Source organism: Pseudonocardia zijingensis (assembly GCF_042657305.1).
GTDB classification, from domain to species: Bacteria; Actinomycetota; Actinomycetes; order Mycobacteriales; family Pseudonocardiaceae; genus Pseudonocardia; species Pseudonocardia zijingensis.
This window is the reverse complement of record NZ_JBHSKO010000032.1, coordinates 1-57078: the sequence shown is the minus strand read 5'-3', so window position 1 is coordinate 57078 and position 57078 is coordinate 1. Positions and strand designations below refer to the sequence as shown.

The window sequence follows — 57078 nt, the reverse complement described above, 5'->3', positions numbered from 1 at the left end:
CGTACGACCGCACGCTCACCGCTCCGGTCTCGGTGTCGACCTCCGAGGCGCACAGGTGGGTGCCGTGCGGATAGGAGAACGTCTCCGGGTCGATCGTGACGTCGGCGTGGAGCACGGGTGTGACGCCCTCCGGCAGGTCGTGCGCGGTGAACGCGGCGAGGGCGACCTTCTGGATGGTGATCCCGGCGTCGGGCGCTCCGCGTACCGAGAACCTGCCGTCGGCGAACTCGACATCGCCGGGTTCGACCTCGAGCAGGTGCGCGGCGATCGGCTTCGCCTGAGCAACCACCGCTTCGGCCGCGGCGAGCACCGCGCGGCCTCCGATGACCATCGAGCGTGAGCCGTACGTGTCCAGCCCGTGGGGGGCCACCGAGGTGTCGCCGTGCAACACGTCGACGTCGTCGAGGGGAACGCCGACCGTGTCAGCGACGATCTGGCTGAACGTCGTGACGTGGCCCTGCCCGTGCGGTGACGTGCCGACGACGGCTTCGACCCGGCCGGTGGGGAGCAGCCGCACGCCCGCCGTCTCCCAGCCGCCGGCCACGTACCGGTGCTGACCGAACCACCGCGACGGTGCGAGGCCTGCCATCTCGGTGTAGGTCGAGACGCCGATCCCGAGCTGTACACGATCACCCCGGTCGCGGCGCAGCGCCTGTTCGCGGCGGAGTTCGTCGTAGCCGAAGAGCTCACGGGCGCGTGCCGTCGCCGCCTCGTAGCTGCCGCTGTCGTAGGTCAGTCCCGTGATCGTGGTGTACGGGAACTCTTCGTGCTCGATCCAGTTGCGTTCGCGGACCTCCAGGGGGTCCAGGTCCAGTTCGGCCGCCAGTTCGTCCATCATCCGCTCGATGGCGAAAGCCGGTTCGGGGCGCCCGGCCCCCCGGTAGGAGTCGGTCGGTGTCTTGGTGGTGAACACGCCCTGACACCGGATCTCGTGCGCTTCGAACTTGTAGATGCCCGGATACATGTAGCGTCCGAGCAGCGGCACGCCGGCGGTGAGTATCTGCAGATAGGCGCCCATGTCGGAGATCAGATCGACCTTGAGGCCCAGCGCACGTCCGTCGCGCATGGCGGCGACCTCGATGTCCTGGATCATGCCGCGGCCATGCGTGGTGGCCTGGTAGTCCTCACCGCGTGACGCGGTCCACTTCACCGGCCTGCCGATCCGGCGGGACACGACGAGGGCCAGCGCCTCCTCGGCGTAGACGTTGAGCTTCCCACCGAAGCCCCCGCCGACGTCCGGAGCGATGACCCGCAGCTTCTGCTCGGGGATCCGACAGACGGAGGACAACAGGACCCGCACGATGTGCGGAACCTGTGTCGCGGTCCAGAGGGTGGACTCCCCGACCGCCGTCGTCGTGTCGGCCAGCACCGCCCGTGGTTCCATCGCCGTCGGCAACACCCGTTGCTGGATGAACCGGCGGCTCAGCACCACCTCGGCGCGTGCCTTGACCGCTGAATAATCTCCAGCGGAGAACGACCAGGTGAAGCAGCGGTTGGTACCGCTGCCTGCATGGACCAGCGGCGCGTCCGGGGCCAGGGCGGCCTCGAGGTCCACCACGGGGGGTAACCGGTCGTAACGGACATCAACGGCGTCGAGGGCGTCGGCCGCCTGGTAGCGGTTCTCGGCGATGACCACGGCCACGGCGTCGCCGACATGGCGCACCTCGTCGGTCGCGAGCGCCGGATGGTCCGGGACGATGGTGTCGTCGGTGACCGGCCACGCCGTGGGCAACGGGCCGTACTCGTCGGCCAGATCGGCTCCCGAGAACGCTGCGACGACGCCCGGTTCCGCCAGTGCGGCGGAGACGTCGACGGGACCGATCCTGGCGTGCGCCACCGGGCTGCGCAGGATCGCCATGTACAGCAGGCCGGGAAGCCTGAGGTTGTCCGTCCAGCGGGTCTGGCCGGTGATCAGGCGGGCGTCTTCCTTGCGTCGCACCGGGCGACCGATGAACCCGGTGGTGCGGGGCGGAGCGGTCATGCCCGGACCACCGCGTGCTCGGGGGCGGGTTCAACCGGTGCCGGGCCCTGTGCCGTCGCGCGCAGGTCGGCCGACGCGGCGCGTACCGCCTTCACGATGTTGTGGTAGCCGGTGCAGCGACACAGGTTTCCCTCCATGCCCCGTCGCACCTCCCCGTCGGACGGGTCCGGGTTGTCCGACAGGAGGTCGATCGCCGCGATGATCATGCCCGGAGTGCAGAAGCCGCACTGCAGCCCGTGTTCTTCGTGGAACGCCTTCTGCACCGGATGCAGGTCGCCGTCGGCGAGGCCCTGCACGGTCGTCACCTCGCGTCCGTCGACCTGCACGGCGAGCACGGTGCAGCTCTTCGCGCTGTAACCGTCGATGAGCACGGTGCACGCACCGCAGTTGGAGGTGTCACACCCGATCGGCGTCCCGGTGCGGCCGAGCTGATCGCGCAGGTAGTGCACGAGTAGGAGCCGAGCCTCGACGTCATCGTCGTGGCGCGCGCCATCGACGGTTGTGATGATCCGGACCATGGCGCTCCTCGGCGGTGGCTGACGATCCCTCTCCGAGCGTCGACCGCACCCGCTCAACAGGCCTCGGCCTGGCGGCGCCAATGAGCGCGGCGCCTCTCATCCAGCCGATACGAGGCTCCCGTCCGGCACGTTCGTGAGACTCGGACGGGCACGCCGGGCAGAACGGACCTCGGCAGTGGTGGCCGGGGAGGTGGCCCGTGGACCAGCTCGATCTCGCGAGGTGGCAGTTCGGGATCACGACCGTCTACCACTTCTTCTTCGTCCCGCTGACCATCGGGATGGCGTGGGTGGTGGCGGGGTTCCAGACGGCGTGGGTGCGCACCCGCAACCCGGCCTACCTCGGTTCGACGCTGTTCTTCGGCCGCCTCTTCCTGATCATCTTCGCACTCGGGGTCGTCACGGGGATCGTGCAGGAGTTCCAGTTCGGGATGAACTGGAGCGAGTACTCGGTCTTCGTCGGCGACGTGTTCGGCGCCCCGTTGGCGTTCGAGGGCCTGCTCGCGTTCTTCCTGGAGTCGACGTTCATCGGCCTGTGGATCTTCGGACGCGACCGGCTGAGCCCCCGGCTGCACCTCGCCACGATCTACCTGGTGGCGATCGGTTCGCTGGTCTCGGCATCCTTCATCCTCGCGGCGAACGCCTGGATGCAGCACCCGGTGGGCTTCACGTTCGACCCGGTGGAGAGACGTGCCGAGCTCACGGACATCGGTGCCGTCCTCATGAACCCCACCGCGCTGGTCGCGGTGTACCACACGGTGTCCGCGGCCTTCCTCACCGCCGGAGCATTCGTGCTCGGCGTCAGCGCCTGGCAGCTGTGGCACCGGAGCCACGGCCCGGACGCGCCGGCCTTCCGCCGCGCGGCACGGGCGGGCATGTGGATCACACTCGTCGCCGGTGTGGCCGTACTGGCGTCCGGCCACACGCAGGGTGTGATCATGACGCAGCAGCAGCCGATGAAGATGGCGGCGGCGGAGGCGCTCTACCGGACCGAGCAGCCCGCGTCGTTCTCACTGCTCACCGTCGGCACGCTGGACGGCTCCCGGGAGATCTGGAGCATCAAGGTCCCCGGCCTGTTGTCGTTCCTCGCCACGGGCACGCCCGACGGGCGTGTCGAGGGCATCTACGACCTCCAGGACCGCTACGTCCAGCAGTTCGGTCCCGGGGACTACCGCCCGAACATTCCCCTGACCTACTGGTCCTACCGACTGATGATCGGGTGCGGACTGCTGGCCACGGCGATCGCGGCCGTCGGGCTGTGGCAGACGCGGAAGGGGCGCCGGCCCGCGAGCCCGTGGTTCCACCGTGCAGCGGTCGCCGCGATCGGGCTGCCGCTACTCGCGAATTCGTTCGGCTGGATCTTCACCGAGATGGGCAGGCAGCCCTGGGTGGTCTGGGGCCAGATGAGGACCGCCGACGGGGTCTCGCCGGGCGTTGCCGCGAGCACCGTGCTCACCTCGATGATCGTCTTCACGATCCTCTACGGGGTGCTGGCGGTCGTGGGGGTGTACCTGCTGCGGCGGCATGCCTCGGCCGGTCTACCGCGCGTGGGTGCGGACTCGGAGGGCGCCGACTCCGCCCGCCTCACCTACTGATCGGACAGCCACCATGGACCTCGCCGACCTCTGGTTCGTCGCCATCGCCGTTCTGTGGACCGGCTACTTCTTCCTGGAAGGCTTCGACTTCGGGGTCGGGATGCTGCTCCCCGTGCTCGGCCGCACCGACGAAGAGCGGGGCGCGCTGATCCAGACGATCGGCGGCGTCTGGGACGGGAACGAGGTGTGGCTGATCGTCGCCGCCGGTGCGACGTTCGCCGCGTTCCCGCTCTGGTACGCGACGATGTTCTCCAGCCTCTACCTGCTGCTGCTCGCCGTCCTGGTCGCGTTGATCGTGCGCGGTGTGGCGCTCGAGTTCCGCGGCAAGGGCGACTCACCCCGCTGGCGCGCGAACTGGGATCGGCTGCTCGTCGCCGGCAGCCTCGTCCCGGCCGTGCTCTGGGGAGCGGTGTTCGGCAACATCGCGCGCGGCCTGCCACTGGACGCCGAGCACGTCCTCCGCGGCGGCCTCGGCGACCTGCTCAACTGGTACGCCCTGGTGGGCGGCCTCGTGACGGTCACCCTGTTCCTCCTGCACGGTGCCCTGTTCCTCAGCCTGCGGACAACCGGTGAGTTGCAGGCCCGCGCGCGGCGCGCGGCGAGCCGGATCGGACCGCTGCCCGTGCTCGCGATCATCGGGTTCGTGGCCGCGATCCAGGCACAGCGCGGCACCGCGGCGACGGCGGTGACCGGGGGACTCGCCGTCGTCGCGCTCCTCGGCGCCTGGGCGATGACCCGCCGCTGGGCGGGCCTGGGTTTCGTACTCACCGGCACGGCGATCGTCGCGGCGACGGCCACGCTGTTCCTCGCGAGCTACCCGACGGTTCTGCCGTCGACCATCGACCCGGCCTACGACATCACCGTGCACAACGCCAGCTCCACCGACTACACGCTCGTGGTCATGACCTGGGCGGCGGCCATCTTCCTTCCGATCGTGCTGGCCTACCAGGCGTGGACCTACTGGATCTTCGCCAAGAGGATCGGTGCGGTGCAGTCCCCGGCGGCCGGCGGCACGGCATCGGAGGAGGCGGATGCCTCCCGCTGACGGGACGAGCCTGCGCCCGCTGGACCCGCGGCTGCTCGCCCACGGCCGCGCCGCGCGCACCTACGTCCTGTGGTGCGTCGCGCTGGGGCTCGGCATCGCCGGGCTGCTCGGTGCGCAGGCCGCGCTGCTCGCCGACACGATCACCAGCGCGTTCCTCGGCGGCGCCGACCTCAGCGGGTTGACGACCCAAGTGGCCCTGCTGGCGGCGGTGGTGGCCGGCCGTGCGTTGCTCGACGGCGTACAGGAGGTCGCCGGGCAGCGCGCCGGAGCGGCGGTCACATCGGAGCTGCGCGCCCGGCTGCTCGGACAGGCGATGCGCCTCGGCCCGGGATGGTTGTCGGACGAGCGGTCCGGGGAGCTGACCGCGCTGGCCACCCGGGGTCTCGACGCCCTCGACGGCTACTTCGGTCGCTTCCTCCCGCAGCTCGTGCTCGCGGTCGTGGTGCCGGTCGCGGTGCTGCTGGCACTGTTCGGCGTCGACGTGACGGCGGCGGTCACGATCGCGGTGACCCTGCCGCTGGTGCCCGTCTTCATGGTCCTGGTGGGCCTGGCGAGCCGCCGCAGCGCCGACCGGCAGTGGCGGGCGCTCGCCGTGCTCGCCGGTCACTTCCTCGACGTCGTCGCCGGGTTGCCCACGCTGAAGGTGTTCGGCCGGGCCAAGGCCCAGACCGCCACGATCCGCGCCGTCACCGACGCCCACGCGCGCGCGACCATGCGGACGTTGCGCGTGGCGTTCCTCTCGGCCCTGGTGCTCGAGCTCCTCTCGACCCTGTCCGTGGCGCTGGTCGCGGTGGGGATCGGGCTGCGTCTCGTCGCGGGGTCCGTCGAGTTGTACACCGCGCTCGTCGTACTGATCCTGGCGCCGGAGGTCTACCGACCGCTCCGGCAGGTGGGCGTGCACCACCACGCGTGCGCCGAGGGCCTCGCGGCGGCGCGGCGGATCTTCGAGGTGCTCGAGACCCCCGCACCGTCCGTTCACGCCCTCGACGGCGTGCCCGACCTGCGGCTGCACCCGATCCGGCTCGACACGGTGACGGTCACCCACCCGGGTGCCGACCGCCCCGCGCTCACCGACGTGTCGCTGGAGCTCGCCCCCGGGGAGACGGTCGCGCTCGTGGGCCCGTCCGGCCGCGGCAAGTCCACGCTGGCCGCGCTGCTCGTCGGCTTCGTCAGGCCGACCGGGGGCCGGGTGAGCGTGAGGGGTGTCGACCTCGGCGCGTTCGATGCCGACGCGTGGCGCGCGCAGGTGGCCTACCTGCCCCAGCGCCCACAGCTGTTCGCTGGAACCATCGCCGACAACGTCAGGCTCGCCGAACCCTGGGCACCCGACCGCGCCGTGTGGCAGGCGCTCCGCGCTGCCGGCGCGGACTTCGTCCACGCGCTTCCCGCCGGCATCGACACCCCGCTCGGTGAGCGCGGGTCCGGGCTCTCGGCCGGCCAGCGGCAGCGGGTGGCCCTGGCCCGGACCCTCCTGCCGGACGCGCAGCTGCTCGTCCTCGACGAGCCGACGAGTGGGCTGGACGTCGCGGGCGAGCAGGCGGTCGTCGACAGCCTCCGGGCCGTGGGTGCCGAACGGACGGTCCTGCTCGTCACACATCGCCCTGCGCTGCTCGCGCTGGCCGATCGCGTCGTCCGGCTGGACGCGGAGCCCGGGTCCGCAGGCGACGAGTGGGTGCCGGAACCGCGCCGGCAGCAGGGCGCGGGTGACGCGTACCTGCCGGCTCGCGCGACGGCCGAGCGATGCGGCGACGCGGGCGGGGCTTGCCGGGCGGTGCACACCTGCTCGCCGGAGCGGGACGACGGAGGTCGGCTCCGCGCCGTGCGGCGGGTCGCGGCGTTGTGCCGGCCCGCCGGCGGGCACCTGGCGCTCGCGGCCGGGTGCGGCGCGGTGGCGGTGGCCGCCGGCATCGGGCTGATGGCGACGTCGGCCTGGCTCATCTCGCGGGCCGCGCAGCACCCGCCGGTCCTGTACCTCCTGGTGGCGGTCGCGACGGTCCGCGCCCTCAGCCTCGTCCGCGCCGGCTCACGGTACCTCGAGCGCCTGGCCTCCCACCACGCCGCATTCCAGGTCCTGCGGGAGCTGCGGGTCGCGTTGTGGAGGCAGCTGGAGCGGGTCGCACCGGCCGGACTGCCGGCGTATCGCTCGGGGGATCTGCTGGCCCGCCTCGTCGCCGATGTCGACGCGCAGCAGGATCTGTTCCTCCGCGTGGCGCTCCCGTACTGCGCGGCAGCGGTCGCCGGCACGGGCGCTGTCGCGTTGCTGTGGTGGCTGCTCCCGGGCGCCGGTGTCGCGCTCGTCGTGGCGCTGCTGCTCACCGCCGTCACGGTGCCGCGGCTCGCGACGCGCGGCGGCCGGCGGGCCGAGCAACGTGCTGCGCAGCTGCGCGGGGAGTTGTCCGACGGGATCGTGGAGCTGTTGCGCGGGACGCCCGATCTCCTGGCCTGCCGTGCGGCGGGCCGTCGGCTGGAGAGGGTGACCGACACCGACCGGAGGCTCCGGCGCACCCTGGCCGCCACCGCGACGTCCAACGGGTTCGCCGCGGGCACGACCACACTCGTCGCCGGGGCCGCGATGTGGCTGGCGCTGGCGCAGGGCGTCCTCGCGGTTCGCGCCGGCTCCCTCGACGGGGTGGCCCTCGCCGTCGTCGCGCTCGTGCCGCTTGCGACGGCGGAGGTCGTGGCGGTGCTCGCCCAGGCTCCTCACGACCTCCGGCGAGTCGCTCGCTCCGCGGAGCGCGTGGTCGACGTTCTCGACCGCTCACCGCCCGTGGTCGAGCCGCCGATGCCCGCAACGCTGCCCAGCCCGCCCTACACGCTGCGCGTCGAACGCCTGCAGGCGCACTGGCCCGGTGCCAGAACCCCGGCTGTCGACGGGCTCGACCTGGAGCTGACGCCCGGCCGCCGGGTCGCGGTCGTCGGGCCGAGCGGCTCCGGGAAGAGCACCCTGGTCGCGGTGCTGCTGAGGTTCCTGGACCCGACCGCGGGCCGGGTCACGCTCAACGGCGTCGACGTCACGACGCTCACCGGGGACGCCGTGCGGCGCGTGGTCGGGCTGTGCGCCCAGGACGTGCACGTCTTCGACACCAGCATCGGCGAGAACGTGCTGCTCGCCCGACGCTCGGCAGGCCCGCACGCAGTGCGGGCCGCCATGGCGCGAGCCCGTCTGCTCGACTGGGTGGACGGCCTGTCCGAGGGCTGCGCGACGCGCGTCGGCGAGCACGGGTCCCGCGTCTCCGGCGGCGAGCGGCAGCGCATCGCGCTGGCCAGAGCGCTCCTCGCCGACCGGCCCGTGCTGCTGCTCGACGAGCCGACCGAGCACCTCGACCTCGCCGCCGCCGACGCACTCGCAGCCGAGCTCCTGACCGCCTCGGCCGGGCGCACCACGTTGATCGTCACGCACCGGCTGGCGACGCTCGGAGACGTGGACGAGATCATCGTGCTCGACGCGGGGCGGGTCGTGGAGCGCGGTACGCACCGAGCGCTTCTCGCCGCCCGCGGGCCGTACCGGCGCATGTGGGATCTGGAGTGCGACGCGGCTACGGACGCGGCTACACGGGCCGACGAACCCGTTCCACCCGGGCCCGCCACCGCCCGTCCGGCGCCGTCCACGTGATCTCGTCGCCCGGCTGCGCACCCAGCAGCGCGCGCCCGAGGGGGCTCTCGGGTGTTGCGACCGGGACGTCCTCGTCGGGAAACCGGGTGACCTGCAGGGTCTCGGAGGTGCCGTCCGGAAACCGGAGCGTGACCACGCTGTACAGGCCGGCTCGCTCCGACGTGTCCCCGTCGGGCCGTCCCGCCTCCCAGAGGTGGTGCACGAGGTCACGAACGCGGCGATCGATCCAGTCGATCTCGTCGCGGAGCTCGGTGGTCTCACCGAGCTCACCGAAGTCGTGCGGCCGGTGGTCGTCGGAGACGAGGCTCTCCTCGAGTTCGCGCCGACGGGCCCGCAACAGGTCCAGCTCCTCCAGCAGGGCGTGACGCTCATCGTGTGCGGCCGCGGTCATGGCCTCACCGTCCCACGCGCTCCACCCGCCTCGCCCGGCTCGTGGGCACCGCGGGCCGGGCGTCGGCTGAGCGGGGGGCAGCTCCGCGCGGACACTACGGCGCACCGGCGACGTGCGCCGCGGCGAACTGTTCGATGATCGCTGCGCAGAACGCCGGCAGGTCGGCAGGCGAGCGGCTCGTCGTGAACTGCCCGTCGACCACGACCTCCTCGTCGACCCATTCCGCGCCGGCGTTGCGAAGGTCGTTCTGGAGGCTCGGCCACGAGGCGATCCGGCGGCCGCGGACGGCATCAGCCGCCAGCAGCATCCACGGCCCGTGGCAGATCGCCGCGACCGACCTGCCTGTGGTGACGAACTCACGGACGAACGCGACCGCGGCGGGGTCGATGCGCATCGTGTCGGGGTTCACCGTCCCACCTGGCAGCAACAGCGCGTCGTAGTCGTCCGCGGCGGCGTCGGTGACCAGCCGGTCCACGGGCAGTGTGCCGGCTGATACGAGGTCGAACTGGCGTGCCTGGATCTCGCCGGGGTGGAGCGAGAGCAACTCGGTGCGGGCGCCCGCGCCGTACAGCGCGCCGCGCGGTTGCTCGAGTTCCACCCGCTCGACGCCGTCGGTTGCCAGGATCGCGATCTTCCTGCCTTCGAGTGGGCGTGCCATGGACAGCTCCAGGTGTATCGGGGTGTGGGTGCCGGCTTCGCGGCCCCATCCACGATCCGGGGACGGTCGGCCGGCGACATCGGTCTGGCAGGACGAGATCGGCGTGCCGGGCCCGCCTGGTGGGGTCGGCCGCGAACACCGCCGACCTCGACACCGGAGCGGGGCAGCCTGCCCGGGCCCGGCAGGTCGAATGCAGGGCACCGCTTCTCGCGCTGCCGGACGGAAGCGGTGAGATCGATCGATTCGGCAGCATCCGTGCATGGATACGCAGCCCGTCTCCGGCATCCCATCTGTTCCGGTCCCGCACGGCACGACGCCGACCGGGGACGGTGTCGTCATAGGGGTCGGAGCGGTCGACGTCGATGCCTACATCGATTTCCAGTGCCCGTTCTGCAAGCAGTTCGAGCTGATGACCGGGCCGCTACTGGACAGGTTGGTCGCCAACCGTGCGATCCGCCTGATCTACCACCCGATGAACCTCCTGGACGCGGTCTCCACCGCCGCGTACTCCACCCGCGCGGGGGCCGCGTCGGGTGCGGCGGCGGATGCCGGTCGGTTCCGCGAATACACCCGTGTGCTCTTCGAGAACCAGCCGGCCGAGGGCGGCATGGGCCTGTCGGACGGCCAGCTCGTCGAGTTGGGCCGGGAGATCGGCATCACCGACCCGGCCTTCGCCGAGACCATCCGCACCGGCCGTTACCTACCGTGGCCCCGCTACGTCACGGAGCGCGCGATCGCGCGCGGTGTCGCCGGCACACCCAGCGTCTTCGCCAACGGCGTCCCCGTCGCGGCACGCCCGGGCGCGATCGTCAGCGCCGTCCACGCCGTGCTCGCGTGAGCACCTCGGGGGAGCGGGCCCTACGGGCGCTCCGGTCTCCGACCGGTCGGAGGTGTCGATCGTGCGCAGGCACGCCAACGGGCTGAAGACCGCGCTGCTGCTCGGTACGTTGAGCGGGCTGGTCCTGCTCGTGGGCTCGTTCTTCGGCAGGACCGGCCTGGTCCTCGCCCTGCTGGTCGCGCTCGGCATGAACGGCTATGCCTACTTCAACTCCGACAAGGTGGCGCTGCGCGCGATGCACGCGCGCCCCGTGTCGCGCTCGGAGGCACCGCTGATGCACCGCGTGGTCCAGGAACTGGCCGCTCGGGCGGGGGAGCCCATGCCGCGGCTCTACGTCAGCCCGACCGAGAATCCCAACGCCTTCGCCACCGGACGCAGCCCGCGCCATGCCGCGGTGTGCGCAACGGTCGGCCTGTTGCGGATCCTCGACGAGCGGGAGCTGCGCGCGGTGCTGGGCCATGAGCTGGCCCACGTCTACAACCGTGACATCCTCGTCGCGAGCGTGGCCGGAGCCCTTGCGAGCTTGATCACCTTCCTGGCCCAGCTGGCCGCGTTCGCCGGCCCCGTCGCCACCGACGAGGACGGCGACCACAACCCCATCGCGATGCTGCTGATCGTCGTTCTGGGACCGATCGCCGCCGCGATCGTGCAGCTGGCCGTGAGCCGAACCCGGGAGTACGAGGCCGACGCCTCCGGCGCCCGGCTGACCGGCGACCCGGTGGGGCTGGCGTCGGCGCTGCGCAAGCTCGAGCGGGGAGCGCGGGCGCTGCCGATGCGGCCGGAGCCGGCCGTGGTGCCGCAGTCCCACCTCATGATCGTCAACCCGTTCCGGCCCGGTGCGGGCATCGCCCGGTTGTTCTCCACCCATCCGCCGGTGACAGACCGTGTGCGGCGCCTCATGGAGATGGCCGGCCGCAGTTCCGGTTGATCTCAGCGCAGGGTTGTGCGGCTATTCGTCGTCGCCGGCGTCCTCGCCGGTGCATGTCTCGAGGTGCCGGGCCAACGCCCGGACCACGCCCTCCTCGCCGAAGGCGATGACGCGGGCACGGGCGCACCAGGGGCACGTCCTGCGCAGCAGGGGAGTACTCGGGGAGCGGTCCATGTACGAACAATAACCAGCGTACCGAGCCCCACGTCGGGGGGAATGACGCAGCGCACACGGCTGCCGGTCATGGCTGCGCGGACGCTTCCGTCCTCGCTCGCAGGAGCTCGCGGAACCAGTCCCGGCACATCTCTGCGAGGAGAGCCTGCGCGCCCGGCTCGTCGATCAGGTGGCCCACGTCGTCGAGAAGGGCGACCCGGGTCGGGCCGGCGATGCGATCTGCCGCGACCTCGTTCCGCTCTCGGAGCACCGTGTCGTACTCGCCCACCACGAGCAGGGTCGGTGCTCGCGCGATGAGGAGGAACTCGCCGGCGAGGTCGGGCCGACCGCTGGGCGACACCACGGCGCGAACCCACTGTGGCCGGGCCGCCGCCGCGATGAGGCATCCGGCCGCGGCGGAGTGCGCACCCAGGAGCCCGCCGGGAAGCCCGGCGGTCGCACCGTCGGACGCCAGCCGGTCGATCATCGCGATCGTGCGCACGCCCAGGAGGTTCGCGTCGAACCGCAGCTCGGCGGTCGCGGCGTCGATCCGCTGCTCCGCCGTGGTCAGCAGGTTCACCCTCACGGTCGCGACACGCACCTTGCCGAGCTCGTTCGACACGCGCAGGTCCCGCTCGTCGTCATCCCTCCCGCCCGGGCCTCGCGCGAGGACGACCACCCCGATCGGGCTCTCGGGCACCGCGACGTCGCCGCCGAGCTCGAGGCCGAGGACGTCGAAGTTCCGGGACTGCCGGACGATCGTCACGCGACGAACTCTTCCCGGGCGGCCGCGTCCTCGGCATGGCCCTGGCGAGGTGAGGATCCGCACGCGGATACGCCCTCTCGTCACGGTTCCACCTCGGCGCGATCCTTCTCGGAACCGGTGCAGGCGCACCAGGTCGTGTTCTCACGAACTGGGCCCGTCAGGGCCAGTGCGTGCGGAGACATCGGCCTCATCGGGCCGATCAACGCGCACCCACAGCACTGGAACGGTCGCAGGACCACGGGTGCCAACCGGCTGCCCGGATCGGAGAGCGAGGCCGTGCGATGAAGGTTGCGCCACAGCCGGTACGCCACGCTTTCCTGGTTCTGTCGGTGTTGGTCGTCGCGGTGGCGGGGTGCACGGCAGCCGAGGACGAGCCGTCGCCCCCGGTCCCAGGGGTGGCCGAGTCGCTGGAGGCGGAGTTCGCGTCGGTCGTCCAGGACGTGTTGCCTTCGGTCGTGGAGATCAGCCATGACGGAGGGGTGGGCTCCGGGGTGGTGTTCGACGACCAGGGCCACATCGTGACCAACGCCCATGTCGTGGGAACCGGCACGGAGTTCGAGGTGCGGCTGGCCGCCAGCAGCGTGGTCCGGCCGGCCACGCTGGTGGCCTCCTACCCGGTGGAAGACCTGGCGGTGATCCGCGTCGCGGACACCACCGGGCTGGTGCCGGCACGCTTCGGGGACACCCGGGACCTGCGGGTCGGTGACCTCGTGCTGGCGATGGGCAGCCCGCTCGGGTTGGAGAGCAGTGTGACGCAGGGGATCGTGTCGGCGCTGGGACGCACGGTGCCGGAGCCTCCCCAGGCAGAGATCGGATTCCCGGGGACGGCGCTGCGCCAGGTGATCCAGACCAGTGCCCCGATCAACCCGGGCAACAGTGGTGGGGCGCTTGTCGACCTCGACAGCGAGGTGGTCGGTCTGCCGACCCTCGCGGCGGTGAACCCGGGGATCGGCGGCGCGGCCCCAGGGGTGGGATTCGCGATTCCGGCGGACATCGTCAGCTCCCTCGCCCGGCAGATCATCGAGCACGGGCGGGTCGTGGATTCCGGGCGGGCAGCGCTCGGGATCACCGTCGCCACAGTGACGAACGACCGCGGGGAGCCGGTCGGAGCCGGTGTGGCCGCTGTCGATCCGGACGGCCCAGCCGCCGTGGCCGGGGTGCAGGTGGGGGACCTGATCATCCAGGTCGACGGCGAGGAGGTCCGCACGGCTCAGGACCTGCGGGCCCTGATCGCCGCGCGCAAGCCGGGCGACGTCGTCCGGCTCACGGTCGTGCGGCCACCGGCCGCCGAGCCCCACACGTTCACGATCAACCTCGGCGAGCTGCCCGCGGCCTGAGGAGGGCGTGATGTTGGAGGTCGAGACCGTCGATCGGATCTTGCGGATGCGCGGTGCCGGACTGCCGGTGCTGAGCCTGTACGTCCGGTTCGACCCCGCGGATCGACGGGCCTTCCCGAGCCGCGTCGACGAGCAGCTGCACGAGGTGCGGCTGCTCGCCAAGGACTCCTCGATGGAGCGTGACTCCCGGCTGTCGTTGCGCGGTGACATCGAGCGCATCGAGGAAGCCGTGCAGCAGGAGCGCCTTCACCCGCAGGCCGTGGCGTTCTTCTCGTGCTCGGGTCGAGGCGTGTTCGAGGACGTCGAGCTGCCACGATCCGTGCGTGACCGGTACGTGGTCGACGAGACAGCCTGGGTCCGGCCACTCGTGGCTGTACTCGACGAGTACCACCGCTGCCGCGTCGTGGTCATCGACCGCGGCCGCGCACGGTTCTTCGAGCTGTACCAGGACGAGGTGGTCGAATGCGCCGGCCGGCTCCGGGACCGGACGCTGCGCAAGCCCGACTACGCGGCCGGCATGCGGGAGCACACCGTCCACAACAAGGCCGAGCTGCTCGCGAAGCGGCACTACCGCGCCGTGGCCGAGCGGCTGGACGAGGAGGCCCGCCGCCACGAGTTCGACATCATCGCCGTCGGTGGTCACGACCACGAGATCCCCGAGTTCCTCGACCACCTGCCCGCAACCGTGCGCGAGCGCGTGGCCGGGACGTTCTCCGTCCACCCCCGCGAGGACGACCTCGGGAGGATCCGCAGGCGCGCCGAGCAGGTGGTGGAGCGCTACGAGCGGGCAGAGGAGCAGCGACTCGTGACCGAGACCCTCGAACGCTGGTCCTCGGGCGGGCTCGCGGTCGTCGGACTGGCCGAGTGCCTGTGGGCCGGAGCCACCGCCGCCGTGAACCAGCTCCTCGTGCAGGACGAGGTCGTGCTCCCGGGAACGGTCTGCGACAACGACGGCTACCTGGCCGTCGAGGGGGACCGGTGCCCGGTGTGCCGCCGGGAACTGCGCCGCACCCCGGATGTGGTGGACGAGCTCGTGCAGGCCGTCATCGACGAGGGCGGATCCGTCGAGCACGTCGCGGCGGACACGCCGCTGCGCGAGCACGTCACCGCCGCGACGCTCCGCTTCCGGCCGCCGCCGCACCCGGCGGTCTGACCTGGGGGAAGCCTCTGTGATCGCCCCGCCCCGCGTGCGTCTCGTCATCGAGGACGGGCTCGATGACGGGCTCGAGGCGTCATGGGACCCCTGCCTGGCGGCGTTGGAGCGGGTCTTCCGGCGGCTGGGTGCGGGTGTCACCGAATCGGAGACGCGCTCGGGCGTCGTCGGCTGCCCCCGGTGCGGACGGCGCAACCGGGTACCCGCCCTCGGGACGGGGGTACCGGTCTGCGGGAACTGCCGGCATGTCCTGCCGTGGATAGCCGCCGCCCGCGACGACGACTTCGCCGCGGTGGCGCAGCGGGCGACGCTGCCGGTGCTCGTGAATCTGTGGGCGCCCTGGTGCGGGCTCAGCTGGCTGGCCCGGCCGGTCGTCGAAGGTCTGGCCCTCCGCCGCCCGGGCGAGCTCAAGCTGGTGGAGGTGGACGTGGTCGCCGCACCGGAGGAGACCCGGCGGCTCGGGGTCCGTGCCGTGCCGACGCTACTCGTGCTGCGCGACGGGGAGGTGCTGGCCCGCCGCTACGGCGTCGCACCCTCCGATGAGCTGCGCGACTGGGTGGACGCGACGTTGCGGTGAGACGGTCGAACTCCGATCAGCACCTGCCTCGCGACGGCGTCCTCAGGAGAATCCAGGCGATGTCGGGGCGGCACGGACGCTGCGCGGGGAGCTGGACGGGTGGAGCGACATGACCGACCTCGACCCTCCCGGCGGCCGGTTGACCGGTCGTAGGCTGCCGTGTGCCGTGGTCCCTCGACCCCCGGCGAGCGGAGCGCTGGGACCGAGGTCGCGTGATGGTGGAGATTTCGACGAGTGGGCCGGCGTGCACGGTCGAGTTGGCCGGTATCGCCGAGCCCCGAGCAGTATCGATCAGCGGGCTGAGGCCGCTCGAGGAACTCGAGCTGCTCGGCATCGACTGCGCTGGACGTCGGGAATGCATCCGCGATCTGCCGTCCCCACCCACCCGCGTACCCGCCGGGGTGACCCGGCGGCAGCGAGAGCAAGGCGGGATACCCGGGGGTGACTGAGACGGAAGGAATGGGGTGCGGATGACAGTCGAACGGCCCTCGGGCAGCCAACGGGTGGCGGCCGACATCGCGGCCATCGCCGAGGCCCCGTTGAGCATCCCTGAGCGCGCACAGGCGCTCCTGGACCCCTTGGGCCGGCTGGTGCCGTTCCAGGGCGCCTGGATCTCCTTGCTCGACCCGGAACGCCGCACGCAGCCACCCGTTGTCGCCCACGGATTCGGCGCCGACCACATCGCGTACATGAGCGGACCGGCCGGGGTCGAGGAGATCGAACAGCTCGGCCTGTTCCGGCTGCGCGGGGCGACCCGCATCAGTGACCTCTCGGTTCCTCTGCAAGAGGTGTACAGCTGGACGCAGTTCCTGGCGCCGACCGGGTTCTGCGGTGGACTCGTGGTCGGCCTGTTCGCCCCGGACGGCCGTCACCTGGGGGTCCTCGGTCTCAACACCGATACCGATGCGCATCCCACCGAAGCCGCCCGCGACATGATCACCACCCTTGCCCCTGCGATCGCGCACGCGGTCGACCCGCTGCGCTCCATCACGGCCGCGGCGCGCGTCGTGACCGACGCCCGCGCCGGGGTTGTGCTCGCACAGAGCGGGGCCGTACTGCCGTTGCCGGGGGTCGGGGGAGATCCGCTGCTCGTGGCAGGTTCGCCAGTGCTGGCGGCCGCGGCGCAGCACATGGCCGATGGATCCACCTACGCCTCCTTCCTGTGCCCCTACCGCCAGCAGCAATCGCTCGAGCGCCACGCGCGGGTCACCGTGCTGGCGTGTGCGTCCCAGTCGGCGACCCACCTGGCGGCGGCGGTCCTGCTCTCCGCCCCCGGCGACATGCGAGCACTGACCGACCGGGAGCTGGAGATCCTCGGTAGGCTCGTCGAGGGCAGCTCCTACCGCCACATCGCCGCGACGCTGGGCCTGTCCGAATGCGCGATGGCCGGCCACATCGAGGACATCCGCGTCAAGCTCGAAGCCTCGACCCGCACGCTGGCCATGCTCAGGGCCGCCCGCCGAGGCCTGTACGTGCCCTCAGCGCTCGCTGCTCCACGCTCGGCCGACCGACGAGCGACCGCTCACCGAACCTCCGCACCCCGTCCCGCCGAGCGCCCGTTCGCGATGAGCCTGCCCGCCTCGCTCCGCCGCGCGGTCGAGGCCATCGAGGAACACCCGGAACACCGCTTCACCACACGGGACATCGCTGAGATCGCCCACGTCAGCCCACGGACCTTGCAGCAGGGGTTCCGCCAGCACATGGGCATCTCGCCCATGCGCTTTCTGCGAGAGGTCCGCCTCGCACGGGTCCACGACGACTTGCGCCGGGCCGGGCCCGGCGACACCACCGTCGCGCGGATCGCCCACCGGTGGGGCTTCACCAGCCTCAGCCGGTTCGCTGCCGCCTACCGGGCGAGTTTCGGCATCCACCCAGCGGGTACGTTGCGCGACCGGGAACGGCGGTAAGGGACGAATCCAGCTTCACCCACCCGGACGGGTCGCGTCACCGGGTGGACGCGGCTGCCGCCGCGCTCGGGGCCCGGGGCTCGCTCTCGCGGCTCAGTCGGAGTCCCGTTTCGTCGCGCGCTCGTGAGCGAGGAGCAGGCGGCCTGCGAACCACACCAGTGTCCGCGCCGAGGTGTCCACGCCCGGCATCACGCGCAGCGACTCGTAGGCGGTCTCGACGCACCGGACCAGCAGGAGCCGCTCCCGTTCGATCGCGGCGGCCACCTCCTCGGTCTCGGCGAAGGGGTTTTGGGGTCGGGCGGTCGATGTCACGGGTGTTGCCTCCGCGAGGGGGATCGGTCGGTGGACGCGACGATGGTCGGCCTCAACGGTGTCCCGCCGCACGGTGCCGGCGGCATCAGGATGGCCTTTCGACGTTGACCCGGCGGGACAGCCATGCCCGTTCAGCCGAGCCCGGCACGGTCCAACGCGTCCTCGGCGGCGTCGATGTGTCGCAGCGCCTCGGCGAGCGCCGCGGCGGCCAAGCCGGTGGGAACCGTTCCCGGCACGAAGCCGGCGCCCAGAAGGTCCCGCAGATCGCCGAGCAGGCCGTAGGCCAGGCTCCGGGCCTCCTCGAAAGTCTGCATGTCCTGCGGTCGCATGGGGCCTCCCTCTCCGCGGCGCGTCGTGATACCCGGAAACCCCTCCTCCGCGGCGCGAAACGACGCCGGCCGCTGGTGCTGCCGGATGGCACTGCCGGGCCGAGACACCACTGCCTGGTTCGACCGCGCGGGCTGAAGAAGCGCCGTGCAGCGGCCGCCGATGGTTGGCCCGCCGATCCGCGGTGTCCTGCCGTTCCGATGTCCTGCCGTTCCGAGGAGGAGATCCACGTGTCCACCGGTCCGGGCCAGGAAGGTCTGCCGGCGCCGCATGTTCTCGTCGTGCTGGGTGCGACCGGCGACCTGGCTCGGCGCAAGCTGTTCCCCGCGTTGTTTCGCCTGTGGCTGCTCGACCTGCTGCCCGAGAAGTTCCACCTGGTCTGTTCCGCCCGCGCCGCGCCGGAGAACCGGGACGTTTTCCTGACGATGGTCCATTCGGCCGTGGAGGTCTACCGCGGTGCGATCGATGAAGCCGGGTGGCGCCGGTTCGCGGAGAGGATCAGCTTCGTGCCGACGTCCGACGACGATGGCGCAGATCTGGAAAGTGCCATATCGGATGCTACAAAGGAGCTGGGTGGCGACGTCCACTGCGTCTACTATCTGGCGATACCCCCGTCGGCGACCGAGTCCGTCGTTCGAATGCTCGGCAAGTTCGACATCACCGACTCGGCGAAAATCGTCCTCGAGAAGCCATTCGGCACGGACCTGGAGTCCGCGCGCCGGCTCAACGCGACGCTCCGGGAGTTCTTCGACGAGGAGCGGATCTACCGGATCGACCATTTCCTCGGCAAGGAGGCCGTGCAGAACATCCTGGCGTTGCGGTTCGCCAACGGGCTGTTCCAGCCGGTGTGGAACCAGCAGCACATCTGCTACGTGCAGATCGATGTTCCGGAGGAGATCGACATCCAGGGCCGGGCCGATTTCATGGAGTCGACCGGGACGTTCCGGGACATGATCTCGACGCACCTCTTCCAGCTGCTCGGCTTCGTGGCGCTGGCGCCGCCGTCGCGGCTCGATGCCTGGTCACTGCGGCACGAGATGGTCAAGATCTTCCGTGCGCTCCGCCCACCGGATCCGAAGCGGGTCGTCTTCGGTCAGTACGAGGGATACCGCGAGGAAGCCGGCGTCGACGAGTCCTCCGGTGTGGAGACGTTCGTGGCGATGGAGGTCTACGTCGACGACTGGTGCTGGATCGGCGTGCCCTTCTACCTGCGGACGGGCAAGGCCCTCGCCGCGGCGCGCCGTACGATCACGATCGGCTTCCGGGAGCCTCCGCTCAAGGTCTTCCCGGGCGACGTCGACGACACCTGCAACGAACTGGTGCTCGAGCTCACCGACGACCCGAAGATCTTCGCCGACGTCCGTGCCAAGGTACCCGGCCCGACGTTCGAGCTCGGGCGCGGCCGGATGCGGCTCGCCCTCCTCGAGGCGTTCCCGGAGGCGGAGCCGCTCGAGGCCTACGAACGCCTGCTCCTCGACGTGATGCGTGGCGATCCGACGTTGTTCATCAGCACCGAGCAGGTGGAGCTCCTGTGGCAGCTGTTCGATCCGCTGCTGGACGAACCGCCACCACTGCAGCACTACCCGCGGGGGTCGTGGGGGCCGAGGGAAGCCCTGCAGCTCCCGGGCGAGCGCGGGTGGCGGTTGCCGGACTCGTAGCCCTCGCCGTGGGGGACGAGGTTCGGCCCGGAGGGCCAACTCCGCGCCGCCAACCCGGCTCTGCGGGGGGGAGGTGCCGATGCCGCGCGTTCGGCAGCGTGAAGCACCACGACGCAGTGGAAGGAGCATTCATGACCAGCACGATGACCTCCCAGGACGAGCAGATTCAGCGGGAAGTGCTCGCCGAGCTGGATTGGGATGCGAAGGTCCGTCCGAACGAGGTCGGCGTCGTCGTGAAGGACGGTGTCGTCACTCTGACGGGCTGGGTGGAGTCGTACGCGAAGAAGACGGCGGCGGAGCGCGCCGCGCACCGGGTGCGCGGCGTGAAGGCGGTCGCGAACGACATCGAGGTCCGCCTGCCCAGCTCCGCGGAGCGGACCGATGCCGACATCGCGGCGGAGGCGAGCCGTGCTCTGGCCTGGCAGGCGATGGTCCCCGCGGAACGCATCGAGGTCAGCGTCTCCCGCGGGTACGTCACGCTGCGTGGCGAGGTGTCGTGGGAATACCAGCGGCGCGCCGCCGAGCGGGCCGTGCGTCGATTGTCCGGCGTTCGCGGCGTCATCAACACCATTCGCGTCCGGCCTCCCGTGAGTCCCTCGCCCGAGCGACTGAGCAAGCAGATCCAGGACGCCCTGGTCCGGAACGCCGAGACGGACGCCGAGCGGATCAGCGTGGAGGTCCGGGGAGACAAGGCGATCCTGCGGGGAACGGTGCGCAGCTGGGCGGAGAAGGACGAGGCGGAACGCGTCGCCTGGTCCGCGCCCGGAGTGGTCGACGTCGACAACCAGATCACCGTCGATCCCTGGGCGACCTGAACCGATGGCGGTCGTACTGAACCAGAGGGCTCACGATCACGCACGGGGTCTGATCGTGGCGGGGAGATACGTGATCGACGATCGTGACGCGTGGAGTGAGCATCAGCCCTCCACGCGGCGCGAGAACGAGTTCATCGAACGACACGGGATCGCCGAGTACGCCCGATGGCACCTCGGGATCGACGAGGAACAGGGCGAGGACAAGAAGAGCCGCTACAAATTCCCGTACGGGGACTTCGAGGTGCTGCACCGGTGTGGGCTGCTCGCCGCGGAGTCCCGCGCCGGGCAGCGGCGGTACTACGACATCGAACTGGCGGTCGCCCACCTGCACGGCATGCTGGAAGCCCTTCAGCGCACCGGATGACCGGTCATCGCGTCAACGGCCGCAGCGTGACGGCGAGAGCCCCGAGCGTCGCACCGTAGACCAGCGCGAACACCCCGATCAGCACCGCCAGCCCGATCGCGCCCGCTTCCGGCCAGACCAGGATGACGGCTCCGGCGGCCACCGACAGAGCACCGGCCAGCGCGAGCAGCCAGATCCGGCCACGGGCACGTCGCAGCCGAAACGCTGTGGCGAGTTCAGCCAGCCCTGTCACCACCGCCCAGATCCCGACGACGATGGCGAGGGCGACCGCGGTGATCCCCGGCCAGATCAGTGCGATGACCCCCGCCGCGACGCCGGCGAGTCCGCCGAGCAGACCCAGCCACCAGCGGGTCCGCCGCCGGCGGCGGAACGCGTCGATCACCGTCGCCACGCCGTCGATGATCGCGTACACGCCGAAGGCGATGGCCAGCGCCAGGAGCGTCAGATCGGGCAAGAACAACGCGACGAGCCCGAACGCAACCGCCAGTACGGCTCGCAGGACGAGCATCGTGCGGACCGCCCGGGTTCCCAGGACCAACGGGTCCGTCGCCGGGTCGTCCAGGAACGATCGCTTCATGTCCATCGAGACACCTCTCGAGCCGGCGGGGTGGTGGCAGACACCTGGCGTCACTCGAAGGGATCGTGCGGCTCCTGGCGCGCCAGGCGCATGGGCCTCGGAGGGCGAGCGCCGTTCGAGGACATTGAACCCACGGAGGCATGCGACGTCCGGCCGGCGACTGGGAGCGTCACCGTGAGTTCGAGGGCCTACGGGAAGGCGCGGTGATGCTGGAAGATCCGACACTGCGCCTGCTCCTCGGCGTCGTCGCGTGGTCGGCTGGAGCGCTTCTCGTCGGATGGCTCACCGGGCTCGTGATCGGCCGGATCGCGAGGCGCACGAACAACCGACTGCTCGGTCTGCTGCACCGCCGCTGCCATCGCCCGCTGGTCCTGGTACTGCTCGTGTCGGCAGTGCACACGGCGATACCGGACACCGGGCCCGTCTCCGCGGCCCTCCGGCATGCGGTGCTTCTCGCCCTCATCGCTGCTGCCGCCTGGCTGGTCGTGCGACTCGTCTACGTCCTCGAGGACGTCGCGTTCCAATGGCTGGGGGGCCACGTGGCCGCCGGCCCACGGCGGCGCCGGGCCCGGACGCAGATCGATATGCTCCGCCGTCTGACGGCGGTCACCGTGACCATACTGGCGATGGGAACTGCGCTGATGACGGTTCCGTCGCTGCGGGCGCTCGGTACCTCGGTGCTCGCCTCCGCCGGTGTGGCCGGCGCGATCGCGGGGCTCGCCTCCCAGACGACTTTGCGCAATGTCGCGGCGGGGATCGAATTGGCCATGTCCAACCGACTCCGGGTCGACGACGCCGTGGTCGTCGAGGGCGAGTGGGGATGGGTGGAGGAGCTCACCCTGACCCATGTCGTCATCCGGCTGTGGGACGAGCGCAGGTTGATGCTCCCGACCACGTACTTCATCACGACGCCGTTCCAGAACTGGACGCGCACCGAGTCCCGGATCCTCGGATCTGTTGTCCTGCACCTCGACCCTCGCGCTCCGGTGCCGGAGCTGCGCGCCGAGGCACGGCGCATCATCGAGCAGTCGCCGCTGTGGGACGGGCGCGATTGGGTGCTGCAGGTCATCGATTCGACGCCGTGGTCGATGGTGGTGCGGACGCTCGCGTCGGCCGCCGACGCGCCCAGCTCGTGGGACCTCCGTTGCGAGATCCGGGAGCGGCTGATCACCTTCCTGCGGGAGGAGCACCCCGATGCCTTCCCCGGAGCACCGGCCGCCCGTCCGTGGTCCGCTCGTGCCGGTGCCGCCGACAACGAGCGAGCCGGTGCCTTCGTCATCAGGCCCGCTGAGCGGGGCGGATGAGGCTGCAGGATCAGCGTGCGGAGCCGGACGGCCGGGCATCGTCGCGACCTCGTCCTCGCCCTGCGCCGTAGCTGTCGCGGGACAACCGCAGGATGCGCCCCTCGTTCAGGGCCTGCCGCAGTGCGCGACGGAAGCGGCCAGGACCCCAGCGACGGCTGCCTGTGGACCTCGCGAGCGCTCGCCGTCCGGTGGGGCCGTCGTCCTCGACCGCCCGCTCGATCTCGGCGATCTCCCGATCCATGGCTTCGTCCGACGCGGCGGCCCAGCGGCTCGTCGTGCCCGCGGTGCCGATCTGACCCGGCGAGTAGAACGCCGACCCCGGGCCAGGGCGGAGCGCCCGCAGACCGCGCCGTTCGCGCGCGGCCCGTTCGCCTGAGCGCCGCGCGACCCGGACGTTGCCCTCGCGGGCCGCCCGCCGTTCCTCCTCGGTGGTGTGAACCGGTTCCCGGGCCGCCCGCACGGAGGTCTGCTCCGGCGGCTCGGCGTCGGCCTCCTCGGCTGTGAGCGGGGTGGCGATGTTCTCCAGCGACTTGCCCTCGGCGCGCACCCCGAGCACCAGCTCTGCCAGCCCGCCGATGGCCATGGCGCCGGCGCCGATGAAGAATCCCAGTGCGATGAGTCGCAGGTCGCCGCTGTGGATGAAGTTGCCGAACAGCAGCGGTCCCGCGATACCACCCGCTGCCGTGCCGGTCGCGTAGAACAGCGCGATCGCGAGTCCGCGGATCTCCAGCGGGAACACCTCGCTGACGGTGAGGTAGGCGGAGCTGGCGCCGGCCGATGCGAGGAAGAACGATGCGAGAAGCAGCACCATGAACGACGTCGTCGTGAGGGCCCCGTCGCCCAGCAAGACCCCGAGCACGGCGACCAGCACGGCCGAACCCAGGTAGGTCCCCGCGATCATCGGAATCCGGCCGACCGTGTCGAAGAGGCGGCCCAGCAGCAGCGGACCGAGGAAGTTGCTCGCGGCGAAGAGGACCATGTACGTGGGCACCGCCGACGAGCTGACCCCGAAGACCCCGCTCAGCAGCGTCCCCAGGTCGAACACGACCGCGTTGTAGAGGAAAGCCTGCCCGATGAACAGCGCCAGACCCAGGATCGCTCGGTTGGGGTAGCGGCGGAAGGCGACGCGAACGAGGTCCCGGTAGCGGATGTTCTGCCGCACTCGGACGGCGATCTCGTAGGAGGGCGGCGGCAGTTCGGTGCCCGCTTCCGCTCGTACCTCCTGCTCGATCCCCTCGACCATGCGCTCGGCTTCGCGCCCCCGCCCGTGAATCAACAACCATCGAGGGCTCTCCGGGACGTGCCTGCGCACGATCAGGATGCCCAGGCCGATGATGAAGCCGAGGCCGAAGGCGATCCGCCAGCCGAGGCTCGGTGCGAACAACGTCTCGTCGAGCAACAGCAGCGCGACGAGGGAACCGAGTCCGGACCCGACCCAGTAGCTTCCGTTGATGGCGAGGTCCACCTGCCCGCGGTTCCGGGCCGGGATCAGCTCGTCGATCGCTGAGTTGATCGCCGAGTACTCCCCGCCGATGCCGAACCCGGTGAAGAACCGGAACAGGAAGAAGTACCAGGGCGCGAAGGCGAAGGCCGTCGCGACGGTCGCCACCAGGTAGACGGCAAGGGTGATCATGAAGAGCTTCTTGCGCCCCCACCGATCGGTGAGCTGTCCGAAGAACAGCGCTCCGGTACACGCCCCTGCGACGTAGAGCGCCGCCCCCGTTCCGATGTCGGCGGCGGTCAGCGTGATGCCGCTGCCCGGCTCGATCATGCGCGACGCAATTGCGCCGACGATCGTGACCTCGAGGCCGTCGAGGATCCACACGGTCCCCAGGCCGATCACGATCCGCCAGTGGAATCGCGACCACGGCAGCCGGTCGAGCCGGGCCGGGATGTCGGTCCGAAGGGAGCGAGCCACGTCCGCCACGTGCCACCTCCAACTCGGGCAATGGGACAACGCGGATTCTGCGAGCCGACGTCGCGCACGAGCACCGACCCGGCGATGCAGGCCGGCGACGTGCCGTTCAGCCCCCTGGCGCAGTCCGGCTGATGCCCCGACGGGGCGAACGCCGCCGCGAACCATCACCTGGTAGGCGCAGGCCCGCGGACGGCGGACCCGTCACCGTGGTCGTCGGATGCCGTCCACAGCAGGGGGAGTAGGTGCACCGACATGAGCCTCACCGGATACCCGGCGTTCGACTCGACACTGGAGAAGACCAACGGGATCCTCAAGCAGATCGAGCGGTCCTACGGGTGGCCGAAGGAGCGCCGCAACCAGTCCTACGCCGCGCTGCGCGTCGTCCTGCACGCCCTTCGCGACCGGCTGGCGGTCGAGGAAGCGGCTCAGCTGTCCGCGCAGCTCCCGCTGCTGGTCCGAGGCATCTACTTCGAGGGGTGGGATCCGTCGAAGGTCCCGATCAAAATGCACCGGGACGAGTTCCTGCGGCGGATCCGCGACGAGTTCCCCTTCGAGATCCCCGGTGGACCCGAACGCCTCGTCGGCACGACCCTCGAGGCGCTGCGCCGCCACATCTCAGACGGTGAGTGGGACGACGTCCGCGCGAGCTTGCCCGACGACATCGTGGCCGTGCTGCCGTGACCAGATCCGAACCGATGGACCGAGTCGAGGACGAATGGTGAACAAGACGAGCCGCACCTGGTTGCCGGAAGACGAGTACGCATTCGCTGTGGCCGTCCGGCGGAGGGATGCGGTGACGACGGTCCACGTGGCCGGCGAGATCGACAGCTTCACCGGAGGGGACCTCGAGGCGGTGATCCACGAGCAGCTGGCGCACCGCCCGATTCGGCTGATCGTGGACCTGTCCCGGGTCGCTGTCCTGGGATCGACGGGGCTTGCGCTCCTCACCCGGGCGAAGAACGTGTGTCGTGAACGGGGCGTCGAGCTGGCGCTCGCCGGAAGCAGCCGCATGGATCTCGTGCGGCAGCTGAAGATCACTGGGCTGGAGCGGTTGTTGGTCACCGGTTCTGCCGGTGCTTCACAGCCATGACCCGGGATCCATCGAGCTGTCCGCTTCCGAGGTGTACGGGTTCTCCAACATCACGCCGCCGACCCGCACCTTCGCATGCATGCTGATCAATTCGTAGATGACGTAGTCGACCCGGTTCAGGTCGTACAAGCAGACGCAGCTCTGCGCATAGGATGTCGCCAAGGTCGTCGCATTCGCCTCGTACCGGGTGATGTCATCGCCCTGGTCCGGCAACACCCAGCTCACGTCGGCGACCACGCGGGCGGACGTGGCGTCCTCCCGCTCGAACGTGGCGCGGGACCAGTCCGCGATGAGTCTCGTCGTCGGCGGCGTGGGGGCTTCGCTCCGAAACCTGTGCGGCCGGCGGTTGACGTCCAGCCTGCTCACATCGGAGCCCCGGAGAGCGGACAGGACCGCCGCGCTCTCGGGTGCGCCGGCGACGCACAGGCAGGTGTGCCCGATCTGCAGGCCGTCGCGCAGGTAGGCCGCCATCAGCCGGTCGCGCTCGTCATCGCTGCGGTAGAGCACGCAGACGTGCTCGCCCGGCCGACGGGCCACGACAGCGGAGTCGAGTTCTTGAAGCATGATTTTTCCTCAGCGGTTCGGGTGTGCCGCGGTGTGGGGTGGGCCAGTGAACGCACGGCGGGCGGGCCAGGCAATATGGCGCCGCAACTTCTGCCCTGCGGGGGGCAACCCCCCGCCGTCACAGCGCGCCGTGCAGGATCTGCCAGGCCCGGGTGGCGATGTGCAGGTTCAGCCTGCTGTCCACCGAGCCCAGGTCGTGGCCGCTGAGTTCGCGGATGCGCCGCAGCCGGTAGCGGAGGGTGCTGCGGTGGATGTGCAGCGCGCGGGCGGTGGAGTCGTAGTTCCCACCGCACTCGAAGTACTGCCACAGCGTTCTGACCAGGTCAGACCGGCTCGTCCCGTCGTAGTCGATCAGCGACCCGAGCCATTCCCGGACGAACTCCTTCACATCGTGGTCGTCTTGCCCCCCCGAGAGCAACCGGTAGATGCCGAGATCCTCGTACGCCGTGACCCCGGACGGGGACGACGATCCCAGCCGGACGCGCACCGCTCGCATCGCCTCGGCGTAGGACCGCGGGAATTCGGAGACGGTGTCGCACACCCCACCCACGCCGATCGCACCAGATCCCGATCGCAGGCTCGTCGTCAGAGCGCGGTGCAGCTCGTCCCACCGTCGCCGGTCGTCCTGACCCTCTCGCGTAGCGACGAGCACGACCCCGTCAGGCCGTCTCGTGAGCAGAGCGCGGAACGTGCGGACGCGGTTCACAGCGTTCCCGATCGCACGGACCAGCACATCGTCACTCTTCACGCCGGGCCAGCGCACGACCACGACCTGGTGCGGTGCCTGCAGGTCGTGGCCAAGGGCCTGGGACCTGGCCACCGCGCTCCGGTCGTCAGTGCCGGTGAGGAGGTCGTCCACCAGATCCCGGCGCAGCCTCAACTCGGTCTCGGCCAGGCTGCGCTGGTGTGCCAGCTCCATCGTCAGCACCACGGCGCCCTGCTCGAGCGCGAACATGTCGTGCTCAGCTGCTCGTCGCCTCGGATCGACGAGTGCGAGCACGCCGAGCACTTCGTTGTGCGGCTGGGCCACCGCGATCACCCGGTCGCGGTCGCGGATCGGCCGCGGGCTGCGGCGGGCGTCGGCGAGGACCTCGGCACGCCGCCGGGCCGACGGTCGCGGGTACGGGTCCGGGCGATTCGGGCCCGCCCAGGCAAGCAGGTTGCCGAACCGGTCTTCCACCGCGACCGGCAATCCGGTGAGCTGATGCAGGATCTCGCTGATTCCCGCCTCGCCGGCCCCCGATGCGGCGACGGCGGTCAGCTTCTCGTGGATCTCCCTGCGGCGTTCCAGATCGTTGACGCTCGCGGCGAGTCGCTCGTTGGCCTCCGCGAGCTTGACGTTCAGGGTGCGCAGCTCCCGGGCGGTCTCCCCGTCTCGCTGGTGCAGAGCAGCTGTCGTGAGGGCCCGTCCCGTCTGCTGCGCGAGCACCTGCAGCAGGAAGAGCTCGTCCTCCGACGGGGCGGTATCGGCGCCGACGACGAGATAACCCGCATGACCGCCGACGGCGCGCAGGGCGTAGGCCCGGGCCCACGGCGACCGGGTCCCGGTGACCGAGCCGTCGGCGCCGTCCAACTCCTTGAGGCGGGTACTGAGCTCCGGCCAGTCGAGCGCACTGCCATCCGGGGCGCAAAGAACGCTCCCTGTGCTGATCAGGAGGCTGGCGACGGGGCGGCAGGATGTCAGCGAGCTGATCGAGGACACGGCGAGCGAGACGATCTGCCGCTCGTCGTGTCCGTCGGACATCACCATCGACAGCGAGATCAGGTTGCACAGGCGCGAAAGCTGCCCACGAACCGCACCGACCCGTTGAGCATCATCCATCTCTGCATCTCCCAACTCGAGGGTACTTGGCGCGAGGGCTCGTGGCAGCCGCTGGCGGACGACGACGCTACGCAAGCGATACCTTGATCGGCACCACGTGGAACGGCCCAGGAGGCCCTGCGGACGCGGCTTCGCCGACGCCTCCCGAGGCGTTGCTTGAGCGCTCAGCTGGAGACAGTCGGCAACGCATGGCCCGCTTCCGCACGGCGAGTCGTCGCAGGTCACGGAGCGTAGACCGGCCTGGCGTGGTGAAGCCCACCGGCGCGGTTGCATCCCGCGGACCGACGCGGCGGCGTGCGCATGCGGCAACCGTGGGCGGAGCTCACTGACCCGAGCCAGTTGGAGGCACTCGTGACCCTCATGCGATTCGACCCCTTCCGCGAACTCGACCGGCTTGCCGAACAGACTCTCTCGGCCGGGACCCGTGCCATCCGCACCATGCCGATGGAGGCGCTGCGGCGGGGTGACGAGTTCAAGGTCTTCATCGACCTGCCCGGCGTCGACCCCAACGACATCGACCTGACCGTCGAGCGCAATGTCGTGAGCGTGCGCGCGCGTCGCGCGCCCGCGCACCAGGAAGGCGACGAGGTGCTCATCGACGAGCGGGCCTACGGCGAGTTCAGCCGCCAGCTGTTCCTCGGGGACAACCTCGACCCGGACCGCCTGTCCGCCGACACCCGCGACGGCGTTCTGGAGCTGACGATCCCCGTCAGCGAGGCGAGCAAGCCACGCCGGGTCGCGCTCGGCTCCGGCAACACGACCGGGAGCGGGACCGGTTCCACAACCGCGCGCGCATCGGCGAGCAGCCGGGCGTCCGCCGAGTGACCCGGAGCCGATCATGACCGCCGAACAGCCGCGACAGGTCGCGAGCGCTGCCGCCGGCACGCGTGGGCGCATTTCCGGGCGGCCGTGGTCGCCCGGAAGCCCGGAAAGCGCGAGTCAGTGGGCGCGGCGGACCGTCGCTGCCTACAACGACTACGAGCAGGCCGAACGGGCCGTCGATCGGCTTGCCGACCTGGACTTCCCGGTCGAGCGCGTGGCGATCATCGGTCAGGACATGCAGACCGTCGAGCAGGTCACGGGCCGGATGACCTACCCCCTTGCGGCCTGGCGTGGAGCACTCAGCGGTGCCGTACCCGGTGCGTTGATCGGGTGGATCTTCGGGATCTTCGATTGGGTCAATCCGCTGATCACCGGTCTGCTGCTCGCCCTCTACGGCCTCGTGATCGGCGCCGTGATCGGGGCGATCATCGACCTGATCATCTACGCGATGCAGCGGGGACGTCGCGACTTCGCATCGGTGACGATCATGAGCCCGAAACGCTACGAGGTGGTCGTCGACGACGAGGTCGCCGACGAGGCAGCGCGACTTCTGAACGAGGCGGGGGCCTGACATGGCGCGAGCCGTTGGAATCGACCTGGGCACGACCAACTCCGTCATCGCGGCCTGGGAGGGAGGCGAGGCCGCGGTCGTCCCGAACGCCGAAGGCGCCCGGACGACGCCCTCCGTGGTGGCCTTCACCGAGAACGGTGAACGGCTCGTGGGGCAGCTGGCCCGCCGGCAGGCGATCCTGAACCCCGGGGGCACGGTCTACTCGGTCAAGCGATTCATCGGGCGTCGCTTCGAGGAGGTCGAGGAGGAAGCGAACCAGGTCACCTACGACGTCGTGCCCGACGCGAACGGACTGGCGCGGGTCAAGGTCCGGGACAAGCTGTACGCCCCGGAGGAGATCTCGGCGCTGATCCTGCGCAAACTGGCCGACGACGCGGGTCGCCACCTCGGGGAGCGGGTCACAGAGGCTGTGATCACCGTGCCGGCCTATTTCAACGACGCGCAGCGCACCGCCACCCGGGACGCGGGAAAGATCGCCGGCCTCGAGGTGCTGCGGATCATCAACGAGCCGACCGCGGCCGCACTGGCGTACGGGCTGGACAAACGCGGGCACGAGACGGTGCTGGTCTACGACTTCGGCGGCGGCACCTTCGACGTCAGCGTTCTCGACGTGGGCGACGGCGTGGTGGAGGTGCGCGCCACCGCAGGAGACACCCACCTCGGCGGTGACGACTTCGACCGGCGGATCGTCGACCACCTCGCCGAGGCCTTCCAGAAGGACAACGGCATCGACCTGCGGAAGGACCCGCAGGCGTTGCAGCGTCTCTACGAGGCCGCCGAGAAGGCGAAGATCGAGCTGAGCTCGGTCACGCAGACACAGGTCAGCCTGCCGTTCATCACGGCGGACGCGAGCGGGCCCAAACACCTGACGACCACGCTGATGCGCTCGACGTTCGAGCAGCTCACGGCGGATCTCATCGAGCGCACGATGGAGCCCGTCCAGCGCGCGATGTCCGATGCGAAGGTCGGCGCCGATGACATCGACGAGGTCATCCTCGTCGGTGGTTCCACCCGGGTCCCGGCCGTGCAGAACCTGGTGCGCCGGCTCACCGGTGGCAAGGACCCGAACATGACCGTGAACCCGGACGAGGTCGTCGCCATCGGTGCGGGGATCCAGGCCGGGGTGCTCAAGGGCGACGTGTCCGATGTGCTGCTGCTCGACGTCACCCCGCTGTCGCTGGGTGTGGAGACGCAGGGCGGGGTGATGACCAAGGTCATCGAGCGCAACACGACGATCCCCGTCCGGCGCAGCGAGACGTTCACCACCGCGACCGACAACCAGCCGGCCGTGGACGTCGTGGTGCTGCAGGGCGAGCGTGAGCTCGCCGCCGACAACCGAGTGCTCGGCCGGTTCCAGCTCACCGACATCAGGCCTGCCCGGCGGGGTGAACCGCAGATCGATGTCACCTTCGACATCGACGCGAACGGCATCCTCCACGTCACCGCGAAGGACAAGGACACGGGGGCCGAGCAGGGCATCACCATCTCGGACAGCACCAACCTCGACCAGTCCGAGGTCGAGCGGATGGTGCAGGAGGCCGAGCGGAACCGCGAGGCAGATCAGCGGTTGCGCCAGGAGGTCGACGCACGCAACGACCTCGACACGATCGCCCACCAGGTACAGCGGCGCCTGGACGAGATCGGCGACGCCGCCCCGGAGCACCAGCGCGCGCGTGCCGAGATGCTCGTGGCCGACGCCCGGCAGGCGGTCGCCGACCAGGCCCCTCTCGACCGGGTGCGCGAGCTGACCGGCGAGCTGCAGCAGGTCCTTGCCGGACTGGTCGCCGGCGGCAGCACCGGCGGCACCGACGACGCCGCGGGCGGGTCGGCACAGGACGGCGATCGTGGCGGCGCCGACGACGTCATCGACGCCGAGTTCGACCGGAGCTGAGGTCGCCGATGAGCGAGCCCACGGCAGACGAGTCCTCCGGCCGGTCGGGGGCCGCCGAACCGGAGCGACACCGGCAGATGCCGGAGCGCACCGGCGCGGAGGAGGGGGATCCACCCCCCGGGGCGGCGATGGGCGACGAGCGGGCCACCGCCCCGGCGGGCGGGATGTCACCGCCGGAACCCGACGGTGCCGATGCCGCGCCCGAGCCCGAGCCCGCTGAGCCGACTGCGGCCGAGCTGGAGGACCGCTGGCGGCGCACCGCGGCGGACCTGGACAACCTGCGCAAGCGGTGCGCCCGCGAGATCCGGCGGGAGCGGATGGCCGAGCGGGAGCTGGTGGCGGCGGCGTTCCTGCCGGTGCTCGACAGCATGGACCGCGCCCTCGCGCACGCCGGGTCGGACCCACGGTCGATCATCGAGGGGGTCCGCGCAGTGCGCGAGCAGGCCCTCGCCGTGCTGGCCGGCCTCGGTTACAGCCGGGAGGACGAGACCGGTGTGCCCTTCGACCCGGCCCGCCACGAGGTGGTCGGCGTGATCGAGGCGGACGGTGACAAGACGAAGCCGGGTTCGGTCGCAGAGGTCGTTCGGCCGGGTTACGGCTCCGGGGAGCGGCAGCTCCGGCCGGCGGCGGTGACCGTGGCACAGGCTCCGGGGGGTTAGCCGATGGCCCGGGACTACTACGAGGTTCTCGGGGTGTCGCGCGACGCCGGTCCGGAGGAGCTGCAACAGGCGTTCCGCCGGCTCGCGCGGGCCAACCACCCGGACGTCAACAAGGACCCTGCGGCGGAAGAGCGGTTCAAGGAGATCAACGAGGCCTACCACGTGCTGTCGGACCCGGAGTTGCGCAAGCGCTACGACCGCTTCGGCGAGGACTACCGGCGCGTCCCGGACGACTGGGAGGAGCGCGTGGGTGCAGGGACGGGCGGAGTGGGGGCCGCGCCAGGAGGCTACTCCGGGGGGCGGCGGTACGGCGGGCCGACGGGCGGGGCACGCGGCTACGGCGGCGGTTTCGGCGCGGACTTCGGCGCGGATATCGGCGGCGGCTTCGGAGGCGTGGACCTCGAGGACCTGTTCGGCGGGCTTTTCGGCGGCAGGGGGAGCGGCCGGGTGGGCCGCGTGCCGGGTGCTGACCAGGAGGCGCAGCTCCCGCTCACCGTCGAGGAGGCCTACCGCGGTGGCCGCCGTCAGGTCACGCTGAACGGTCCGGACGGGCCACGGACCTACAACGTGACCATCCCGCCCGGGGTCACTGACGGCAGGCGAATCCGACTGGGGGGCCAGGGCGGGCGCGGGATCGGCGGTGGCCCCGCGGGCGACCTCTACCTGGTCGTGCGGCTCCTGCCGCACGCGCGCTACCGGGTGGAGGGCAAGGACATCACAGTCGACCTCCCGCTGGCGCCGTGGGAGGCCGCGCTCGGCGCGAACGTCCCGGTCCTCACACCTGCCGGCGAGACGAAGGTCGTCGTGCCCCAGGGCAGCTCGACCGGGCGGAGGCTGCGCCTGCGCGGGGAGGGCATGCCCGATCCGGGCGGTCGGCCGGGCGACCTCTATGCCGAGGTCAAGATCATGGTGCCGCCGCGGCTCACCGACCGGGAGCGGGAGCTGTTCACCGAGCTCGCCGCGGTCTCGACGTTCGATCCGCGGGGGACCGGTTCCGACGATCCGAGGGGAAGCCGCTGATGAGCATGCGGTACCTGCCAGTCAGGCGGGCCCGGCGGGTGAGCCGCGGCCGCATCGACCAGGAGGAGTTCGCCCGGCGTTGCGGGCTGCATCCCGAGCTCGTCCGGCGGTTCGTCGCGCTCGGCCTGGTGCCTGCGGCATGGGACGCCGACGGCGCTCTGTGGTTCAGCCCGTCGCAGGTGTCCGCCGTCGCGCGGTTGCAGCGCCTGCACGCGGCGCTCCCGCTCAACTACGCCGCCCTCGGGCTGGTCGTCGACCTGCTCGACCGGATCACCGAACTCGAGACCGCCCTGCACGCCCGGGGACGAACCGAACCGGTGCGACCACGAGCGGACACCCGATCGGCCGCCGTCGACCAGGAAGGGAACGCGTGATGGACCTGAACCGCCTGACGCAGATGTCCCAGCAGGCTCTGTCGGCCGCCCAGGACGTGGCGACGAGGCGCGGCCACCCGGAGGTCGACGGCGAGCACCTGCTGCTGGCGCTGCTCGATCAGCCCGAGGGCCTGGTGACCCGCCTGCTGACCGCGATGGACGCCAACCGGGACGCGCTGCGCGCGGACCTGGAGGCCGAGCTCGGGCGCAAGCCGCGCACCACCCGCCCGGCGGCCCAGCCCGGGCAGATCTCGGTCACCCAACGGCTGGCCCGGGTGCTCGAGGCTGCGCAGCGCGAGGCCGCCCGCCTGAAGGACGAGTACGTGTCGGTCGAGCACCTGCTCGTGGCACTGGCCGAGGAGGGCCCAGGGACCGCGGCGGGTCGGCTGCTGGCCGCGCACGGCGTCACCCGCGACGCGTTCCTCGCCGCGCTGACCCGGGTGCGCGGCAACCAGCGCGTCACCTCGGCCACCCCGGAGGCCACCTACGAGGCTCTTGCGAAGTACGGCACCGACCTGGTGGAGTCCGCGCGCTCCGGGCGGCTGGACCCGGTCATCGGCCGCGACGCCGAGATCCGCCGCGTGGTGCAGATCCTGTCCCGCAAGACGAAGAACAACCCGGTGCTCATCGGCGACCCCGGCGTCGGCAAGACCGCGATCGTCGAAGGGCTGGCTCAGCGCGTCGTCAACGGTGACGTTCCCGAGGGGCTGCGTGATCGCACGATCTTCGCGCTGGACATGGGTTTGCTCGTGGCCGGCGCGAAGTTCCGCGGCGAGTTCGAGGAGCGACTGCAGGCCGTGCTGGCCGAGGTGAAGGCCGCCGAAGGCCGGATCCTGCTGTTCATCGACGAGCTGCACAACGTGGTGGGGGCCGGAGCCGCCGAGGGCGCGATGGACGCCGGCAACATGCTCAAACCGATGCTGGCCCGCGGTGAGCTGCACATGATCGGCGCGACCACCCTCGACGAGTACCGCAAGCGCATCGAGAAGGACGCCGCCCTGGAGCGCCGCTTCCAGCCGGTCTACGTCGACGAGCCGAGCGTCGAGGACACGGTGTCGATCCTGCGAGGGCTGCGCGAGCGGCTGGAGGTGTTCCACGGCGTCCGGATCCTCGACGGCGCGCTGATCGCCGCCGCGACCCTGAGCAGCAGATATCTGACCGACCGATTTCTGCCGGACAAGGCCATCGACCTCGTCGACGAAGCCTGCGCACGACTGCGCACCGAGATCGACTCCATGCCCGCCGAGCTCGACGAGATCACTCGCAAGGTCATGCGGTTGGAGGTCGAGGAAGCGGCGCTCGAGAAGGAGGAGGACGCGGCGTCGGTCGCCCGGCTCGACCAGCTGCGCCGCGAGCTGGCCGACCTCCGCTCGGAGGCCGATGCCAAGCGGGCCCAGTGGGACGCGGAGCGGCAGGCGATCCGGCGGGTGCAGGACCTGCGCGCGGAGCTGGAGCAGGTGCGCCGGGAGGTCGAGGAGGCCGAGCGGCGCTATGACCTCAACCGCGCTGCCGAGCTGCGTTTCGGCCGGCTCGGCGAGCTGGAGCGGAAGCTGGAGTCGGAGAGCAGGCGGCTCGTCGAGAAGCAGGGCGAGCACCCCCTGCTCCGTGAGGCCGTGACCGCCGAGGAGGTCGCCGAGATCGTCTCCGTGTGGACCGGGATTCCGGTGTCCCGGCTGACCGAAGGGGAGCGCGAGAAGCTGCTGCGCCTCGACCAGGTGCTGCACCAGCGGGTCGTCGGCCAGGACGAGGCCGTGCAGGCGGTCGCGGACGCCATCATTCGGGCACGGTCAGGGGTCAAGGACCCCCGCCGGCCGACCGGTTCGTTCATCTTCCTCGGCCCGACCGGCGTCGGGAAGACCGAGCTGGCCAGGGCATTGGCCGAGGCGCTGTTCGACTCCGAGGAGAACATCGTCCGGATCGACATGAGCGAGTACCAGGAGCGGCACACCGTGTCGCGGCTGGTCGGGGCACCGCCGGGGTACGTCGGCTACGAGGAGGGCGGGCAGCTGACCGAGGCGGTCCGGCGCCGCCCCTATGCGGTGATCCTCTTCGACGAGATCGAGAAGGCACATGCCGACGTGTTCAACACGCTGCTGCAGGTCCTGGACGACGGCCGGCTCACCGACGCGCAGGGTCACACCGTGGACTTCCGGAACACCGTGATCATCATGACGTCGAACATCGGGTCGCAGTACCTGCTCGACGGTGTGACGCCGGACGGCCAGCTCAAGCCGGAGGCGCGGGATCTCGTGCTGGCTGAGCTGCGCGGGCATTTCCGGCCGGAGTTCCTCAACCGGATCGATGACACCGTGCTGTTCACACCGCTGAACCTCGGCGAGATCGAGGACATCGTCGAGCTGATGATCGCCGAGCTACGCGCTCGGCTCGCCGAGCGCCACCTGACGCTGGAGATCGACGCGGACGCCCGCCGTCTCATCGCGGAACAGGGCTACGACCCGGTGTACGGGGCCCGGCCCCTGCGCCGGCTCATCGCCCGCGAGGTCGAGACCCGCATCGCCCGCGCGCTGATCCGCGACGGCGCGATCGAGGGCACCACGCTGCGGGTGGAGCGAGACGGCGATCAGCTCGTCGTCGCCCACAGGGCGGCGGCGGGAGCACCGTCGTGAAAGAGGTGGCGGGAAGGTGAGCGCCCCAGCGACACCGCGGACGAGCATCGTCACCTGTCCGCGGTGCGGCAAGCGCAACCGGGTGCCTGCCGCGGCCGATGCGCTGCCGAAGTGCGGGAGCTGCCACCAGGCGCTGCCCTGGATCACCGATGCGGGCGACGACGATTTCGCGATGATCGCGGAGCGATCCCCGATTCCAGTCGTCGCCGACCTGTGGGCGACGTGGTGCGGGCCCTGCCGGATGGTGAGCCCGGCCCTCGAGCAGTTGGCAACCGAACGGGCCGGCGAGATCAAGCTGGTGAAGGTCGATGTCGACGCGGCGCCGCGACTGGCGCAACGCTTCGAGGTGCACGCCGTCCCGACGCTGCTCGTGCTGCGTGGCGGTGAGGTGATCGCCCGTCAACCCGGCGCGGCCCCGCTGCCCGCGCTGCGTCGCTGGCTGGACGAAGCGCTGCGGGCGTCCGGGTGACGGCCCCCGGCACACCGGGCATCGAGGAACTGCTGGCAACGGTGCCTCCGGGGGAGACCCCTGACCTGAACGGCGCGTATCCGCGGTTCGACGAGCCGCGGATCGCCTCGCTGGAAGCGCTGGGCGAACGGCGGCCGACCGAGCGCGGCGAGGTGCTCATCGCCGAGGGCGACCAGGAGCGCACCTTCTACGTCGTGCTCGCCGGCAGGGTCGCCGTCGTGGAGGCGTTCGGGACCGCCGAACAGCGGGTGGTGTGGGTGCACGGGCCCGGCCGCTTCCTCGGCGAGCTCGGACTGGTGACGGGGCAGGCAGCGTTCCTCACCAGCGTCGTGGCCGAACCGGGGGAAGTGCTCGCGGTCCCGGCCGACCGGTTCCGCGCGCTCGCCACCGAGGATCCGGCGTTCGGAGACACCGTGCTGCGCGCCTACCTGGTGCGACGCTCACTCGCCCTCGGCGAGGGGATCGGGTTCCGGATCGTCGGCTCGCGCTTCTCCCCCGGCTCCCGGCGGCTGCTCGAGTTCGCCGCCCGCAACCGGCTTCCCCACCGGTTCGTCGATCTGGAGACGGACCCGTCGGCCGAGCGCCTGATTCGTGAGCTGGACCTCGCCCCCTCCGACACGCCGATCGTGCTGTTCCGGAACCGGCTGCTGCGCAACCCGTCCACGACGGAGCTGGCTGCCGAGTTCGGGCTGTACGAACCCGCGGTGGAAGGCGGTGTAGCGGACCTGGTGGTCGTCGGTGCCGGGCCCGCCGGACTCGCGGCTGCGGTCTACGGCGCGTCGGAAGGCCTGGAGACGGTGTTGCTCGACGCCGTCGCAACGGGGGGGCAGGCCGCCCGAACATCGAGGATCGAGAACTACCTCGGCTTCCCCACCGGGATCTCGGGCGGCGAGCTCGCCGAGCGCGCCCTGCTGCAGGCCGAGAGGTTCGGAGCCCACCGGGCGGTGCCGGCGAAGGCCGTGGGCATGCGGTGGCGCGACGGTGACTACGTGCTGGAGCTCGCGGACGGTCACCAGGTGGCCGCCCGCTGTGTGGTGATCGCGACCGGCGTGCACGTCCGGAGGCTGAAGGCTCGGCGGCTGGAGGAGTTCGAGGACGCCTGCGTCTACTACGCGGCCACGCCCGTGGAGGCCCGCCAGTGCATCGGCGATCCGGTGGTGGTGGTCGGAGGGGGTAACTCGGCGGGTCAAGCTGCCGCCTTCCTCGCCGGCCATGCCGTCGAGGTGCGAATGGTGCTCAGGGAGGGGTCGCTCGACGAGCAGATGTCGCGCTACCTCGCCGACCGGATCGCTCACGACCCGCGCATCGAGGTGCACCTGCGTGCCGAGGTCGAGGAGTTGGAGGGCGAGAGCGGCCAGCTCGCGTCCGTCGTCGTACGCGACACGAGGACCGGGCATCGATACCGCCTGCCCGCCCGCTATCTCATGGTGTTCATCGGCGGGGACCCGTGCACGTCATGGCTGTCCGACTCGGTGGCCCTCGACGCCGGCGGCTACGTCCTGACCGGACCGAACGCGCAGCGCGCCGTCGGTGACGCGACGCTTGCCGGGCCGGCCCCCTCGCTGCTCGAGACCAGCTGGCCCGGCGTGTTCGCCGCCGGCGACGTGCGAAGCGGATCGGTCAAGCGGGTGGCCTCGGCGGTGGGGGAGGGCGCGATGGCCGTCCGATTCGTGCACGAACACCTGGCGACGGCCAGGGGACCGACGACCGAGGAATGCGCCGAGTAGTGCGAAGGAGGCGGGCATGGCTGGAATTCCCGAGCTGAAGCGGTTCTTCCGCTCGGCGGCAGGCATCGATGTGGACAAGGACGACCTGAAGCGTTTCCGGCTCTTCGTCGACGAGAAGGTCGACGACATCGCCATCGCCGGCCGCAACAGCGCGCGCTGGAACGGCCGGGACGTCATCGAACCGCAGGACCTGCCGATCACCAAAGGCCTGCAGGAGCGGATGCGCGAGTTCGACAAGCTCGACGAGGCCGTGGAGATCCGCGAGCTGTTGAGTCGCACCCTGCGCCGTCCCCCTGACGACATCACGTTCAGCGAGGAGACCGCGGACGTGCTCAGCGAGGTGTTCGGCGGCATCAGCATCGCCTTGGCGCGCTCGTTCCGCATCGTCGACCCCGGCCTGACCAACCCGTCCACCGAGCATTGGGACCGTGCGTTCGAGCTGTTCCGACTGCTGCTCTGACACTTCAGGTGTCGGCGGTCAACCCTTCCCGCAGTTTCTTCAGGGTCGCGGTCAGCAGTCGGGACACGTGCATCTGCGAGAGGCCGACCTCGTCAGCGATTTGGGTCTGTGTCATGTTCCCGAAGAACCGCAGTAGTACGATCCTCCGCTCCCGCTCGGTCAGGGCGTCGAGCAGCGTGCCGAGTACCTCCCGGTCTTCGACGAGTGCCATGCCCGGGTCGAGTTCGGAGAGGGCACCGGCGTGGAGGGCCCCGTCCTCGGGTTCCATGCTGCCCGAATCGTCGAGCGACAGGCAGCGGTAGGCCTCGCGCACCAGGAGGACCTCGACGACCGCGGACACCGCGATATCGAGCCTTGCCGCGATCTCGCTCGGTCTGGGAGCTCGGAAGAGCTCCTGGCTCAGCTGGCTGACGGCCGTGCCGATGAACGCATCCAGCTCCTTGATCCGCCGCGGTACCCGCACCGACCATGTGCGGTCGCGGATCCAGCGCATCACCTCACCGGTGATCGTGGGTATGGCGAAGGAGAGGAACTCGCAGCCGCGGTCGGGGTCGAACCGGTCCACCGCACCGATCAGCCCGAGCGTGGCCACCTGCTCGAGGTCCTGCAGGGGCTCGCCCCGCCGGATGAATCGCCTTGCGATGTGCCGAGCGAGTGGCAGGTGCTCGATGATCAGCCGATCCCGCAGCCCGGAACGACGGCGGTGGTCTTCAGGTAGCCGGGCCAGATCTGTGAATAGCAGGCTGAGATGTGTGTACTCATTTGGCGACCGCGTGCCTCGAGGGCCGGATGGACGTTCGGGTCCGCCGTAGAACAAGGACTGGAGTCGAGCACCGTGGGTTTGGGTCATCGTCACGATCGCCCCGCTACCGTCGGCACCTGCCTCAACGCTTCGCCTATGAACTCCTCGTACTTCACGGGACCTCCTCACACAGGGGTGGAGGTTCCACGTTCTCCCTGGTCGGAGGGCCCCGGCCCCGGCCCGAGCCAGTGAAGTCCGCGGCCCCGGGTCGGCACCGCGGGTCAGCGCCGAACCGGCGCCAGGCGTGCCGCAGCACAGATCAGCCGCTGGTCAGGTATCGCCCGGGGTCGCTGGCCGCGCGGGCACCGCTCGCGAGCCAGCGTCGGAACCCCACGGGATTCCGGCGTTCGAGCTCGTCGAGGTAGGCCGCCCGCAGCGCGGCGATCCGCGTGAGCTCATCCGGCTCCGATGCACGCGTGACCGCAAGGTAGCTGCGCCTCCATTCCCAGCACAGGGCCGAGGTCGGGAGCGCCCGCACGGGCGGGGCGTCGGGTGGTCTCCTGGGAGCCCCGGGCGGTCGCGGAGGAGTCGAGGCCGGAGCCGCCGCCGCATTCCCACCGGATGCATCAGGCGCCAGTCGCAGCACCAGGAACGCGACCAGCGCCGTGATCGCGGCGGCGATACCGATCGGAGGCGCGGCCGATCCGAACAGCGTGTGCAGGCCATTCAGTACGAGAACTCCGACGAACCCGATCGTGGCGGGGCGCCAGGCCTCTGACCAGGCATCCCAGCCGGTCTTCGCCTTGCCGTCGCACTTCAACACCCACGCGAGTCGGGCTGCTGCGGCCATGCCGGCGGTGAGCAGACCGAGCGTCACGACGGTCGGGCCGAGTCGCAGCAGACCTGACAGCGCCAGCACGCCCACCATCATCAGGACGATCCAGCGCCAGGTCTCGTGTCGCGACATGACGAATCCTCCCGATACCCGCCCGCGGCTCTGGGTGCCTGTCTCAGCAGCTGCTCTCCCAGATGTCCACCGGACTCGACGCGCCAACCACGTCCGGGAGGGCCAGATCCGACGTCCGGTTCACCCTGCCGGGTCAAGGGAGCGATCGATCGGAACGTTCTCCGTCGGTGCCCGTCTCCGTACGGGTCCGTCAGGCGTCCATGCGCAGCGCTCGCTCGGCGGAGGCGACGCTGTCGTGGATGTCGAACATGTCCCCGCCGGGAGCGCTGATGAGCGCGTGATCCACGGCACCGCCGCGCGTGACGAAGTAGAGGCCGATGTCCGCGCGGCCGGCCCTGCGGGCGAGGGCGACGAGCGTCGCCACGGCATCGGGTTGCAGCTCCGACAGTCCGGTCAGATCGGTTACTACCGCCCACGGCGACGAATCGAGGCACCGCTCGACGGCCGCCTGCAGCTCGTCAACGGTGGCGGGGCTCAATCGGCCGCGCGCCTGCAGCAGCGGCACGCCGGGCCGCAGCAGATCGATCTCCACGGCGAAGGCCGCGCGCGTGTCATCCGCATGCATGCCGCCTCCCTGACGCAGCACGTACGAATCGTCGCGCCCATTCAACGAGCGGATCGCCGGGGGCGGTGTCCGAATCACGCAGGGTCTGAGCCGATTCGCGCAGGATGCGGTGACCGCGGCGCGTCGTGGTGTCGATGCCGGCGTAGGTGCCCCGTGAGCGGCACTTGGTCGGACGGGTCTGGCCCCGGCGGGCCGATGCCCCCCGATCCCCCTGACGGCACCGTCGGTGCATCCGACCGTCGGGAGGACGAGATGCCGGATCGAGTCTTCCGGGACCGCCGGGACGCCGGGCAGGCGCTCGCCGGCCTGCTCGACCGGTACCGAGGTCGCCCGGACGTGGTGGTGCTGGGGTTGCCGCGTGGCGGGGTCCCGGTGGCATTCGAGGTCGCTCGCGCGCTGGGCGCGCCGCTGGATGTCTTCGTGGTCCGCAAGCTGGGCGTGCCGGGCCGCGAGGAGCTGGCCATGGGGGCGATCGCCAGCGGCGGGGTGATCGTGATCAACGAGGACGTCGTACGGGGCCTGCTCATCGGCCAGGACACGATCCAGCGCGTCGCCGAGGAGGAGGGGCGCGAGCTGCTGCGCCGGGAGCAGGCCTACCGGGACGGGCGCCCGATGCCCGAGCTCGCCGGCAAGCGGATCATCCTCGTCGATGATGGGCTCGCCACCGGCTCGAGCATGCACGCGGCGATCGTCGCCCTGCGGGAGCACCAGCCGGAGCGGATCGTCGTCGCGGTGCCGGCTGCGCCGAAGTCCACGTGCCAGCAGCTCGAAGCGATCGCCGACGAGGTCGTCTGCGCGACGACGCCGGCGCCGTTCCTCGCTGTCGGCGCCTCGTACTGGGACTTCACCCAGACGACGGACGAGGAAGTGCGTGACCTGTTGCGCGCAGCGGCGACCTCGATCCCGGCGGGGAAGGCCGAGCCGACCGTCAACGAGACGGATGTGATCCGGTCGGCCGCGATCCAGACCGAGGACGGCGTCCCGTCCGACGACGTGCTGTTCGACCTCGTCGGCGATGCTCACTTCGTGCTGCTCGGGGAGGCGACGCACGGCACCGGCGACTTCTACGCCGCACGCGCGGTCATGACGCGGCGGCTCATCGAGGAGAAGGGGTTCCGCGCGGTCGCGGTGGAGGCGGACTGGCCGGACGCCTACCGCGTGAACCGGTACGTCCGGGGTCATGGTTCCGACGCCGATGCGGAGGAGGCGATGCGCGGCTTCCAGCGCTTCCCCACCTGGATGTGGCGCAACGCGGTCGTCCTCGACTTCGTCGGTTGGCTGCGGGAGCACAACGACCGCATCGCCGAGGAGCGGAGCCGCACCGGCTTCTACGGACTCGACCTCTACAGCCTCTACCGCTCCATCGACGAGGTCATCACCTACCTCGACCGGGTGGATCCGGCGGCGGGCCAGCGGGCCAGGGAGCGCTACGGCTGCTTCGACCACTACGGCACCGACGACGGCCAGACGTATGGACTTGCCGCCGCGATGGGCGCCGGGGACACCTGCGAGGAGGAGGTGGTCGACCAGCTCGTCGACCTGCAGCGCCACGCCGCGGAGTACGGCCGCCGCGACGGGCTGCTGGCCGCGGACGAGGCCATGTACGCCGAGCAGAACGCCAAGGTGGTGAAGAACGCGGCGGAGTACTACCGCTCGATGTTCAGCGGGAGGGCCCTGTCGTGGAACCTGCGGGACCGACACATGGCCCAGACCCTGGAGGCGGTCCGCGACCACCTGACCGGGCAGCACGCTGAGCCTGCGAAGGTCGTGGTGTGGGAGCACAACTCCCACCTCGGCGACGCCAGGGCGACGGAGATGTCGGCCCGCGGCGAGCTGAACGTGGGCGAGCTCGTCCGCGAGCGGCACCCGGACGATTGCGTGAGCCTGGGCTTCACCACGTACACCGGCACGGTGACCGCCGCCGACGACTGGGGTGGGGAGGCGCAGCGCAAGTGGGTGCGTCCGGCACTGCCGGGCAGTGTCGAGGAGCAGTTCCACGAGGTCGGGCAGAAAGAGTTCATGCTGTCCTTCCGGCGGTCGGCGCGTGCCGCCGAGATCCTGCGGTCGGCGCGACCGGAGCGGGCGATCGGCGTGATCTACCGCCCCGACACGGAACGGCAGAGCCACTACTTCCGGGCGCGGGTGTCCGACCAGTTCGACGCGGTGATCCACATCGACGACACCCGGGCCGTCGAACCCCTCGAACGAACTGCGGTGTGGGAGACGGGCGAGGCGCCCGAGACCTACCCCTTCGCGGTCTGAGGCACGCGACATCCCGACGGCGTGCGTCGCCGCTCCGAGGAGGACACCATGAGCGCCCCGAGCGCCACGCATCGTTCCGTACAGATCCCCGTCGCCGGCGCGATGCTGGAGGCCGACGTGGGAATGCCACCCACCCACTACGGAGCGGTGCTGTTCGCCCATGGCAGCGGGAGTGGCCGCCACAGCCCGCGCAACCGCTACGTCGCGGACCAGCTCAACAGCGCGGGCCTGGTCACCGTGCTGGCGGATCTGCTCACGCGGGACGAGGAGCTGCTCGACCTGCGGACCGCGACGCTGCGCTTCGACATCGGCCTGCTCGCGGCACGGGTCACCGGAGTTGCGGACTGGGTGGTCAACAGCGACCTCGTCACTTCCCCGCAGATCGGTCTCTTCGGGGCCAGCACCGGCGCCGCGGCCGCTCTCATCTGCGCCGCCACCCGGCCGAGCACCGTGCGGGCCGTCGTCTCCCGGGGCGGACGGCCCGACCTGGCAGACACGCACCTGACCGCGGTGCGCCAACCGACGTTGCTGATCGTCGGGGAACGCGACCCCGTCGTCGTCGAGCTCAACCGCCGGGCGGCGCGCAAGCTGGCCGGCGAGACCCGCCTCGAGATCGTCCCCGGTGCGACGCACCTGTTCGAAGAACCCGGGGCGCTGGAGCTGGTCGCCGGTCTGGCGGGGAGCTGGTTCCGCCGTCACCTCCAGCCGGTCCCGGCCGACGACGGGGGGCACCATGGCTGACGACGAGTGCAGTCCGACGATGGAGCAGGCCGGTGCGGTCTCGGTGTTCCGGCTGGAACCCGAGCTGATCGATACCGTTGTCCGCGGCGAAGCCGATCGGCGGGCGGATGACGCGCTGGCCGACGCGGTGGCGACGGTCCTGCCCTGGCACGCCGAGCTGCCGCCTGAGATGGCCGGGCACCTGAAGAGGCTCATCCGGTACTTCGGAGGTGACGACGGACTCCTCCGATGGCTGGACGAGCATCCCGGCCGACCCCGGGTGGTCGCGCGGTCCTACCACCTCGTGGGGCTCCTCGACGGGATCAGCGGCTCCCGCGCGGTCATCACAGCACTGGGAGAGCTGCGCGAGCGCAACCCCTACCCGCCGGGTCTGGAACGCTACCTCCCTCCGGACACCGACTCGGGCTCGCTGGCCTCGCTCGCCCAGCACATCGAGTCGCTGCTCGGTGAGGGTCGGGATGGCGATGCGGTGGCGCTCTCGCGCGCCACCATCGAGATGCTGACGGCCCTGGCGCAGAGAGCCGCCGAGCTCGATCCGGAGCTGCGAGAGCTGGGTGAGCACGTGGAGCAAGTCCGGCGCGAGATCGAGGAGGCCGCCTCCGACCCCGGCTGACCGGGGAGTTCGACACGGATCGGCTCGACGGAACAGTGGGGCAGGTACATGCTCGCCATCGTCGTCACTCCCGGGTCCCCGGGCGGAGAGCGATTGGGTCGGGTGGAGGAGCCCGAGCGCGCAGGAGACCAGTTGCTGGTGCGGACGCTCGCGCTGGGCGTGTGCGGAACGGACCGCGAGATCCTCGATGGTCGCTACGGCTGGGCTCCGCCGGGACGAGACTGGCTGGTGCTCGGCCACGAGTCGGTCGGGCGTGTGACAGAGGCACCCTCCGGCAGCGGTTTCGCGCCGGGAGACCTCGTCGTCGGGGTCGTCCGGCGGCCGGACCCCGAGCCATGCATGTGCTGTATGCAGGGCGATTTCGACATGTGCCGCAACGGCGGCTACCGGGAGCGTGGGATCAAGGAGCTCGACGGTTATGGCGCCCAACTGGTTCCGCTCGAGCCGGAGTTCGCCGTGAAGGTGGATCCGGCACTGGGGCTGCTCGGCGTCTTGACCGAACCGACCAGTGTCGTCGCGAAGGCTTGGGAGCAGATCGACCGCATCCGCTACCAGGGCTGCCGCCCGGCGGCAACTGCGCTGATCACCGGCGCGGGCCCCATCGGCCTCCTCGCAGCACTGCTCGGCGCCCAGCGAGGCCTCGACGTCCACGTCGTGGATCGGATGCGGGAGGGCACCAGGCCGGAGCTGGCCAGGATGTTGGGGGCCTCCTACCACAGCGGCCCGATCGCGGACGTGTGCCGCTCGGCGGAGCCAGACGTCGTGCTCGAGTGCACAGGTCGGCCGGAGGTCGTGGTCGAAGCGTTGCGGTGCCTGGCACCGGCAGCGGTCGCGTGCCTGCTCGGGATCTCTCCACGAGGGCGGGCCCTGAACGTCGACGTGGGGGCGCTCAACAACGAGTTGGTGCTCGAGAACCACGTGGTTTTCGGTTCGGTCAACGGGAACCACCGACACTTCGCCGCCGCCGCGGACGCACTGGCCGCCGCCGATCCCCTGTGCCTGGGGCGAATGATCACCCGCAGCGTTCCGCTCGTCGACTGGACGCAGGCCCTCGAGAGGCGGGACACGGACATCAAGACGGTCATCGAATTTGCTGACGAGGCGCAAGAACTTCGGAACAGGGAGATGTGATGAGAGTTGGAATCGTCGGTCTCGGTCGGATGGGAGCAGGTCTTGCGCAGGCCGCGATCGACCACGGCCACGATGTGATCGGCTACGACCCGGGTACGAAGAGCGGGAAGGTGCTCGCCGACCGGGGGCTGGCACTGGTGACAACACTCGGTGAACTGATCGACGAGCTGCCGTCGCCCCGGATCATCCTCGTCTACGTCCCCCACGGTGACCCGACCGAGCAGGTGTGCGAGCAACTGCGTGCATCGGCGTCGACCGGCGACGTCGTGGTCGACGGTGGGAACTCGCATTGGGAGGACTCCCGCCGGCGCCACCGCGAGTTCGCGCAAGAGGGCATCCGGTTCGTCGACCTCGGCACGAGCGGCGGACTGTGGGGCGCGCGTCACGGCGCATGCTTCATGGCCGGTGGGGACCCCGACGCCTACCAGATGATCGAGCCGCTGCTGCGCGAACTGGCGTTCGATGAACGGGCGACGCTGTACGCGGGCGCACCCGGATCGGGACACTTCGTGAAGCTGGTTCACAACGCGATCGAGTTCGGCATGGTGCAGTCGATCGCCGAGGGCGTCGAGCTGATGACGCGTTCGGGATTCGAGCTCGACCTGCCGGCCGTGTTCGACAACTGGAACCACGGCTCGGTCATCCGCTCGTGGTTGGTGGAGTTGATGGGCGACGCCCTACGCAAGAATCCCGACCTGTCGCGCCTCGCCACCTACGTGGAGGACACCGGGGAAGTGAAATGGGTGGTGCGCTGGGCGCTGGAGCGTGACATCCCGACACCGGTGGTGAGTGAGAGCCAGCAGGCGCTGATGGGCTATCGAGACCTCGATGCCCCGGTGGCCAAGGCGGTAGCGCTCCTGCGGAACGGCTTCGGCGGACACCCGGTGCACGAGCGTTGATGACATGGTTGAGCGCTGGTATCGGAACGGGGCGATCTATTCGGTCGATGTCGGGTTGTTCCAGGACACCAACGGGGACGGAGTCGGTGATTTCAACGGAATGACGAGCAGGCTCGACTACCTGTCGCGGCTCGGTGTGACGACGATCTGGCTCAACCCGATCCACCCCTCGCCGCGGCGGGACGGCGGATATGACGTCACCGACCACTACGGTGTCCATCCGCGGTTCGGCAGCTTCGGCGACTTCTGCACCTTCCTGAGCGGCGCCGGTGAGCGCGGCATGCGCGTGCTGCTCGACTTCGTGGTCAATCACACCAGCGACCAGCACCCGTGGTTCCAGGCGGCCCGAGCAGACCGCAGCTCGCCGCTGCGGGACTGGTACTTGTGGTCGGACACCGAGCCTGCCGATCGCTTCGAAGGCCCGGTCTTCCCAGGGATCGAGAACGAGATCTGGACCTACGACGAGGCGGCGGGCGCCTGGTACCGCCACCGCTTCTACTCCTTCGAACCGGATCTGAACACCGAGAACCCCGAGGTGCGCACCGAGATCCGCAAGATCGCGGAGACGTGGTTGCGGGTCGGTGTCGCGGGCTTCCGTGTGGACGCGGCACCGTTCTTGATCGAGTCGAAGCGGCCGGGATCGACGCTGAAGCCTTCGAAGCGGGACTTCAGCCTCTACCGGGAGCTGTGCGAGAGCGTGTCGTGGCGTCGTGGTGATGCCGCCCTGCTGGCCGAGGCGAACGTGTCCAACGAGGACGTGCTGGAGTACTTCGGCCACGCGGACGGCGCAGCGAGCCGATTCCACATGATCTTTGCGTTCCGGCTCAACCAGGCGATCATGCTTGCGCTTGCTCGCCAGGACGCCCGGCCGGTCATCCGGACCGTGCGGGAGCTACCCGACCTTCCCCGGCACGGGCAATGGGCGACCTTCCTGCGTAACCACGACGAGGTGGACCTGGGTCGGCTCACTCCCGACGAGCGGCAGGAGGTGTTCGCCGCGTTCGGGCCGGATCCGGACATGCAGCTCTACAACCGCGGGATCCGCCGCCGCCTCGCGCCCATGCTCCGAGGCGACCGGCGCCGCATCGAGATGGCCTACAGCCTGCAGTTCACCATGCCGGGAACGCCGGTGATCCGCTACGGGGACGAGATCGGTATGGGGGAGAACCTCGAGCTCCCCGAGCGGGAGGCGATCCGGACCCCCATGCAGTGGGACGACACCCCGAACGCGGGATTCTCCCGGGCGGACCCGTGTGACCTGCCGGTGCCGGTGATCAGCGACGGCCCCTACGGCTACCGGCAGGTGAACGTCACCGATCAACGCCGCGATCCACACAGCCTCCTGGTGTGGTTCGAACGCATACTGCACACCCTGCGCGAGTGCGAGGAGATCGGCAGCGGACAGCACGTGATGCTCGATGCCGGACCACCGCACGTGCTCGTGCATCGTGCGTCGACGGAGACCGGCGCGCTGCTGTTCCTCCACAACCTCGGCGACGTGCCGTGCCGGGTCGACGTGGGCGAGCAGCACCGGGACCAGCCAGGCCGACCGCTCAGCCTCGCCGCGGACGGCGAGTACGACGAGAAGGTCGACCTCACGGCCCTCGATCTGTCCGGCTACGGCTATCGGTGGATCCGTCTGCGGCGTGACCCGTAGTGTCTCGCCGCTGACCCGTGCGCCGGTACACCCGTCCTTCCCACGGTCGCAGGACAAGGGGGACGGTGCCCGGCTCCGGCGGCGTTCCGATCAGCAGCTCGGCGTGCGCCCACTCGGACGCATCCGGCAGGTCCACGGCCGCGTCGGCCGAGGAGAAGTTGCCCAGGACGAGGAGCTCGACGTCGTCCAGTCGCCGGAGGAAGGCGTAGATCTGCTCGTCGTGCGGAAGCAGCATCTCGAAGCTGCCGTGCACGATCACCGGCTCGGCGTGGCGAAGCTCGATCAGCTTGCGATAGTGGTGGAACACCGAGTCCGGGTCGGCGAGGGCCGCTTTCGCGTTGACCTCCGAGTAGTTGGGGTTGACCTGTATCCACGGCGGGTGCGTGCTGAAACCCGCCCATGGGCCGGTGTCCCACTGCATCGGTGTTCGGGCATTGTCCCGACTCATCAGCCGCAGCGCGGCGAGCGTGTCGTCCGGGCTCGCCGCCCCGGATCCGGTGGTCGCGTCGTAATGGTTGAGCGACTCGATGTCCCGGAACTCGTCGAGCTTCTCGAAGGGCGCATTGGTCATTCCCAGTTCTTCGCCCTGGAAGATGTACGGGGTTCCGCGGTGCAGATGGAGCACGGTGGCAAGCATCTTCGCCGACGCCACCCGGTGCTCCCGGTCGTTCCCGTAACGGGAGACCACCCTCGGTTGATCGTGGTTGCTCCAGTACAGGCTGTTCCAGCCGACGTCGGCCAACCCGGCCTGCCAACGGCCGAGTGAGGCCTTGAGATCGCGCAGGTCGAGGCCGATGTAGTCCCATTTGGTATCGCCCTGGTCCAGCTGGACGTGCTCGAACTGGAAGACCATGTCCAATTCTGCGCGCCTGGGGTCGGTGAACAATCTCGCTTCGTCCACCGTCACGCCGGGCATCTCCCCGACGACGAGGTACTTCTCCGGTCGGCCGGCAAACACGTTCCGGCGCATCTCCTGTAGAAAATCGTGAACATGCGGCCCGCAGACGAAATGTTCGGACCCGTCGGCGTAAGGCTGATGGGGGAGGTGATGTCCGTCTGGTAGATCGGGTTCCTTGGAAATCAGATTGATCACGTCCATGCGAAATCCATCGACACCGCGGTCGAGCCACCATCTCATCATTGCGTACACGGCGTGCCGGACCTCGGGGTTCTCCCAGTTGAGATCGGGTTGCTTCCGGGAGAAGAGGTGTAGATAGTATTCGCCCGACGCGTCGTCGAACTCCCACGCCGGACCCGAGAATATCGACGCCCAGTTCGTCGGCTCTGCGCCGGGGGTGCCCGGTTCCATGCCGTACCGCGGTGGCCGCCACCAGTACCAATCCCGTTTTGGAGATGTAGTGCTCGATCTCGAGTCCTGGAACCAGGGATGCTCATCGGAAGTGTGGTTGACGACGATATCCATTATCAGGCGCATTTCGCGCTCGTGCACCGAGCGCAACAACTCGTCGAGATCCTCCATGCTGCCGAAGAGTGGGTCGATGTCTTGGTAGTTCGTGATGTCGTAGCCGTGGTCGGCCTGTGGAGACGGGTAGACAGGTGACAACCAGAGCACGTCCACTCCGAGGGTGGCCAGGTAGTCCAGTCTGGATTTGATCCCTCCGAGATCACCGACTCCGTCGGAGTTCGAATCAGCGAAGCTGCGGGGGTAGATCTGGTAGACCACTGCGCTCTTCCACCACTGATCGGCGAGTTCCTGGTTCTGGGCAACGGTGCCCGGCGCCGAGCCCGGCCGGGACGTTGACGTCGAAGATCCCACGGTGTGCTCCTTGACTCTCCGGCTGGTGTCGGCCGACAGCTCATTCGAAAGTGCCGCCACGGCGGAAGGCGGTCGACGACCTTCCGGCACCAGATTCGACCGCCGCCTCAGCCCCGACGGGCCGGGCACCAAGCCGATCACGGTGCCGCTGCCGAGTGCAGCCGCCGACACCACGCCGGGTCCTGGGTGAGTGGGCCGGTTGTGAAGGCGGAGGGAGTCCTCGGTTGCGGGCCGATCTCGAATCCGGCGCAACGGTCTCGGTCCGCTTCCCGCCTCTACCGAGCGGAGAACGCAGTCGGGGCGGTATTGCGAATCGACTGCGCGACCTTCGCGCCTTTCTCGCCGCCACCGTCTGCGTCGGCGTGTACTCATCACACCGGGCGACCACATCTGCTGCTTTCACGCGTCGAACCGCTGCACCTCGTCACGGGAGATGAATGCGCAGGCTCGCGCCTCCACCTGCCGGGTGGATGTGCCGGGTCGGTGCCGGGACGACCCTGGCGCAGGGCCGGCCGGGTTACGTGATCTGGACGAGAGGACGCTGGATGGGCACGGAAGCCAAAGGCGCGGTGGCCGCGGCTCGTGGACGACCCCCGGCAACCGACCCGCCGGCGCTGCCTTGTACACACGGTGATCGTCGTCAGCGATCCTCGAGGGTGTGCGCGCGATCCTGCCGGTCCTGATGGATCTGTGGGCGAGGTCTACGCGAGCAGCCGGCCACCGAGCGGGCGGGTCCGATCAGGCTTGTCGCGGTCGACATCGACCGAGCCCTCGCCCTCGCGCAGCGCTTCGCGGTTCGCGGTTCGCCCGGTGCCGACCCTGATGGTGCTGAGTGACGGCGAGGTCATCGCCCGGCAGCCGGGCGCCGCACCCGTCCCGGCGCTGCGCGCCTGGCTGGACCAGCTCGGCGATCGATCAAGTAGGGAGATCACCTCATGAACCTGGGCGACCGCGCTTGGCAGGTGCCGCTGCGGCTCGCGGCCGGTGCTTACATCCTGGACTCCGGCCTGCGCAAATGGGGTGCCGGCGAGGAGGTGGCGAAACACCTACAGGAGTTCGCGAGCGGCGCGTACCCGTTCCTGGCCGAAGTCGAGCCGGCCCGGTTCGTGAAGGCGCTCTCGGTCGGCGAGGTGCTGATCGGGGCGGGCCTGCTCATCCCGTCCGTGCCCGGGCGGGTGGCGGGGCTGGGGCTGGTCGGCTTCGGTGCCGGACTGCTCGGGCTGTACGCCCGCACGCCCGGGATGCGACGTCCGGGCACACCCTTCCCCACTCAAGAGGGAATCGCGCTGGCCAAGGACGCTTGGCTCGCCGCGATCGGTGCTGCGCTCGTGCTCGGTGACCGCACTTCGTCGTCGTAGCTCGCATCCGGGGTCGCCCGGGAGGGTCTCATGCGTCCGACAGCGCAGGGCGGGTGCGCCTGAGTGAATCTGCGGGGCTGACGACCGGGCGGCGGCGTGCGACCAAGCTGATCGGACGGGATGACGAAGGGCGACCGGCGTGCGGGGGCATCGTCGCGGTCCCGACGTCCTTCTGCGCGCAGCTGGTGTTGTCGGGAATCGAGGGGAAGGAACGTGCCGGATGTGGGTGGTGATCGTTGTACCGCTGGTGATCGGAGCGTTCGCGCTCGTTCTGGAGCAGGTCGAGGCATTGCTCGACCGATCACGGGCCGCGTCGCCCGCTACGCTCGTAGCCCACCCGGCAGCCGGACGGATCGGCGGCCCGGCAGCGGTGCCGGATGAGGACGTCGGTCGTCTGCGTGTCGGAATCGACCCTGCTCCGGCGCCCACGTTGTGTGGTCGATGCTCGGCGTACGCGGGTGAGCCAGTCGTCGGGGGATGAGATCGTGGCTGCCGGCGGTGCGTGGGCCGAGACCCACGACGATGGCCATGGGCGCTCAGAGTTGCTCGTCCACCGGTTCGGGATCGGGTAGGCGCGCCTCGATCGCGTCCAGCCGGGCCATGATCTGTTCGAGTGCGAAGCCGACGTCGACGCGGCGGGCGACCTCGAGGTGTTCGCGCTCCGCCGGGGGGACCGGGCCTGCGGTGGGGTCCTTCCCCAGGTGCGTCATGACCTGGTCGCGGGCGAAGCCGACGTCCGCACGCGAGGCGAGGCTGTTGAGCTTCGCGCGGTCCTCGGGCGTGAACATGTCGTCCTCCAGGTGCTCGGCGACGAGGGCGCGGAACGCGGCCATGTCGAAGTTCGGGTCGATCTTCCGGCCGGTCGGGGCGGCCACCTCCTTGTGGCCGAGCACGCGCGCCACCGCAACGCGGTAGTGCGCGGCGAGGGCAGCGCAGAGGCGGGCGTACGCGTCGTACTGGACGGCCGGCCATGCCGCGGTGCCGGTGGCCTCCGCCTCGATCCCGATGGCCCACCTGTTGCTCATTCTCGGCTCGTGGACCACGCCGGCGTGGAAGCACAGCCCGGCCGCGACGACGTAGACGGTGCCGCTGCGGCCGAGGACGAGCTGCGCCAGCCCGCGGTCGCGGATGAAGTTCAGCGACGGCGCCTCACCGGTGGGCGCGCCGGCCGTGTGGTGGCAGACGACCGTCCGCACGCCCGACATCCGGCCGTGGCCCCTGGTCCGCCAGCCATCGACCTCGACGACGCGCAACCCGGAGCCGCGGCAGGCGTCGGCCAGGTCGAGCAGGAACACGGGCGCTCCCGCGCGCTCAGATCGGTCGGGTCACGGGCGTGACCACGTCACCGTCGTCAGGGGTCGGCATGGCGTCTCCTCCATCGGTGCCTACGGCTCGGCTGCGTCTGTGGCCGGAGGTACGAGGCGGCGGCACCGCCGCCTGATACGGACGGGGTGCAAGCGGTTGCCCATTACCCCCGGCGCGGACGACGTCACGCAGCTGCGCCGCATCGCCGAGAGGATCATTGCGAGTTCGGAGGGCCGGCCGCAGGCTGCGGGTGATCGGTGACCGTGCACCGCACCGCGTTCACGATCAGCTCGTCGAGCCGCTCACGGGCCTCGACCATGGACTCGATCTGCGCTGACATCCGGTCGCGCTCGCCGCGGAGCCTCCACACCATGTCCGGTGTCGTGAAACCGGTGTCCACCGATGGCAGCAGGGTCAGGATGGTTCTGCCGGTCAGCCCGGCCGTCTGCAGGCAACGGATGAAGCGCACCTGCTCGACGATGGCCTCGGAGTACATCCGATGCCCGCCCGAGGAACGAGCGGGCTCGATCAGCCCTTCCTCCTCGTAGTAGCGGAGCGCGCGAGCGCTGACGCCCGCTCGTTCGGCGGCCTCACCGATTCGCATCGTGATCTCCGTCTCCGCGACTTGAACTTGACAACAACGTGAAGTTCTACGGTACGCAGATGTGGATCTCAAACGCGACGGCACTCGTCACAGGCGCCGGTCGCGGCCTCGGCCACCACTTCGCCCGCGAGCTGCTCGCCCGCGGCGCGAAGGTCTACGCGACCGCCCGTGAGCCGGGGGCGCTCACGCTCGAGGGTGTGCACCCCCTCGCCCTCGACGTCACGGACCCCGACTCGGTGTCGGCCGCAGCCGACGCGGCCGCCGACGTCGATCACCTGGTCAACAACGCCGGACTGTTCCTCGGGTCCACCCTGCTCGGCGATCTCGAAGCGGTCCGGGCGGAGATGGACGTGAACTTCTGGGGCGCGTTGTCCGTCGTCCGGGCGTTCGCGCCCGTCCTGGCGTCCAACGGCGGTGGCGCCATCCTCAACGTCGCCTCCATCGCCTCGTGGTCCGCGATCCCGGGCAACAGCGGCTACGCGGTTTCGAAGGCCGCGAACTGGAACATGAGCAACGCGTTGCGTCACGAGCTCGCCGGGCAACGGACGTTGGTGACGTCGTTGCACTTCACCGCCATCGACACCGACATGCTGCGGGGGCACGACATTCCGAAGGGCGACCCGGTCGACGTGGTGCGCGCGGCGCTCGACGGCGTCGAGGCGGGCGAGTTCGAGGTGGTCGCCGACTCACCCACCCGAGCGCAGAAGGTCGCGCTCGGGGAGGACCCCCGACAGTCCTACGTGGAGCTCGCGAAGGTCTTCGACTCGCGCCACAGGTGAGCGTCACCCGCCGCAGCGAATCCAGCGTTGCCCTACGATTCGGTTCTTCTTGCCGCTGGAGGCGCTGCCTCTTTGTTGATCTTCAGTGTCGTGAAGGTCCGCGACGTGGTCGGCCGCCGCGGCGGAGTGCTCGGCCGCCAACGGGCCGTACATCGCGAACAACTCGGAATCATCGGCTACAGCCTCGCGCTCGACTGCGCACAACGCCGCCAGCCAGGCCCCCAGTCGTTCCGGCGCGAGTTCGGTACCGTCGGCGATCTGGGCGAGCCGGGGGAGTGCCAGGCCGAGTCAGCGGCGGGTGACAGCCTCACGCAGCTCGCCCTTCGACCGGAAGTGTGTACAGAACTGTTACCCACCGCGTCGGGGGAGTGTTCGTCGCGGGGGACGGTGTTACCTGTCGGGGTGTTACTCACGTCGGAGGGTGGTCGGAGCCGCTATCGTGCCGGACAGGCTGCTCCGGTTGCCGCGGCGAGCGCGCCTGACTGGCCAAGCGGAGCGTGGAGGGCGACGTGCCGGGACCATCTACGGCTGATGGCGACCCCGGGGCCGGCGCCCACAGGATGACGCTCGCATCGATCCAGAGTGTTGGCAGATTTCCACCCTGGAGACCGACGCTCAGCGGTTTGGCGCTGGGACTCCTGTTCTGGCTGCAGGCGGCGACGCCGACTTTGATCCCGCGGACCTGGGCGGTCCAGGCAGTGGTCAGCGGGGTGGCTCTCGCCGTCGGCTACGGGATCGGCACGCTTGTCGGGCGCGTCGCGCAATCGCTGCTGGAGCGCTGGGATCTGTCACCCAGCTCACGGGTCCTCCGGCGCGCGCTCGTCGTTCTGGGGATTGTCTGGCTGCTCGGTGTCGCCACCGGCGCCCTCCTCTGGGTGGGCTGGCAGAACGACCAGCGAGGCTTCATGGGGATGACGGCCGTCGGTTGGGTTGACGCGCTGCTCATGGTGGCGTCGTCCGCTGTGCTGGGGGCGGTGCTCGTCGTGATCGGCCACGCGATCGGGAAGGCCGTCGCGGCCCTCAACCGGCTCAGCCGTCGTCTGGTGCCGGCTGGTCTGGATCTGCTCGTCACCGTGCTGCTCGTCGTGGCGCTGGGCATCGTGCTCGGTGGGGTCGGCTTTCGCGCCGTCACCGCGCTCGCCAACTCCGTCTATGCACCGGTGAACGCGGGAACGAATGAGGGCACTCTGGCGCCCAACTCGTCATCGGTGTCTGGCAGCAGCGGATCGTACGTCGCGTGGAACACACTCGGGCGCATGGGCCGCGACTTCGTGGCATCGGCCACGACCGCGCACCAGCTCGAGACGTTCCACGGAGGCGACGCCGTGTTTGCTGATCCGGTGCGCGTCTATGTCGGCGTGGACTCGGCCGGCTCGGTCGAGGAGCGGGCCGAGCTGGCGGTTCGCGAGCTTGACCGCGCGGGCGGATTCGACCGGAAAGTGCTGGCCGTGTGGGTGCCGACCGGATCGGGCTGGATGATCCCCGAAGCTGCCACGGGGCTCGAGCAGTTGCACCGTGGCGACACGGCCATCGTTGCGATGCAGTACTCTTTCCTGCCGAGTCTTCTTTCCATTTTTTTGGATGGTGGGCAGGCGAACGACGCGGGAACCGCGCTCTTCAACGCGGTGCACGCGCGTTGGTCGGATCTCCCGCCGGATCAGCGGCCGGTGCTTGTCCTGTTCGGCAAGAGCCTCGGGACTGCCGGGGTGGAGGCGCCCTTCGTAGGCGGCAATGCCACGTCGTCGGTGGCTAATGTGGTCGCTCGGACCGATGGGGCGCTCATTGTCGGCGCGAAGCAAATGAACCCTATCCACTCACAGCTCACTCGTGAGCGGGAGCCGGGGTCGCCGGTCTGGCAGCCGGTCTTCGACGCGGGCCGCACCGTGCGCTTCCTGAGTCGAGATCCACACCAACCGGCGCTGGACGTCGACTGGCCGGCCCCGCGGATAGTGTATCTCCAGTATCCGTCGGATCCGGTCGCCTTTTGGAGTGTCGAGGCGCTTTGGCGGGCTCCGGATTGGATGGATCGGCCTCGGGGTTACGACGTGTCGGACGATGCGAGGTGGTTCCCGATCGTGTCCGCCGTCCAGGCGGTGGGCGATATGATTCTACAGCTCAGCACGCCGCCTGGCTTCGGACATGACTACTCGACCGATTATGTCAACGGGTGGGCCCGGGTGGTGCCACCTGACGGCTGGACGGACGCCGATACCGAGCGCCTGACCGCATTCCTCGACATCGGCGAGGGCGAGTCTGAGCCGTAAGCCGCGAAAACCGGGGCCGGACTTGCCGATCGGCCGTCGCGAGCAATCAGTACTTTCGGATGCCGGGCTGAATCTCGCGAGTGCCTGGGGGTTGAGCGAGGCAGGTCGGCGGACTGCCCTGCGGACGCCGCAGTGAATCGTCCGCAGGGGATGAGTTCAGCGGCGGGCCTGGCCGCCGGCCGTTGTGGCGTAACCAGCGGATTGGCGGCCCGTCCCCGACCCGGCTGGATGCGCGCGGTGGCGAACTCATCTCCTCCGGAGGAGGTCCGGCGCTCCGGGTGGGGACGACGGTGGTGATCCCCGCACGCGGAGATCGCACGCGGTGAGTCAGACGGAGGAGGCCGCAGTGTCCGGTCCGCACACCTCTCCCGCATCGGCATCCGCTGCGCCGCCGGGCGCGGGTGAGAGCACGCCGCCGGTGGAACCGGTCGGCGCGCGCCCGGAACAGCGGCCGAAGGCGGATCCGGCGAGCTCCGAACCCGTCGAGCGGTGAGCGGGATCGTCGTCAACCAGGAGGAACCGCTATGACCGACCCGAGCGCGAATCCCGCCGCGGCCTACGGAGTGCACTCCGAGGTCGGGAAGTT

52 protein-coding genes (1 of these 52 only partly in view) are annotated in these 57078 nt (G+C 70.3%); 35 read left to right on the top strand and 17 right to left on the bottom strand.

The annotated features are described in order from the left end of the window. A protein-coding gene (locus ACFPL3_RS37465; RefSeq protein ID WP_343938984.1) for a xanthine dehydrogenase family protein molybdopterin-binding subunit crosses the window boundary here: on the bottom strand, nucleotides 1-1981 show its 5' portion. Its footprint begins 398 nt before the window's first position; the window shows 1981 of its 2379 coding nt (coding positions 1-1981); it begins with the start codon at nucleotides 1979-1981; the stop codon falls past the left edge of the window. Continuing rightward, nucleotides 1978-2499: a (2Fe-2S)-binding protein gene (locus tag ACFPL3_RS37460; protein WP_343938982.1), complete on the bottom strand. Its 522-nt coding sequence runs from the start codon at nucleotides 2497-2499 to the stop codon at nucleotides 1978-1980. The genes ACFPL3_RS37465 and ACFPL3_RS37460 overlap by 4 nt, the downstream gene beginning before the upstream one ends. A 197-nt stretch (nucleotides 2500-2696) precedes the next feature. Between ACFPL3_RS37460 and ACFPL3_RS37455 the strand changes: the two genes are divergently transcribed. The 3 genes from ACFPL3_RS37455 to cydD are packed head-to-tail and all read left to right on the top strand — an operon-like array spanning nucleotide 2697 to nucleotide 8749. Further along, entirely contained in the window at nucleotides 2697-4091 is a 1395-nt protein-coding gene (locus ACFPL3_RS37455) for a cytochrome ubiquinol oxidase subunit I (protein ID WP_343938980.1), read from the top strand. Between the two features lie 13 nt (nucleotides 4092-4104). Beyond that, nucleotides 4105-5136 (top strand): cytochrome d ubiquinol oxidase subunit II, encoded by a 1032-nt coding sequence (gene cydB / locus ACFPL3_RS37450; RefSeq protein ID WP_343938978.1) that lies wholly within the window; start codon nucleotides 4105-4107, stop codon nucleotides 5134-5136. After that, nucleotides 5123-8749 carry a thiol reductant ABC exporter subunit CydD gene (cydD, locus tag ACFPL3_RS37445; protein WP_379590566.1) on the top strand — a complete coding sequence of 1209 codons (3627 nt, stop codon included), beginning with the start codon at nucleotides 5123-5125 and terminating at the stop codon, nucleotides 8747-8749. The genes cydB and cydD overlap by 14 nt, the downstream gene beginning before the upstream one ends. Here the strand turns inward: cydD and ACFPL3_RS37440 are convergent. Together ACFPL3_RS37440 and ACFPL3_RS37435 are read right to left on the bottom strand one after the other, a co-directional pair. Further along, the gene (locus tag ACFPL3_RS37440; protein ID WP_343938972.1) at nucleotides 8685-9140 is read right to left on the bottom strand and encodes a GreA/GreB family elongation factor; all 456 of its coding nucleotides are present in this window, start codon (nucleotides 9138-9140) and stop codon (nucleotides 8685-8687) included. The genes cydD and ACFPL3_RS37440 overlap by 65 nt on opposite strands. Before the next feature lie 94 nt (nucleotides 9141-9234). Then, complete coding sequence (locus ACFPL3_RS37435; RefSeq protein WP_343938970.1) at nucleotides 9235-9798, bottom strand: type 1 glutamine amidotransferase domain-containing protein; 564 nt, start codon at nucleotides 9796-9798, stop codon at nucleotides 9235-9237. A 259-nt stretch (nucleotides 9799-10057) separates the two neighbouring features. On the opposite strand from ACFPL3_RS37435, the gene ACFPL3_RS37430 reads away from it, so the two are divergent. Beyond that, nucleotides 10058-10636 (top strand): DsbA family protein, encoded by a 579-nt coding sequence (locus ACFPL3_RS37430; RefSeq protein ID WP_343938968.1) that lies wholly within the window; start codon nucleotides 10058-10060, stop codon nucleotides 10634-10636. A gap of 61 nt (nucleotides 10637-10697) precedes the next feature. Further along, entirely contained in the window at nucleotides 10698-11564 is an 867-nt protein-coding gene (gene htpX / locus ACFPL3_RS37425) for a zinc metalloprotease HtpX (RefSeq protein WP_343938966.1), read from the top strand. A 241-nt stretch (nucleotides 11565-11805) separates the two neighbouring features. Here htpX and ACFPL3_RS37420 read toward each other — a convergent pair whose 3' ends face one another. Continuing rightward, complete coding sequence (locus ACFPL3_RS37420) at nucleotides 11806-12483, bottom strand: dienelactone hydrolase family protein (protein WP_379590563.1); 678 nt, start codon at nucleotides 12481-12483, stop codon at nucleotides 11806-11808. Nucleotides 12484-12812: 329 nt separating this feature from the next. Between ACFPL3_RS37420 and ACFPL3_RS37415 the strand changes: the two genes are divergently transcribed. The 4 genes from ACFPL3_RS37415 (at nucleotide 12813) to ACFPL3_RS37400 (ending at nucleotide 17457) form a co-directional block, all read left to right on the top strand. Then, the gene (locus ACFPL3_RS37415) at nucleotides 12813-13820 is read left to right on the top strand and encodes a S1C family serine protease (protein ID WP_343938961.1); all 1008 of its coding nucleotides are present in this window, start codon (nucleotides 12813-12815) and stop codon (nucleotides 13818-13820) included. A gap of 10 nt (nucleotides 13821-13830) precedes the next feature. Continuing rightward, entirely contained in the window at nucleotides 13831-14973 is a 1143-nt protein-coding gene (locus ACFPL3_RS37410; RefSeq protein WP_343938959.1) for a baeRF10 domain-containing protein, read from the top strand. 16 nt (nucleotides 14974-14989) lie between these two features. Then, nucleotides 14990-15550: a thioredoxin family protein gene (locus ACFPL3_RS37405; protein WP_343938957.1), complete on the top strand. Its 561-nt coding sequence runs from the start codon at nucleotides 14990-14992 to the stop codon at nucleotides 15548-15550. A 470-nt stretch (nucleotides 15551-16020) separates the two neighbouring features. Continuing rightward, complete coding sequence (locus tag ACFPL3_RS37400; RefSeq protein ID WP_343938955.1) at nucleotides 16021-17457, top strand: helix-turn-helix domain-containing protein; 1437 nt, start codon at nucleotides 16021-16023, stop codon at nucleotides 17455-17457. A 93-nt stretch (nucleotides 17458-17550) separates the two neighbouring features. Here ACFPL3_RS37400 and ACFPL3_RS37395 read toward each other — a convergent pair whose 3' ends face one another. Then, the gene (locus tag ACFPL3_RS37395; RefSeq protein WP_343938953.1) at nucleotides 17551-17769 is read right to left on the bottom strand and encodes a hypothetical protein; all 219 of its coding nucleotides are present in this window, start codon (nucleotides 17767-17769) and stop codon (nucleotides 17551-17553) included. 104 nt (nucleotides 17770-17873) lie between these two features. Here ACFPL3_RS37395 and zwf point away from each other — a divergent pair, with 104 nt between their 5' ends. From zwf to ACFPL3_RS37380, 3 genes are all read left to right on the top strand, one after another. Next, nucleotides 17874-19754: a glucose-6-phosphate dehydrogenase gene (gene zwf, locus ACFPL3_RS37390; RefSeq protein ID WP_343938951.1), complete on the top strand. Its 1881-nt coding sequence runs from the start codon at nucleotides 17874-17876 to the stop codon at nucleotides 19752-19754. Between the two features lie 131 nt (nucleotides 19755-19885). Continuing rightward, on the top strand, nucleotides 19886-20569 hold the full coding sequence (locus tag ACFPL3_RS37385) for a BON domain-containing protein (RefSeq protein WP_343938949.1): 684 nt from the start codon (nucleotides 19886-19888) through the stop codon (nucleotides 20567-20569). Nucleotides 20570-20573: 4 nt separating this feature from the next. After that, nucleotides 20574-20933: a hypothetical protein gene (locus ACFPL3_RS37380; RefSeq protein WP_343938946.1), complete on the top strand. Its 360-nt coding sequence runs from the start codon at nucleotides 20574-20576 to the stop codon at nucleotides 20931-20933. A gap of 4 nt (nucleotides 20934-20937) precedes the next feature. Here the strand turns inward: ACFPL3_RS37380 and ACFPL3_RS37375 are convergent, their stop codons facing one another. Beyond that, a complete protein-coding gene (locus tag ACFPL3_RS37375) occupies nucleotides 20938-21516 on the bottom strand; it encodes an HdeD family acid-resistance protein (RefSeq protein WP_343938944.1) in 579 nt (192 codons plus the stop codon). A 134-nt stretch (nucleotides 21517-21650) separates the two neighbouring features. Here ACFPL3_RS37375 and ACFPL3_RS37370 point away from each other — a divergent pair, with 134 nt between their 5' ends. Continuing rightward, nucleotides 21651-22814 carry a mechanosensitive ion channel family protein gene (locus ACFPL3_RS37370; protein WP_379590558.1) on the top strand — a complete coding sequence of 388 codons (1164 nt, stop codon included), beginning with the start codon at nucleotides 21651-21653 and terminating at the stop codon, nucleotides 22812-22814. Nucleotides 22815-22824: 10 nt separating this feature from the next. On the opposite strand, the gene ACFPL3_RS37365 is transcribed toward ACFPL3_RS37370, so the two are convergent. Continuing rightward, nucleotides 22825-24732, bottom strand: coding sequence for an MFS transporter (locus ACFPL3_RS37365; protein WP_343938940.1), 1908 nt, complete (start codon nucleotides 24730-24732; stop codon nucleotides 22825-22827). Nucleotides 24733-24984: 252 nt separating this feature from the next. On the opposite strand from ACFPL3_RS37365, the gene ACFPL3_RS37360 reads away from it, so the two are divergent. Next, on the top strand, nucleotides 24985-25413 hold the full coding sequence (locus ACFPL3_RS37360; RefSeq protein ID WP_343938938.1) for a DUF2267 domain-containing protein: 429 nt from the start codon (nucleotides 24985-24987) through the stop codon (nucleotides 25411-25413). 34 nt (nucleotides 25414-25447) lie between these two features. Next, the gene (locus tag ACFPL3_RS37355) at nucleotides 25448-25822 is read left to right on the top strand and encodes an STAS domain-containing protein (RefSeq protein ID WP_343938937.1); all 375 of its coding nucleotides are present in this window, start codon (nucleotides 25448-25450) and stop codon (nucleotides 25820-25822) included. Here the strand turns inward: ACFPL3_RS37355 and ACFPL3_RS37350 are convergent. Then, nucleotides 25811-26386, bottom strand: a complete 576-nt coding sequence (locus ACFPL3_RS37350) for an MEDS domain-containing protein (RefSeq protein WP_343938935.1) — start codon at nucleotides 26384-26386, stop codon at nucleotides 25811-25813. The genes ACFPL3_RS37355 and ACFPL3_RS37350 overlap by 12 nt on opposite strands. A gap of 118 nt (nucleotides 26387-26504) precedes the next feature. Then, complete coding sequence (locus ACFPL3_RS37345) at nucleotides 26505-28283, bottom strand: PucR family transcriptional regulator (protein ID WP_343938933.1); 1779 nt, start codon at nucleotides 28281-28283, stop codon at nucleotides 26505-26507. Nucleotides 28284-28475: 192 nt separating this feature from the next. On the opposite strand from ACFPL3_RS37345, the gene ACFPL3_RS37340 reads away from it, so the two are divergent. From ACFPL3_RS37340 to ACFPL3_RS37295, 10 genes are all read left to right on the top strand, one after another. Continuing rightward, nucleotides 28476-29033, top strand: a complete 558-nt coding sequence (locus ACFPL3_RS37340) for an Hsp20/alpha crystallin family protein (protein WP_379590554.1) — start codon at nucleotides 28476-28478, stop codon at nucleotides 29031-29033. A 13-nt stretch (nucleotides 29034-29046) separates the two neighbouring features. After that, nucleotides 29047-29601 carry a general stress protein gene (locus tag ACFPL3_RS37335; protein ID WP_343938931.1) on the top strand — a complete coding sequence of 185 codons (555 nt, stop codon included), beginning with the start codon at nucleotides 29047-29049 and terminating at the stop codon, nucleotides 29599-29601. A 1-nt stretch (nucleotide 29602) separates the two neighbouring features. Next, complete coding sequence (gene dnaK / locus ACFPL3_RS37330) at nucleotides 29603-31492, top strand: molecular chaperone DnaK (RefSeq protein WP_343938929.1); 1890 nt, start codon at nucleotides 29603-29605, stop codon at nucleotides 31490-31492. Nucleotides 31493-31500: 8 nt separating this feature from the next. Then, nucleotides 31501-32151 carry a nucleotide exchange factor GrpE gene (locus ACFPL3_RS37325; RefSeq protein ID WP_343938927.1) on the top strand — a complete coding sequence of 217 codons (651 nt, stop codon included), beginning with the start codon at nucleotides 31501-31503 and terminating at the stop codon, nucleotides 32149-32151. A gap of 3 nt (nucleotides 32152-32154) precedes the next feature. Further along, nucleotides 32155-33171, top strand: coding sequence for a DnaJ C-terminal domain-containing protein (locus ACFPL3_RS37320; RefSeq protein WP_343938926.1), 1017 nt, complete (start codon nucleotides 32155-32157; stop codon nucleotides 33169-33171). Next, on the top strand, nucleotides 33171-33545 hold the full coding sequence (locus ACFPL3_RS37315; RefSeq protein ID WP_343938924.1) for a chaperone modulator CbpM: 375 nt from the start codon (nucleotides 33171-33173) through the stop codon (nucleotides 33543-33545). The genes ACFPL3_RS37320 and ACFPL3_RS37315 overlap by 1 nt, the downstream gene beginning before the upstream one ends. After that, nucleotides 33545-36172: an ATP-dependent chaperone ClpB gene (gene clpB, locus ACFPL3_RS37310; protein ID WP_343938922.1), complete on the top strand. Its 2628-nt coding sequence runs from the start codon at nucleotides 33545-33547 to the stop codon at nucleotides 36170-36172. The genes ACFPL3_RS37315 and clpB overlap by 1 nt, the downstream gene beginning before the upstream one ends. 82 nt (nucleotides 36173-36254) lie before the next feature. After that, nucleotides 36255-36641, top strand: coding sequence for a thioredoxin (gene trxA / locus ACFPL3_RS37305; RefSeq protein ID WP_343938920.1), 387 nt, complete (start codon nucleotides 36255-36257; stop codon nucleotides 36639-36641). Beyond that, nucleotides 36638-38368 carry an FAD-dependent oxidoreductase gene (locus tag ACFPL3_RS37300; RefSeq protein ID WP_343938918.1) on the top strand — a complete coding sequence of 577 codons (1731 nt, stop codon included), beginning with the start codon at nucleotides 36638-36640 and terminating at the stop codon, nucleotides 38366-38368. The genes trxA and ACFPL3_RS37300 overlap by 4 nt, the downstream gene beginning before the upstream one ends. Nucleotides 38369-38384: 16 nt before the next feature. Next, a complete protein-coding gene (locus ACFPL3_RS37295; RefSeq protein WP_343938916.1) occupies nucleotides 38385-38828 on the top strand; it encodes a DUF1931 family protein in 444 nt (147 codons plus the stop codon). A 4-nt stretch (nucleotides 38829-38832) separates the two neighbouring features. Here the strand turns inward: ACFPL3_RS37295 and ACFPL3_RS37290 are convergent, their stop codons facing one another. The 3 genes from ACFPL3_RS37290 to ACFPL3_RS37280 all read right to left on the bottom strand — a co-directional run bounded on the left by ACFPL3_RS37290 (nucleotide 38833) and on the right by ACFPL3_RS37280 (nucleotide 41123). Then, a complete protein-coding gene (locus ACFPL3_RS37290; RefSeq protein WP_343939022.1) occupies nucleotides 38833-39678 on the bottom strand; it encodes a SigB/SigF/SigG family RNA polymerase sigma factor in 846 nt (281 codons plus the stop codon). A gap of 211 nt (nucleotides 39679-39889) precedes the next feature. Continuing rightward, on the bottom strand, nucleotides 39890-40501 hold the full coding sequence (locus ACFPL3_RS37285; RefSeq protein ID WP_343938914.1) for a hypothetical protein: 612 nt from the start codon (nucleotides 40499-40501) through the stop codon (nucleotides 39890-39892). Between the two features lie 226 nt (nucleotides 40502-40727). Continuing rightward, nucleotides 40728-41123 carry an STAS domain-containing protein gene (locus ACFPL3_RS37280; RefSeq protein ID WP_343938912.1) on the bottom strand — a complete coding sequence of 132 codons (396 nt, stop codon included), beginning with the start codon at nucleotides 41121-41123 and terminating at the stop codon, nucleotides 40728-40730. Between the two features lie 231 nt (nucleotides 41124-41354). Between ACFPL3_RS37280 and ACFPL3_RS37275 the strand changes: the two genes are divergently transcribed. The 6 genes from ACFPL3_RS37275 to ACFPL3_RS37250 all read left to right on the top strand — a co-directional run bounded on the left by ACFPL3_RS37275 (nucleotide 41355) and on the right by ACFPL3_RS37250 (nucleotide 48405). Next, on the top strand, nucleotides 41355-43364 hold the full coding sequence (locus ACFPL3_RS37275; protein ID WP_343938910.1) for an erythromycin esterase family protein: 2010 nt from the start codon (nucleotides 41355-41357) through the stop codon (nucleotides 43362-43364). A gap of 48 nt (nucleotides 43365-43412) precedes the next feature. Next, on the top strand, nucleotides 43413-44105 hold the full coding sequence (locus ACFPL3_RS37270; protein ID WP_343938908.1) for a dienelactone hydrolase family protein: 693 nt from the start codon (nucleotides 43413-43415) through the stop codon (nucleotides 44103-44105). Nucleotides 44106-44124: 19 nt separating this feature from the next. Further along, entirely contained in the window at nucleotides 44125-44718 is a 594-nt protein-coding gene (locus ACFPL3_RS37265) for a hypothetical protein (protein WP_343938907.1), read from the top strand. A gap of 102 nt (nucleotides 44719-44820) precedes the next feature. Then, on the top strand, nucleotides 44821-45849 hold the full coding sequence (locus ACFPL3_RS37260; protein WP_343938906.1) for a glucose 1-dehydrogenase: 1029 nt from the start codon (nucleotides 44821-44823) through the stop codon (nucleotides 45847-45849). Beyond that, complete coding sequence (gene gnd / locus ACFPL3_RS37255) at nucleotides 45849-46748, top strand: phosphogluconate dehydrogenase (NAD(+)-dependent, decarboxylating) (RefSeq protein WP_343938905.1); 900 nt, start codon at nucleotides 45849-45851, stop codon at nucleotides 46746-46748. The genes ACFPL3_RS37260 and gnd overlap by 1 nt, the downstream gene beginning before the upstream one ends. Nucleotides 46749-46752: 4 nt before the next feature. Further along, a complete protein-coding gene (locus ACFPL3_RS37250) occupies nucleotides 46753-48405 on the top strand; it encodes an alpha-amylase family protein (RefSeq protein ID WP_343938903.1) in 1653 nt (550 codons plus the stop codon). Here ACFPL3_RS37250 and ACFPL3_RS37245 read toward each other — a convergent pair. After that, nucleotides 48344-50356, bottom strand: a complete 2013-nt coding sequence (locus ACFPL3_RS37245; protein ID WP_343938902.1) for a glycoside hydrolase family 13 protein — start codon at nucleotides 50354-50356, stop codon at nucleotides 48344-48346. The two genes, ACFPL3_RS37250 and ACFPL3_RS37245, sit on opposite strands and share 62 nt — an antisense overlap. A 636-nt stretch (nucleotides 50357-50992) precedes the next feature. Between ACFPL3_RS37245 and ACFPL3_RS37240 the strand changes: the two genes are divergently transcribed. Together ACFPL3_RS37240 and ACFPL3_RS37235 are read left to right on the top strand one after the other, a co-directional pair. Then, complete coding sequence (locus ACFPL3_RS37240; protein WP_343938900.1) at nucleotides 50993-51121, top strand: thioredoxin family protein; 129 nt, start codon at nucleotides 50993-50995, stop codon at nucleotides 51119-51121. Then, nucleotides 51118-51540 (top strand): hypothetical protein, encoded by a 423-nt coding sequence (locus ACFPL3_RS37235; protein WP_343938898.1) that lies wholly within the window; start codon nucleotides 51118-51120, stop codon nucleotides 51538-51540. Before ACFPL3_RS37240 ends, ACFPL3_RS37235 begins: the two co-directional genes overlap by 4 nt. Before the next feature lie 536 nt (nucleotides 51541-52076). Here ACFPL3_RS37235 and ACFPL3_RS37230 read toward each other — a convergent pair. Further along, nucleotides 52077-52835: an N-acetylmuramoyl-L-alanine amidase gene (locus ACFPL3_RS37230; protein ID WP_343938896.1), complete on the bottom strand. Its 759-nt coding sequence runs from the start codon at nucleotides 52833-52835 to the stop codon at nucleotides 52077-52079. Between the two features lie 224 nt (nucleotides 52836-53059). Next, a complete protein-coding gene (locus tag ACFPL3_RS37225) occupies nucleotides 53060-53449 on the bottom strand; it encodes a MerR family transcriptional regulator (RefSeq protein WP_343938894.1) in 390 nt (129 codons plus the stop codon). A 59-nt stretch (nucleotides 53450-53508) separates the two neighbouring features. Between ACFPL3_RS37225 and ACFPL3_RS37220 the strand changes: the two genes are divergently transcribed. Beyond that, nucleotides 53509-54228, top strand: coding sequence for an SDR family oxidoreductase (locus ACFPL3_RS37220; protein WP_343938892.1), 720 nt, complete (start codon nucleotides 53509-53511; stop codon nucleotides 54226-54228). A 3-nt stretch (nucleotides 54229-54231) separates the two neighbouring features. Here ACFPL3_RS37220 and ACFPL3_RS37215 read toward each other — a convergent pair whose 3' ends face one another. Continuing rightward, on the bottom strand, nucleotides 54232-54453 hold the full coding sequence (locus tag ACFPL3_RS37215) for a hypothetical protein (RefSeq protein WP_379590577.1): 222 nt from the start codon (nucleotides 54451-54453) through the stop codon (nucleotides 54232-54234). A 398-nt stretch (nucleotides 54454-54851) separates the two neighbouring features. On the opposite strand from ACFPL3_RS37215, the gene ACFPL3_RS37210 reads away from it, so the two are divergent. Further along, nucleotides 54852-56492: an alpha/beta-hydrolase family protein gene (locus ACFPL3_RS37210; RefSeq protein WP_343938890.1), complete on the top strand. Its 1641-nt coding sequence runs from the start codon at nucleotides 54852-54854 to the stop codon at nucleotides 56490-56492. Nucleotides 56493-57078 lie beyond the last annotated feature (586 nt).

Coding starts and splice junctions, on each gene's coding strand:
- ACFPL3_RS37430 (WP_343938968.1), top strand. CDS start 10,058: ATGGATACGCAGCCCGTCTCCGGCATCCCATCTGTTCCGGTCCCGCAC.
- ACFPL3_RS37225 (WP_343938894.1), bottom strand. CDS start 53,449: ATGCGAATCGGTGAGGCCGCCGAACGAGCGGGCGTCAGCGCTCGCGCG.
- ACFPL3_RS37220 (WP_343938892.1), top strand. CDS start 53,509: ATGTGGATCTCAAACGCGACGGCACTCGTCACAGGCGCCGGTCGCGGC.
- ACFPL3_RS37385 (WP_343938949.1), top strand. CDS start 19,886: ATGACCAGCACGATGACCTCCCAGGACGAGCAGATTCAGCGGGAAGTG.
- ACFPL3_RS37435 (WP_343938970.1), bottom strand. CDS start 9,798: ATGGCACGCCCACTCGAAGGCAGGAAGATCGCGATCCTGGCAACCGAC.
- ACFPL3_RS37460 (WP_343938982.1), bottom strand. CDS start 2,499: ATGGTCCGGATCATCACAACCGTCGATGGCGCGCGCCACGACGATGAC.
- ACFPL3_RS37440 (WP_343938972.1), bottom strand. CDS start 9,140: ATGACCGCGGCCGCACACGATGAGCGTCACGCCCTGCTGGAGGAGCTG.
- ACFPL3_RS37335 (WP_343938931.1), top strand. CDS start 29,047: ATGACCGCCGAACAGCCGCGACAGGTCGCGAGCGCTGCCGCCGGCACG.
- ACFPL3_RS37270 (WP_343938908.1), top strand. CDS start 43,413: ATGAGCGCCCCGAGCGCCACGCATCGTTCCGTACAGATCCCCGTCGCC.
- ACFPL3_RS37235 (WP_343938898.1), top strand. CDS start 51,118: ATGAACCTGGGCGACCGCGCTTGGCAGGTGCCGCTGCGGCTCGCGGCC.
- cydD (WP_379590566.1), top strand. CDS start 5,123: ATGCCTCCCGCTGACGGGACGAGCCTGCGCCCGCTGGACCCGCGGCTG.
- ACFPL3_RS37265 (WP_343938907.1), top strand. CDS start 44,125: ATGGAGCAGGCCGGTGCGGTCTCGGTGTTCCGGCTGGAACCCGAGCTG.
- gnd (WP_343938905.1), top strand. CDS start 45,849: ATGAGAGTTGGAATCGTCGGTCTCGGTCGGATGGGAGCAGGTCTTGCG.
- ACFPL3_RS37355 (WP_343938937.1), top strand. CDS start 25,448: ATGGTGAACAAGACGAGCCGCACCTGGTTGCCGGAAGACGAGTACGCA.
- ACFPL3_RS37290 (WP_343939022.1), bottom strand. CDS start 39,678: ATGACCCAAACCCACGGTGCTCGACTCCAGTCCTTGTTCTACGGCGGA.
- ACFPL3_RS37275 (WP_343938910.1), top strand. CDS start 41,355: ATGCCGGATCGAGTCTTCCGGGACCGCCGGGACGCCGGGCAGGCGCTC.
- ACFPL3_RS37360 (WP_343938938.1), top strand. CDS start 24,985: ATGAGCCTCACCGGATACCCGGCGTTCGACTCGACACTGGAGAAGACC.
- ACFPL3_RS37400 (WP_343938955.1), top strand. CDS start 16,021: ATGACAGTCGAACGGCCCTCGGGCAGCCAACGGGTGGCGGCCGACATC.
- ACFPL3_RS37350 (WP_343938935.1), bottom strand. CDS start 26,386: ATGCTTCAAGAACTCGACTCCGCTGTCGTGGCCCGTCGGCCGGGCGAG.
- ACFPL3_RS37375 (WP_343938944.1), bottom strand. CDS start 21,516: ATGGACATGAAGCGATCGTTCCTGGACGACCCGGCGACGGACCCGTTG.
- ACFPL3_RS37370 (WP_379590558.1), top strand. CDS start 21,651: ATGCGACGTCCGGCCGGCGACTGGGAGCGTCACCGTGAGTTCGAGGGC.
- cydB (WP_343938978.1), top strand. CDS start 4,105: ATGGACCTCGCCGACCTCTGGTTCGTCGCCATCGCCGTTCTGTGGACC.
- ACFPL3_RS37315 (WP_343938924.1), top strand. CDS start 33,171: ATGAGCATGCGGTACCTGCCAGTCAGGCGGGCCCGGCGGGTGAGCCGC.
- ACFPL3_RS37250 (WP_343938903.1), top strand. CDS start 46,753: ATGGTTGAGCGCTGGTATCGGAACGGGGCGATCTATTCGGTCGATGTC.
- dnaK (WP_343938929.1), top strand. CDS start 29,603: ATGGCGCGAGCCGTTGGAATCGACCTGGGCACGACCAACTCCGTCATC.
- ACFPL3_RS37325 (WP_343938927.1), top strand. CDS start 31,501: ATGAGCGAGCCCACGGCAGACGAGTCCTCCGGCCGGTCGGGGGCCGCC.
- ACFPL3_RS37285 (WP_343938914.1), bottom strand. CDS start 40,501: ATGATGGTGGGCGTGCTGGCGCTGTCAGGTCTGCTGCGACTCGGCCCG.
- clpB (WP_343938922.1), top strand. CDS start 33,545: ATGGACCTGAACCGCCTGACGCAGATGTCCCAGCAGGCTCTGTCGGCC.
- ACFPL3_RS37295 (WP_343938916.1), top strand. CDS start 38,385: ATGGCTGGAATTCCCGAGCTGAAGCGGTTCTTCCGCTCGGCGGCAGGC.
- ACFPL3_RS37320 (WP_343938926.1), top strand. CDS start 32,155: ATGGCCCGGGACTACTACGAGGTTCTCGGGGTGTCGCGCGACGCCGGT.
- ACFPL3_RS37380 (WP_343938946.1), top strand. CDS start 20,574: ATGGCGGTCGTACTGAACCAGAGGGCTCACGATCACGCACGGGGTCTG.
- ACFPL3_RS37410 (WP_343938959.1), top strand. CDS start 13,831: ATGTTGGAGGTCGAGACCGTCGATCGGATCTTGCGGATGCGCGGTGCC.